We start from the raw sequence: 57,671 nt of genomic DNA on the forward strand, positions 1-57,671 counted from the left end.
ACCAGCACGGGGGTCTGCAGGGATTTCTGCAGGACCTCGGTCTCGAAGGTCTCGGTGGTGGCGTCAAATACGTGCGGCAGATCGCTCATGGTTTCAGATCAACGGGAAACTGGAGAGGAAGTGTATGGTGCCGCCCGCCGCCGGACGCAACCCCACGGGCGGAATCGGCCGCGAACGGCGACAATGCAGGCCTTGTGAACAGGCCGGGTGCAGCATGTCGGGACTTCATCGTTGGGAACGTGCGCTCGGCATTGCCGCCGCCGTGTTGTTCGTGGGCGCAGTGCTGGGCTTCGGCGCGGCGCTGCCGCTGTTCGATCCGATCGGCCACCCGGTCGCGCTGCTCGGCGCGATGGGCGTGCCGCATTCGCTGGCGTTCAACATCGTCGGCTTCGCGCTGCCGGGCCTGCTCGCCAGCCTCGTCGCCCTGCGCTTGCTGCTGCGGGTGCCGCGGACGGCGCCCTGGTCGATGCGGGTGGGCGCGCAGCTGCTGATGCTGGCCGGGGTCGGCTTCACCGCGATGGGGGTGTTGCCGCTGGATACCAGCGATCTGGACAATCCCGCCAGCCAGTACCACGCCAGTGCGTGGATGATCTGGGTGCTGGCCTTCGTGCCCGGGGCGGTGATGTCCGGGATCGGCGCGCTGCGGCTGCCGGCGTGGCGGGCCGTGGGCGCGCTGCACCTGGCCTGCGGGTTGGGCGTGCTGCTGTCGGCCTTCGCGCTGCAGGTGCTGCTGCCGGCACCGCTGGCCCAGCGGGTGGCCTTCGGTGTGTGGCTGGTCTGGCTGGTCGCGGTGCTGCCGCTGGCCCCGGGCGCGCGCCGCGCCTGAGCGCGGTTCGCCTGCTGCTGCGCCCCGGCACCGCGCCGGGGCCAGGGCAGGGCGATGACGTATTCGGCCAATCCCCAGTCAATTCAATGAGATGACGGGTTTGGGCGATGCGGTGGGCACCGTCGATTGGAGCCCTTTGCCGCACTGCGGTACCCTGTGCCGCTTTGCCGCCGCACTAGCGTTTTTATGACCAGCGTCGAACCCAACGTTTACGATCCGCAGCAGGTTGAATCCGCCGCCCAGCAGTATTGGGATGCCACCCGTGCCTTCGAGGTCACCGAGACTTCGGAGAAGCCGAAGTTCTACTGCCTTTCGATGCTGCCGTATCCGTCCGGTGCGCTGCACATGGGCCACGTGCGCAACTACACGATCGGCGACGTGATCAGCCGCTACAAGCGGATGACCGGTCACAACGTGCTGCAGCCGATGGGCTGGGATGCGTTCGGCCTGCCGGCCGAGAACGCGGCGATCAAGAACAAGACCGCGCCCGCCAAGTGGACCTACGCCAACATCGAGCACATGCGGGGCCAGTTCAAGGCCATGGGCTATGCGATCGACTGGTCGCGCGAGTTCGCCACCTGCACGCCCGAGTACTACGTGCACGAGCAGCGCATGTTCACCCGGCTAATGCGCAAGGGCCTGGCCTACCGCCGCAACGCGGTGGTGAACTGGGACCCGATCGACCAGACCGTGCTGGCCAACGAGCAGGTCATCGACGGCCGTGGCTGGCGTTCCGGCGCACTGGTGGAAAAGCGCGAGATCCCGCAGTGGTTCCTGCGCATCACCGATTACGCCCAGGAGCTGCTGGACGGCCTGGACGAACTGCCGGGCTGGCCGGACTCGGTCAAGACCATGCAGCGCAACTGGATCGGCCGCTCGGAAGGGCTGGAGATCCAGTTCGACGTGCGCGATGCCGACGGCAGCACGCTGGACCCGCTGCGCGTGTTCACCACCCGTCCGGACACCGTGATGGGCGTGACCTTCGTGTCGATCGCCGGCGAGCATCCGCTGGCCCAGCACGCGGCGCAGTCCAACCCGGCGCTGGCCGCGCTGCTGGCCGAGATGAAGCAGGGCGGCGTGTCCGAGGCTGAACTGGAAACCCAGGAAAAGCGCGGCATGGACACCGGCCTGCGTGCCATCCATCCGGTCACCGGCGCCCAGGTGCCGGTGTGGGTCGCCAACTTCGTGCTGATGGGCTACGGCACCGGCGCGGTGATGGCCGTCCCCGGCCACGACCAGCGCGACAATGAATTCGCCAACAAGTACGGCCTGCCGATCCGCCAGGTCATCGCGTTGAAGTCGCTGCGCAAGGAAGAAAGCGCGTACGACGCCACCCGCTGGCAGGACTGGTACGGCGACAAGACGCGCGAGACCGAGCTGGTCAACTCCGAAGAGTTCGACGGGCTGGATTTCCAGGGCGCCTTCGAAGCACTGGCCGAGCGTTTCGAGCGCAAGGCCCAGGGCCAGCGCCGCGTCAACTATCGCCTGCGCGACTGGGGCGTGAGCCGCCAGCGCTACTGGGGCTGCCCGATCCCGGTGATCTACTGCCCGAAGTGCGGCGCCCTGCCGGTACCGGAAGAGCAGCTGCCGGTGATCCTGCCGGAGAACGTCAACTTCGTCGGCACCGGTTCGCCGATCAAGGCCGATCCGGAATGGCGCAAGACCACCTGCCCGGACTGCGGCGGCGCGGCCGAGCGCGAGACCGACACCTTCGACACCTTCATGGAGTCGAGCTGGTACTACGCGCGCTACACCTCGCCGGGTGCCCGTGATGCGGTCGACAAGCGCGGCAACTACTGGCTGCCGGTCGATCAGTACATCGGCGGCATCGAGCACGCGATCCTGCACCTGATGTATTTCCGTTTCTTCCACAAGCTGCTGCGTGATGCGCGCATGGTGGACAGCAACGAGCCGGCGCAGAACCTGCTGTGCCAGGGCATGGTGATCGCCGAAACCTACTACCGCCCGAACCCGGACGGCTCCAAGGACTGGATCAACCCGGCCGATGTCGATGTGCAGCGCGACGAGCGCGGCCGCATCGTCGGGGCGACCCTGATCGCCGACGGCCAGCCGGTGGTGATCGGTGGCACCGAGAAGATGTCCAAGTCCAAGAACAACGGCGTGGACCCGCAGGTGATGGTGAGCAAGTACGGCGCCGATACCGTGCGCCTGTTCTCGATGTTCGCCGCGCCGCCGGAACAGTCGCTGGAATGGAACGAAGCCGGCGTGGACGGCATGGCCCGCTTCCTGCGCCGCCTGTGGGCACAGGTGCAGAAGCACGCCGCCGATGGTGCCGCCCCGGCGCTGGACGTGGCCGCACTGAACGCCGAGCAGAAGGCGCTGCGTCGCAAGACGCATGAAACCATCGGCAAGGTCGGCGACGACTACGGCCGCCGCCACAGCTTCAACACCGCGATCGCCGCGGTGATGGAACTGATGAACGCGCTGGCCAAGTTCGATGACGTCAGCGAGCAGGGCCGTGCGGTCCGCCAGGAAGCGCTGCGTGCGACCGTGCTGCTGCTCAATCCGATCACCCCGCATGCCAGCCATGCGTTGTGGCAGGTGCTGGGCCACGCCGAGGAACTGCTGGAAGACCAGGCGTTCCCGCAGGCCGATCCGGCCGCGCTGGTGCGCGATGCGGTGACGCTGGCGGTGCAGGTCAACGGCAAGCTGCGCGGCACCATCGACGTCGCCGCCGATGCCCCGCGCGACCAGATCGAAGCGCTGGGCCTGGCCGAGCCGAACGCGGCCAAGTTCCTGGAAGGTCTGACCGTGCGCAAGATCATCATCGTGCCCGGCAAGATCGTGAACATCGTGGCGGCCCCGCAGGGCTGATCCTGTCGTGCCACCTGGTGCCTGCGCGCCCGGTGGCACGGATCTCCTAGGACCGATACGGGCGGCGCCGCGCGGGCGGCCCGGTATCAAGTCCTGTTCACGCGGCATCCGGCACGATCACTGCTTGTTGCCGCGACCGCCCGGCTCCTACAGACTGTGTCCATGACCCGATTCCTGCTTGCCCTTGTCCTGACCGCAACCCTCGCCGGGTGCGGCTTCCATCTGCGCAACAAGTTGATGCTGCCGGCCGATACCGCGGCGGTGCAGGTGGTCTCCACCGCGCCTTACAGCGAACTGGTCAAGTTGCTGCGCCGTGGCCTGCAGGCCTCCGGGGCGCAGATCGCCGACAGCGACAGCAGCGAGCCGGCGGCCCAGCTGCAGGTGCTGTCCGAGCGTTGGGGCGATCTGCCGATCGCGATCGATGCCCAGGGCCGTGCCCAGGAATACAGCCTGCGCTACGCGGTGATCTTCATCTTCCGCCGCGAAGATGGCAGTGAACTGGTGCCGCAGCAGGTGATCGAACTCTCGCGCGATTACGTGTCGCCGCCGACCGACGCCACCGGTACCACCACCGAGCGCGAAATCCTCGCCGACGAGCTGCGTCGCGAGATGTCCGCCTCGATCATGCGCCGCATCGACAGCGTGGTCCGCGCCGAGCTGGAGCACGGCCGTGCCCCGGCCAAGCCGGGTACCCCGCCGGTGGAGACGCCGGTCGAGCTGCCGGCGGCCACCCCGGCCACCCCGACGTCGACGACCCCGACGCCGGCGGTACCCGCCGACGTTCCGCAGGGGCACTGAGTCCGGTCCGCCTGCGGATCGGCCTGCCCGCATGGAACTTCGCCCCGAACAGCTCGCCAGCCAACCGGCCAGCCAGCCGTTGGCACCGGTCTACCTGATCGCGGGGCCCGAGACGCTGCGCGTGCTTGAAGCGGCCGATGCCGTGCGGGCACGTGCCCGCGCCGATGGCGTCAACGAGCGCGAAGTGTTCGATGCCGATGGCCGTGACTTCGACTGGAACCAGCTCGACGCCAGCTTCAACGCGCCCAGCCTGTTCAGTGCGCGTCGCCTGATGGAACTGCGCCTGCCCAGCGGCAAGCCGGGCAAGGAAGGCGCGGAGGTGATCAGCCAGTTCTGCGCCAATCCGGCCCCGGACGTGATCCTGCTGATCACCTGCAACGAATGGAGCAAGGCGCACCAGACCAAGTGGGCCGATGCCGTCGGCCGCGCCGGGGTGATCTCGGTGGCCTGGGCGATCAAGCCGCATGAACTGACCGAGTGGATCGAACGTCGCCTGCGCGGCAAGGGCCTGCGTGCCGATCCCCAGGCCGTGCAGCGCCTGGCCGAGCGGGTGGAGGGCAATCTGCTGGCCGCTGCCCAGGAAATCGACAAGCTGGCCCTGCTGGCCGATGGCCAGACCCTGGACGTGGAGACCATGGAGTCGCTGGTGGCCGATGCCGCCCGTTACGACGTGTTCCGCCTGGTCGAAGCGACCTTCTCCGGCCAGCCCGCCGCGGTGCTGCGCATGATCGCCGGCCTGCGTGCCGAAGGCGAAGCCGTGGCCGCGCTGACCCCGATCGTGATCCGCGAACTGCTCTCCACCGCCGGCCTGGCGCGGGTGCAGGCGCGCGGTGGCAACCTGGCCGCGGAAATGAAGAGCCGTGGCATCTGGGAATCGCGGCAGGCGCCCTTCAAGCGCGCGCTGCAGCGTCACCCCGAGGTCAAGCGCTGGGAGCGCTTCGTGGCCGAGGCCGGGCTGGTCGACCGCATCGCCAAGGGGCGCGCCGACGGCGATGCCTGGCTGGCGCTGGAGCGGTTGCTGATCGCGGTCTCCGAAGCCCGTGCCGTGCGCCTGCTCGCCCGGGCCTGAGCCCATGGGGCTGCGCATCTATTACGGCGGGACCTTCGATCCCGTCCATCTGGGCCACCTGGCCATCGCCCGTGCCGCACGCGACCAGCTGCAGGTTGCCGTGCGCCTGCTGCCGGCCGCCGATCCGCCGCACCGCGCCACCCCCGGCGCCGACGCCGCGCAGCGCCTGGCGATGCTGGGCCTGGCCATCGGCGACGAGCCCGGCCTGCTGCTCGACCGGCGCGAGCTGGACCGGGCCGCGCGCAGCCCCGGCGTGCCGTCCTATACCGTCGATACGTTGCGCGAGCTGCGCGCCGAGCTGGGCCCGCGCCAACCGATCGCCTGGCTGGTCGGCGCCGACAGCCTGCTGGCCCTGCCCAGCTGGCACGCGTGGACCGCGCTGTTCGATCTGGCGCATTTCATCGTCGCCGACCGCCCGGGCAGCCCCTTGGCCGACACGCCCGACCCGGTCCTGGCACAGGCCCTGGACGGGCGCTGGGCCAGTCACGAGCGCGCGCTGTTCACCGCCCCGGCCGGGCGCCTGCTGCGCCTGCAGGCCCCGCTGCGCGAGGAATCGGCCACCGCCGTGCGGACCCGGATCCGGGCCGGTGGCCCCTGGCAGCAGCTGCTGCCCGAGCCGGTGGCCGGCTATATCCTCGACCACCGCCTGTACGGCGCAACACCGTCGTGAATACGCGCGGGCGCGCTGCCCCGTATAATCGACCCCACATTTATCGAGTTGACCCGCTTTGAGCAACCAAGCCCAGCCCCAGACCATCAAGGTCCAACTGCCCAATCCGGCGCCCTCCGTTCTGCAGCTGCTCGAGTGCGTGCGCGGGGCCACCGAAGAACTGAAGGCGAAGGATCTCGTTGAGATCGACGTCATCGGCCGCTCCAGCGTCGCCGATTACATGGTGATCGCGTCGGGTACCTCCAGCCGTCACGTCAAGTCGATCGCCGACGAAGTGGTGAGGTTCGCCAAGAAGCTGGGTGTGATGCCGCTGGGCGTGGAAGGCGAGCGCGAAGCCGAGTGGGTGCTGGTCGACCTGGGTGACGTGATCGTCCACGTGATGCTGCCGCGCGTGCGCGAGTTCTACGCGCTCGAGCGCCTGTGGACCGTGGGCGACCAGCCGCCGATCGAACTGCTCGACGATGCGGACGACGACTACGACGCGCGCTGATCGCAGCGTGCAGGGTCACGACGACGGCGCCGATGGCGCCGTTGTCTTTTGCGGCGCCGCGTGCGGTGCCTGCCGAGGACAGAGATGAAAGCCAAGTTGATCGCCACCGGCGAACGTGCCCCGTCCTGGGTCGCGCAGGGCTTTGCCGAGTACCAGAAGCGGCTCTCGCACTGGTTGCCGTTCGAGCTGGTCGAGATCGAGCCCGGCCTGCGTGGCAAAGGGCGCGACGCGCGCCGCGCCACCGATGACGAAGGCAAGCGCGTGATCGCGGCGCTGCCGAAGAATGCCTACGTGGTCGCGCTCGATGTGCCGGGACGCCCGCTCAGTTCCGAACAGCTGGCCCAGCGCCTGGAGCATTGGCGCGGGCAGGGCAGGGACCTGGCCTTCCTGATCGGCGGGCCGGAAGGCCATTCCGCCGAGGTGTCGGCGATGGCCGATGAGAAATGGTCGATCGGGCCGCTGACCCTGCCGCACATGCTGGTGCGCCTGGTGGTCGCCGAGCAGCTGTACCGCGCCGCGGCGATGCTGGCCAACCATCCGTATCACCGCGCGTGAAATAGTTGTCGTCAGACGGGTTACATCTCGCGAAAAACGGGCTACAATGCGCACCCCGCCCGAATAGCTCAGCCGGTTAGAGCACTTGACTGTTAATCAGGGGGTCGTTGGTTCGAGTCCAACTTCGGGCGCCAAGATTTGAAAAAAAGCCTCGCAGCGATGCGGGGCTTTTTTTTGTCCGCGATCCGCGCAGCTCGCATGACCGGCCAACAAAAAGCCCGGGCACTGCCCGGGCTCCTTGTTCCCCAAATGCGGCTACCTCATTCGAAGGTGTACTTGGCACCGACGGTGAAGTAACGGCCGATCGCGCCGCTGAAGTGCAGCGGGTTGTAGTTCACGCCACCGTAGGTGGTCGGATCCAGCGGAGCGATGCGGTCGAACAGGTTCTGCACCGACGCGTTCAACTCGAAGGCCTCGGTGATGTTCCAGCGACCGGACAGGTCGAAGGTGGTGAACGAGGAGATCTTGGTGACGTCGGTACCGTCGGCGTAGGAGAACTGGTATTCGCCGTCCGGACCGCGGAAGTCGGTGTTCTCCATCTTGGAGATGTAGTTGGCCACGCCGCTGACGCTCCACGGGCCCTGCTTCCAGGTGGTGCCGAAGTTGATGCGGTCCTTCGGCGTGCCGATGCAGTTGGTGACGTCGCAGTTGCCGTGGGTACCGGCGTAGTCGACGGTCACGTCCGAATCGGTGCGCTCGAACTTGAGCACGTGGCTCCACTGCAGATCCATTTCGAGCTGGCCCGGACCGATGTCGAAGGTCTGGCGGATGTCGGTATCGATACCGCGCACGCGGGTCGACGCGGCATTGATGTACGCGGTGTTGACCGCCAGGATGGTGCCGGTACCGGGAATGCCGTTGATCAGGTCGCTGTCACGCAGCACGTCGCCGGCCGCGATCGCATCGGCCGTGGCACCCTGGGCGATTTCGTTGGTGCGCTTGATCTGCCAGGCGTCGACGGTCATCGAGGTGCTGGAGGTGGGCTGCAGCACCACGCCGAAGGAGTAGCTCTTGGATTCCTCGGGCTTCAGGTCGGGATTGGGGCGGGTGATGATTGCCACCGGCCGCGAGCTGCAGTTGGTGCCGTTCGGCTGCAGGTCGCAGCGAAGTGCATCGCGGGCATTGGAGAAGGCGGCCAGGCCACCGTCACCGTTCTCGGCCGGGTTCGGTGCACGGAAGCCTTCGGCATAGCTGCCGCGGACCGCGATCCAATCGGCCGGCGTCCACTTCACACCGAGCTTCGGCGTTGCCTTGCCTTCACCGCTTTCATATTTGTCGTAGCGGACCGCGCCGGACAGCTCCAACTGCTCCAGTACCGGGGCGGACAGTTCGACATACCCGGCATACACATTCTGCGTGCCGTCGTAGGCCGAGTAGCCCAGGCCGATGATCTGGCCCTGATCGGTGAACGTCTGCGGAGTCAGGCTGTTGCTGGTCTTGCGCCATTCGGTACCCAGCGCCAGGCCCAACGGGCCGCCCTTGAGGTCGGCCAGGCTGCGCGACACGGTGAAGTCGAACATGTCCAGGCTGGATTTGGCGCGTGCGCTGATGTCCGGCGAGATGTAGTCATACAGTGCCTGCGAGTTCAGGCCTGCGTTGTCGCCGATGCGCCACACACCTGCCGGGCAGGCCGGGTTGCCGAGCACGCAACGAACCGCGTCGTAATTCAGGAACCCGGTGCGCTTGTTGACCAGATCGGTGCCCGAATGCAGGTAGGCGGTGTCGTAGCTCCACTCGCCCCAATTGCCCTTGACCCCGACCAGGAAGCGGTTGAACTCGTTGGTGTTCTCGGTCACGCGCGGACCCACGTCCCAGGCCGAATAGCGCAGGCGCGAGGCCTGGCCCGGGATCGGGTTGTCCGGATGGGTCGGGCTGAGGACGGTGGCGCCGGGGCCGCTGTTGGCGTTGACCGGGCCGCCGGGATAGCCCCAGCCACCGGACACGCCGGAGGGCGTGTTGCTGAAGGTGGTTTCCTTCTTGGAGTAGCCGATCTCGGTGTAGATCTCACCGCCCTCGCCGAAGGCGAAGCTGGCGCGGCCGAACACGTTGACGTACTTCTCTTCCGGGGTCAGGTCACGATACAGCTGGGCGGGATCCCAGAGGCAGCCCTGCTGCTGCGCGGTGACATCGTTCTGGCCGGGGATGGTGGTCAGGCCAGCACACCCCGGCAGCGCAACGAGGAAGGCGGGATTGTCATCGGTCACGGCGCGGTCGTCGAACACCGAGCCGTTCGGCCCTACGCCACCGCTGGTGCCGCCATTGAGGAAGGCACCGCCCAGGAACTGCGCATTGTTGCCATAGCCGTAGCGACGGATGTCACCGGTGCCGATCCACTTGCGGTCCTTGCGGTCGCTGATCTTGATCGCGTCGGTCTTGCCCACGTCCAGGCTGAAGAACGCGTTCCAGCCGTCGGTGGCCAGATCGCCGGTACCGGCGGTCAGGGTGGCCTTCTTGGCATCGCCGTCGCTGTCGCCGGACAGGCCGTAGGAGGCGCGCAGGATGGCGCCGTTGAAGTCGCTGCGCAGGATGATGTTGACCACGCCGGCGATGGCGTCCGAACCGTAGATCGCAGAAGCGCCGTCCTTGAGGACTTCAATGCGCTCGACCGCATCCAGCGGAATGGTGCTCAGGTCGGTGAAGACCTTCTGGCCGTCATCGGCCAGGCCGTAGGTCGCCATGCGGCGGCCGTTCAACAGGACCAGCGTGGAGCCGGCGCCCAGGCCGCGCAGCGAGATGCCCGCGCCGCCGCCGGCAAAGCCGTTGCCGAAGGTCTTGGGAATGGAGCCCGAGCCGTCCGCGGTCAGGGTCTGCAGGTACTCGGCGACCGTGGTCTTGCCGGTGCGGTCGATTTCCTGGCGGGTGACCACCTGGACGGGGGAAGGGGTTTCGGTATTGGTGCGGGGGATGTTCGACCCGGTGACGGTGATCCGGTCAAGGTTGGTCGCCTGCTCCTGCGCGAACGCGGAGGACGACGCCATGGCGCCCACCAGCAGCAGCGCGCCGCCGGCAAGGATCGTGGAAATGGAATTGGCCAGGCTGGTGCGGCGGCTGTCGTCGCGGCGTTGGATCGGGTGTTTCACAGCTTCTCTCCTGACTGGGAAAACCTAGATGTCAATAAGTCGACACCAGAACGGTGGCAACGGCGCCAATCTAGGTTTCCGGCAGGTGACGCAAGTGTGAAAAATTGCTTAATTCGCGAAAGAGCGTGTGATGGCCCTGTATGAATGGGGAGAGCCTGTTGCAGGCTCTCCCCGGCACATTCAACGCGGCAACGTGAATTCCACCGGGACCAGGCCATCGGCCTCGACGACCTGGCCATTGACGGTGGCGGGCACGAAGCGCCAGCGGCGCAGGACCTGCTGGCGCGCGGCCTGGTCGAGCACGCGCGAGCCGCTGCTCTTCTCGATGTCGACCGCCAGCGGACTGCCATCGGTACCGACCCGGATGCGCAGCACCACCGTGCCCTGTTGGCCGAGGCGGATCGCGGTGATCGGATACGGCGGTGGGGGTGCGCTGCGGTACTGGAGCTGGGCCCCCTGCGCCGGTGCGGCCGGGCCAGGCGCTGGCGCCAGCAACGGCGGTGACGCCTCGCTGGCCGGTAGCGGGGGGGACACCGCCAGCGCGTCATCGACGGCGGCAGTGGGCGTCGGCAGGGGCGCCGGCGGTCGCTGCGTGTTCACCGGTGCCGTCGGAACCTTCGGCGGTGCCGGATCGGCATGGATCGGTCTCGGCGGCTGCGGAGGCGGCGGCAGCACCCAGCTCACCCGCATGCGCTCGCGCGGGGCCGTGATCAGCGGCTGTGCGGCAGGAATCAACAACAGCATCAGGGCCAGCGCATGGACCGCGATGGCAGTGCTCCACCCGAGCACGCGGGACGCTTCGATGTGCAGCGGGACAACCGGGGACGGGGTACGGACCATGCTCCACTCTCCTTGCCAGATGTGCGGAAACACCAACGTGCCTGCGCGGCGGATGGGGTCAGGCGGGGCCGCGCAATGACAGCAATACCCGAGCCCGGCACGGGCCGGAAGTCAGGGGCGGGGTGGGGAGTTGGCTGGCAGTCAGAATCGGACCGCGCACAGCATGACGGCGCCCTTCGGCGCCGTCACAGGGACATCGACCGTAGCGCCGATCAGCGGCCCAGATCGAACACCACGTCCAGGTTGACCGACACGGTGGATTCGCCCGGCGAAACCGGCGTCGACACATCGGCCGCCATCGGCGCCGCCTGGGCACGCATCATCACCGGACGGAAGTTGCCGCCACCACTCTCGGAGATGCTCACGATCCGGCGCACGCGCAGGCCCAGCGATTTGGCGTACGTCTCTGCGCGGGCCTGGGCCTTCTTCAGCGCGGCGAGGCGGGCCTCGTCATAGACCGGTTCGGGCTGGTCGATCTCGAACTGCGGGCCGTTGATCTGGTTGGCGCCCTGGGCGGCCAGCGCGTCGAGCACTTTGCCCAGCTTGGCGATGTCGCGCACCTTCAGGCTGACCGTGTTGCTGGCCTGGTAACCGGTGATCTTCGGCGCTTCGTTGTCGGCGTAGCGGTACTGCGGGCTCAGGTTGACGCCACTGGTCTGCACATCACGCTCGGCGATGCCGGCCGCCTTGATCGCGGCCAGTACCTTGGTCATCTGCTCGGCGTTCTGGCGCATGGCGGTGTTGCCGTCCACGGCCTGGGTGACCACACCGGCCGAGAGCGTGGCCACGTCCGGCACGCGCCTGGCCTCGGCGTTGGCCGAGATGTTGAGCAGGGTGCCGTCGGCCGGCACGGCGATGGTGGGCTGGGACTGGGCGTGGGCGGTCATCGAAGCTCCCAGGGCAAGGGACAGGGCGAGCAGCAACGGGGACAGGGACGGGCGGCGCATGTACATCTCCTTGTGAAGACGTTGAGGTTGGTGTCGGGGCGATGAACGCGTCGTGAGGTTTGATGGGGTCGATCACGATTCGAGCGTGTTGCTCGCGATTCAGACAGTAGGCTCAGGTTATGCTTCCTCGATGCTTTATCTCGCCTCTCGATCCCCCCGACGAAACGAACTGCTTGCGCGCCTGGACCGACCGTTCCAGGCGCTCGACCTTCACGTGCCCGAAGTCCGTGCAGCCGACGAGTCGGCCGCGGACTACGTGCAGCGCGTCGCCGCCGACAAGGCGCGCGCCGGGCTGGCGCTGGTCGCGCACGATCCGGACGCGGTGGTGCTGGGCTCGGACACCGAGGTGGTGCTGGACGGGCGCGTGTTCGGCAAGCCGGCCGATGCCGCCGACGCCTGCGCGATGCTGCGCACCCTGGCCGGGCGCACCCACCAGGTGATGACCGCCGTGGCGCTGGTCGCCGCGGGCCGGGAGCAGGGCGTGCTGGTGGTCTCGGAGGTGACGTTCGCGGCGATCGAAGAGGATCGGATCGCGGCCTATGTGGCCAGCGGCGAGCCGATGGACAAGGCCGGCGCGTATGCGATCCAGGGCGGCGCCGAACGATACATCCGCCATCTGGCGGGAAGCTATTCGGGTGTGATGGGTTTGCCCCTGCAACAGACCGAGCAGTTGCTGCAGACGTTTGAACTGAAGGGAGTCGCCCATGTCTGAAGAAATCCTGGTCAATGTCACCCCGCGGGAAACCCGCGTCGCCGTCATCGAGAACGGCATGCTGCAGGAACTGCATATCGAACGCGGCTGGCGCCGTGGCGTGGTCGGCAACATCTACAAGGGCAAGGTGCAGCGGGTGATGCCGGGGATGCAGGCGGCCTTCGTCGAAGTCGGGCTGGAGCGCGCGGCGTTCCTGCACGCCAACGATGTGATCCGGCCGGCCCCGGTGGCCAGCCCCGATACCGAAGGCACGACCCTGCCGCCGCCGTCCTCGGTGCCGATCGTGGAGCTGCTGCGCGACGGCCAGGACATCGTGGTGCAGGTGGTCAAGGACCCGATCGGGACCAAGGGCGCCCGCCTGACCACCCAGATCAGCATTCCCTCGCGCTACATGGTGCTGCTGCCGCAGTCCAAGGTGGTCGGCGTGTCGGCCCGGATCGAGGACGAAACCGAGCGCGCGCGCCTGAAGACGCTGGTGACCGAGCTGTCGGCCCAGCACGGCGGCTATGGCTACATCGTGCGCACCAATGCCGAAGGCCAGCCGGCCGAGGCGATCGCCGAGGACGTGGCCTATCTGTCGCGCGTCTGGAACGTGGTGGAGCGCCGTGGCCGCGATGCCGCCCCGCTCAGCGTGATCTATGAAGACCTCAGCCTGCCGCTGCGCTCGGTGCGCGACCTGATCCGCAAGGACGTGGACAAGGTCAAGGTCGACTCCAAGGAGACCTTCAACCAGCTGCAGGCGTTCGTGGCCAAGTACATGCCGGTGCTGGCCGAGAAGATCGAGCTGTACAGCGGCGATCGCCCGATCTTCGACATGTTCGGGGTCGAGGACGAGATCGGCCGCGCGCTGGACAAGCAGGTGCCGCTGAAGTCCGGTGGCTACCTGGTCATCGACCAGACCGAGGCGATGACCACGATCGATGTGAACACGGGTTCCTTCCTGGGCCAGCGCAACCTCGAAGAGACGGTGTTCCGCACCAATCTGGAGGCCGCGCAGGCGGTCGCGCGCCAGCTGCGGCTGCGCAACCTGGGCGGCATCATCATCATCGACTTCATCGACATGGACGATGCTGAACACCGCCGCCAGGTGCTGCGCACCCTGGAGAAGGCGCTGGCCCGCGACCATGCCAAGACCACCGTGTATGACTTCTCGCCGCTCGGCCTGGTCGAGATGACCCGCAAGCGCACCGTGGAAAGCCTGGAACGGCAGCTGTCCGAGCCGTGCCCGGAGTGCAGCGGGCGTGGCTCGATCAAGACCGCCGAAACGGTGACTTACGAAATCTTCCGCGAGATCACCCGGGCGGTGCGCCAGTTCGATGCCGCGCGCCTGCTGGTGATCGCCTCCTCCAAGGTCGTGGCGCGCATCACCGACGAGGAATCCTCGGCGGTGGCCGAACTGGAGGAGTTCCTGGGCAAGAGCATCCGCTTCCAGGCGGACGAGCAGTACCTGCAGGAGCAGTTCGATGTCGTGCTGCTCTGATCGCGGCCGGTCCGGCATTCCCACGTTCCGATGAGCACACCGCTCCGCCTGCGCCTGCGCCGGATCCGCCGCCATGCCGTGTATGCGGTGGCGATCCTGCTCGTGGGCGTGGCCCTGCTGGTCGGCACTGCCAGCCAGCTGCTGCCCCTGGCCGAGCGTCACCCGGACAAGGTGGCGGCGTGGTTGAGTGCGCGCGCCGGGCAGCCGGTGCGTTTCGACGCGCTGGATACCGCCTGGACCCGGCGCGGTCCGCTGCTGCAGCTCAAGGGGCTGCGCATCGGTGAAGGCCAGGGCCTGCGCATCGGCGAGGCGGAAGTACTGGTGTCCATGTATGCCGGCCTGCTGCCGGGGCACTCGCTGACCGAGCTGCGCCTGCGCGGCCTTGCACTGGTACTGCAGCGTGCCGACGACGGCCGCTGGTCGGTGCAGGGCCTCCCGCAGTCCACCGCGGGCGACCCGCTGGAAACCCTGCGCCGGCTGGGCGAGCTGCAGGTGATCGGGGGCCGGCTGAGGGTGGATGCGCCCTCGCTGGGCGTCAACGCGACGCTGCCGCGGATCGACCTGCGCCTGCGCGTCAACGGCCAGCGCCTGCGCGTCGGCGCGCGTGCCTGGGCCGACCCGGCCGCGCAGCCGCTGACGGCGGTGCTGGACTTCGACCGCAAGCGCGGAGACGGGCAGGCGTGGCTCTCGGCCGACCCGGCCGATTTCCGTGCGTGGTCCTCGCTGCTGCAGTTCGGTGGCATCGGACTGCAGCAGGGCACCGGCCAGTTCAATGCGTGGGTGGACCTGCGCGATCATCGAGTGGTGATGGTCACCACAGACGCGGACCTGCAGAACGTACAGGTGCGTGGCGTGAAGCTGGCGGACGGCACGCATCCGCAGCTCGCGCTGCAGACGCTGGAGCTGCGCGCGCGCTGGCGTTGGGTGCAGGGCGGCTGGCGCGCGGATGCACCGCGCCTGCGGATCGGCCTGGAGGGCAGCACCCAGCAGTTGGATGGCCTGCTGCTGGCCGGCGGCCAGCACTTCGCGCTGTCCGGCGACAACATCGATGCCACCGCGTTGCTGCGCGGGCTGGCACTGACCGACCGGATCGACCCGGGCCTGCGCGAGTGGCTGCATGAGGCCGCACCGCAGGTGCGCATGACCCGCGTGCGGATGGCGGGCGAGCAGGGCGGCGCGCTGTCGATCGAGGGCGACCTGGAGGACATCCGCTTCGCCGCGGTCGGCCATTCGCCCGGACTCAGCGGCGTGGGCGGACGCTTCAACGGCGATGCCGACGGCTTCACGCTGGATCTGCAGCCGCAGCGGGTGATGCATTTCGATTGGCCGAGCGGGTTCGGCGAGCGCCACGACGTGCGCCTGGGCGGCCAGCTGGTCGGCTGGCGTGACGAGGCCGGCGGCTGGCGGATCGGCACGGCGGCGCTGCGCGTGCAGGGCACCGACTACGCCGCCGACGTGCGCGGCGGCATCTGGTTCCAGAACAACGGCACCCGCCCATGGCTGGAACTGGCGGCCAAGATCGACGATGTGCCGATGACCGCCGCCAAGCGTTTCTGGATCCATTCCAAGATGAGCAGGGCCGCCACCGACTGGCTGGATGCCGCGCTGGTCTCCGGGCAGGTCCGCGGCGGCGTGGGGCTGGTCACCGGCGATCTGGAAGACTGGCCGTTCGACAAGAACAATGGCCGCTTCGAAGCGACCGGGCACATCGACGCCGGCAGCATCCGTTTCCAGCACGACTGGCCGACGATGGACAAGGTGGACGCGGACATCGCCTTCATCGGCCCGGGCTTCGAGCTGCATGGCAAAGGCGATCTCGCCGGCGTGGCGGTGGACCATTTCGATGCCGGCATTCCGGATTTCGGCGTGACGGCGCTGTACGTCAAGGCGACCAGCCGCAGCGATGCGGGTGCACTGCTGGCCATGCTCAAGCAGAGCCCGCTGCAGGCCACCTACGGCGAGACGCTGGACAACCTCACCGCGAAGGGGCCGGCAGCGGTCACGTTCGATCTGCTGCAGCCGCTGCACCATGTTGAAGGCAGCGGTCACCTGCAGGGCACGGTCGAGCTGGATGGCGCGACCCTCGCCGAGAAACGCTTCGATCTTCTGTTCGAGAACATGCGCGGCACCGCCCGCTACGGCCATGGTGGCTTCGATGCGGAGAACCTGGCGGTGCGCCACCAGGGCCAGGACGGGCTGCTCAGCCTGCGCGCCGGCGAATTCGTGCGCGATCCGCAGCAGGCCTTCGAATCCGAACTGACCGCTTCGCTGGAGGCCGGTGCGCTGCTCGACCGCGCGCCGGAACTGAACTGGCTCAAGCCCTACATCCAGGGCACCTCGCGCTGGACCATCGGGGTGACCCTGCCCAAGGTCGCGGCCGGCAGCAAGGTCGAGCCGCCGACCGTGCTCAAGCTGCACTCGGATCTGGTCGGCACCACGCTGGACCTGCCCGCACCGCTGGACAAACCCGCTGCTACACCGCTGGCGACGGACGTCACCGCGCAGCTGCCGATGGGCAGCGGCCGGGTCGATGTCGCGTTCGGGCAGAGGCTGGCCCTGGCTGCGCGCACACGTGACAACCAGACCGGCGTGCAGGTCACCCTGGGCAGCGACCACGTGGATCGCGATCCGCCGGCCAGCGGGCTGGTGGTGAACGGTCGCAGCGGCTCACTGGATGCGCTGGAGTGGATCGGCCTGGCGCGCTCGCCCGAGGGCGGCGATGACAAGGACCCGATGCCGCTGCGGCATGTGGATGTGCAGGTGGGCCAGCTGCTGCTCGCCGGCGGTGTCTTCCCGCAGACCCGGCTGCAGCTGCGCCCGACCGGCAACAGCGTGGACGTGCGCATGGATGGCCCGTCGCTGGCCGGCACCCTGAGCGTCCCCAATGCCGAGGGCGGCACCATCGTCGGCAAGCTCAGCCGCGTGCACTGGCAGTCGCTGCCCACGCCGGTGAAGGCGCCGAGCGACGGCGCGCCGATCCTGCTGCCGCCGGACGTGACCCTGCCGGCGCGGGTCCAGGCCAGTGCCAACGACACCAACCCGGCCAAGGTGCCGCCGCTGTCGCTGGACATCGACGACCTGCAGTTCGGCAAGGCCAGGCTGGGCCAGGCGGTGCTGCGCACCCGCCCCATGGCCAACGGCCTGAGCGTGGACCAGCTGCAGTTCCGCGCGCCCAAGCAGGAGATCGACGTCAGCGGCCGCTGGATGGGCATGGGCGAGACCGCGCGCAGCCAGTTCAACGTGCAGGTCAACAGCGAGGACCTGGGCGGGCTGATGCAGAATCTGGATTACGGCGGCCAGCTGCGTGGCGGCCAGGGCCAGCTGACCATGACGGCGGGCTGGCAGGGCGGCCCGTCGGACTTCCAGCTCGGCGCGCTGCAGGGCCAGCTCGACGTGCAGGCCCGCAACGGCCAGCTGCTGGAACTGGAGCCCGGTGCCGGGCGCGTGCTCGGCCTGCTCAGCGTGACCCAGCTGCCGCGCCGGTTGATGTTCGATTTCCGCGATTTCTTCTCCAAGGGCTTCGCCTTCAACCAGGTCGAGGGCCGCGTGGCGTTCAGCGACGGCATGGCCACCACCGACAAGGTGCTGATCGAAGGCCCGGCGGCGAACATCACCATCCGTGGCCAGACCGACCTGCGCCAGCAACGCTTCGACCAGACCATCGACGTCAACCCGCGCGCGGGCAACCTGCTCACCGTGGTCGGTGCGGTCGCCGGCGGCCCGGTCGGCGCGGCGGTCGGCGCGGCGGCCAATGCGGTACTGTCCAAGCCGCTGGGCGAGATCGGCGCCAAAACCTACCGCGTGACCGGCCCCTGGGCCGAACCCAAGGTCGACGTGATCGACCGCGACGCAGCGCCCAAGCCGGCCCCGGCCGCACCGCCGGCGCGCTGACCCCTTCCCCGCGCCCGGGTTGCGATCGCGCCCGGCGCCCATAGATCAAAGAGCATGAACAACAACGCACTTTCGCTGGCCACCGACCGTCTGCTGCTGCCCGCCGGGCTGGATGCGAACGGTCTGGAACGCACGTTCGGCACCCTGCTGGGGCCGGGCATCGACTTCGGGGATATCTACTTCCAGCACGCCCGCCGCGAGAGCTGGAGCGTGGAGGACGGCATCGTCAAGGACGGTGCGCATTCGATCGAGCAGGGCGTGGGCGTACGCGCCATCGCCGGTGAGAAGACCGGCTTCGCCTACTCCGACGACATCCACAGCGACGCGCTGCTGGCCGCGGCGAACTCGGCCCGCGCCATCTCCCGCGAGGGTGGGGCGCAGTCGGCCCGCTCGCTGGTGCGTGGCAATGGCCGCGCGCTGTACCCGGCGCTGGACCCCATCGACGGCATGGGCAACGAGGCCAAGGTCGAGATGCTCAAGCGCCTGGACCGCTACCTGCGCGCCGCCGACCCGCGCGTGCAGCAGGTGATGGTCAGCCTCTCCGGTGGCGTGGACACGGTGCTGATCGCGCGCAGCGATGGCGTGCTCGCGGCCGATGTCCGCCCGCTGGTGCGGTTGAACGTGCAGGTGATCGTCGAGCAGCACGGCCGTCGCGAGTCCGGCTACTCCGGTGGCGGTGGTCGTTACAGCTATGAAGAACTGTTCGCCGACGGGCGCCCGGAGGGCTTCGCGCGCGAGGCGCTGCGCCAGGCGCTGGTGAACCTGGAGGCGATCCCGGCCCCGGCCGGGGTGATGACCGTGGTACTCGGCCCGGGCTGGCCCGGCGTGCTGCTGCACGAAGCGGTCGGCCACGGCCTGGAAGGCGACTTCAACCGCAAGGGCACCAGCGTCTATGCCGGCCGGATCGGCGAGCGCGTGGCCGCACCGGGCGTGACCATCGTCGACGACGGCACCCTGGACGGTCGTCGCGGCTCGTTGAACATCGATGACGAGGGCCACCCGACCCAGTGCACCACGCTGATCGAGGACGGCATCCTGGTCGGCTACATGCAGGATTCGCTCAATGCGCGCCTGATGGGCGTGGCGCCGACCGGCAACGGCCGTCGCGAGTCGTTCGCGCACATGACCATGCCGCGCATGACCAACACCTACATGCGCGCCGGCCAGCACGATCCCGAAGAAATGATCCGCTCGGTCAAGCGTGGCCTGTACGCGGTCAACTTCGGGGGTGGCCAGGTCGACATCACCAGCGGCAAGTACGTGTTCTCGGCCACCGAGGCCTACCTGATCGAGGATGGCAGAATCACCGCGCCGGTGAAGGGCGCCACCCTGATCGGCAACGGCCCGGAAACCATGCAGAAGGTGCGCATGATCGGCAACGACCTGGCCCTGGACGAGGGCGTGGGCATCTGCGGCAAGGATGGCCAGAGCGTACCGGTCGGTGTGGGCCAGCCGTCGCTGCTGATCGATGGCATCACCGTGGGCGGCACCCAGGCCTGAGCCGGATGCGTACGCCCGTGCTGACCGATCACGCGGCCGCCAGCAGGGTGCTGGCGCCGCCGCGTGAGCGCCGGGACTCAGTCCTCGGCGTTCTCGTCGCTGTCGCTGTCCGTGTCGGCCACGTCGTCCAGATCGTCCTCGGAAGCGGCGTTCACGCCTTCCAGACCGAGCGCGGCGGGCAGCAGCAGCGTACGCAGCACCTGGAAGATCTCACGGTAGGCGCGCGGCGGCTTGTTCTTGGCCTTTTCGGCCTGGGCATTGCGCACCAGCGTGCGCAGCTCCTGGCGGTCGGCATGCGGGTACTCGTCCAGCAGGGCGCCCAGCGCCTTGTCGCCGTCCTTGAGCAGGCGCTCGCGCCAGTCTTCGACGCGGTGCATGGTCGCCACTTCCCGGCGCGAGGTCTCGCTGTTGGCGTCCAGCGCGTCGCGGATCGCATCCAGCACGGCGTCGTCTTCGCGGCGCATGTGCTTGGCCAGGAACGCCAGCTGGCGCTTGTGGGCGATATGCGCGGTGATGCGCTTGGCCTCGGCGATGTGCGGCAGCAGATCTTCGGGCACCGGCAGGCGCGCCAGCTGGGCCGGGGTCAGCGAGACCAGCTTCTCGCCCAGGGCCAGCACGTCCAGCGCAGCCCGGCGGTTCTGGCTGCGGCTGATATCAAGGAATTCACCGGTTTCTTCGTCGCGTCCGCGCATCGTCTTATTTCCACATCCGTAAACTGTGCCGGCGTCGCGCCGGGCACTCACCTGTACAGGATAAAGCATTGAACGTGATCTCCCCTGAAGTCTCCCCGGCCGACGACAGCCTGCAGCGCCTGGAGCAGCTGGCCGACATCTCCCAGCGCCTGCTGGAGCGGGCCAAGGCCCTGGGCGCCACCCAGGCCGAGGTCAGCTGCAGCGATGAGCGCGGGCTGGATGTGAACGTGCGCCTGGGCGAGGTCGAAACGGTCGAATCCACCCGCGACCGCGGCATCGCCGTGACCGTCTACTTCGGCCAGCGCAAGGGCAGTGCCAGCACCGCCGACCTGCGCGAGAGCAGCCTGGAGTCGACCGTGGCCCAGGCCTGCGCCATTGCCCGCCACACCGAGGACGACGAGGCGGCCGGCCTGGCCGAGGCGGCGCTGATGGCCCGCGAGTTCCCGGACCTGGACGGCTGGCATCCGTGGGAGCTCAGCGCCGATGCGGCGCTGGACCTGGCGCTGGCCTGCGAAGCCGCGGGCCGTGAGGCCGACGCCCGGATCAGCAACTCCGACGGCGCCTCGGCCGCGACCGCGCAGAGCCTTTCGGTGTATGCGAACTCGCACGGTTTCATCGGCCGCGAGCGCAGCAGCCATCACTCGATCGGCTGCGCGCTGATCGCCGGGCAGGGCGATGGCATGCAGCGCGATGGCTGGTACAGCAGCGCGCTGGCCCGCGAGGATCTGGACGATGCGGCCTCGATCGGCCGCCGGGCCGCCGAGCGCACGGTCGCCCGGCTGGACCCGCGCTCGATGACCACCGCGCAGATGCCGGTGCTGTATTCGCCGGAGGTGGCCCGCTCGCTGATCGGCCATCTGCTCGGCGCGGTCTCCGGTGGTGCGCTGTACCGCCGCGCCAGCTTCCTGCTCGACAGCGTCGGCACCCGCCTGTTCCCGGACTGGTTCGGCATCGAGGAGCTGCCGCTGCTGCGCCGTGGGCTGCGCTCGGCCGCCTTCGATGGTGATGGCGTGGCCACGCGCAACTCTTCCCTGATCCGGGACGGCATCCTGGAGCGCTACATCCTGGGCAGCTATTCGGCACGCAAGCTCGGCCTGCCGACCACGGCCAACGCCGGCGGCGTGCACAACCTCAAGGTCCGCGCCAATGCGGGCGACCTGGTCTCGATCGCCCGCCAGATGGGCAACGGCCTGCTGGTCACCGAACTGATGGGGCAGGGCGTCAACAGCGTGACCGGTGACTACTCGCGAGGGGCCGGCGGCTTCCGCGTGGAAAACGGCGAGATCACCTACCCGGTGGACGGCATCACCATCGCCGGCAACCTCAAGGACATGTTCGCCAGCATCGAGGCGGTGGGTACGGACATCGACACGCGCTCGCACGTGCATACCGGCTCCATACTTGTAGGACGAATGACCGTTGCCGGTAACGATTGACGTATTCTATGGAGGCTGCCCTGGCAGGCGGGGAGCCTGCCGCGTGCACTACCCATTACCTCGAACAAGGAGTTTCACGTGAGCGATTTCGATACCGTCACCCCGCCGCCTGTCGGTGCCCCGGCCCCGGCCGACCAGCGCACCATGGCCCTGGTGGCGCACCTGCTGGGCATCTTCACCTGGTTCATCGGCCCGCTGATCATCTGGATGATCAACAAGGACGACAGCAGCAAGGGCTTCGTCATCGACCAGGCCAAGGAAGCGCTGAACTTCCAGATCACCATCACCATCGCGATGCTGATCTGCATCGTGCTGATGATCGTCATCATCGGCGGCCTGCTGGCCCCGCTGGTCGGCCTGCTGAACCTCGTGTTCTGCATCATCGCCGCAGTGAAGGCCAACAACGGTGAGTACTACCGCTATCCGTTCACCCTGCGCCTGATCAAGTAATCGATCCGCAGCGCTGGAACGAAAAACGCCCGGGATTCCCGGGCGTTTTTTTATGTCCTGGCGTTGTAGAGCCACGCCACGCGTGGCTGCCTTCACGATCGCTCAATGATCCCGCTCAACCGCCAGTTTCGCCAGCGCACGCAGTGCATCGGCCGCCTCACCATATCCGGCCAGACCATCGAACATCTGTTCGCTCAGGGTGCGCAGGTGCGCCTTCGCGCCCTCCATGCCCAGCAGCGCCGGGAAGGTCGACTTGGCCTGCGCCTCGTCCTTGCCGGCGGTCTTGCCGAGCTGTTCGGAACTGGCTTCGACATCGAGGATGTCATCACGCACCTGGAAGGCCAGGCCCAGCGACGCGGCAACGGTATCCAGCGTCGCCAGATCGGCGTCAGCTGCCTCGCCACACAGCGCGCCCATGCGAACCGCCGCGCGGATCAGCGCGCCGGTCTTGAGCGCATGCATGCGTTCCAGATCCTGCAACGGCTGCTGATGGCCGGTGGCATCGATATCCAGCGCCTGGCCGCCGCACATGCCGGCCGCGCCGGAGGCGTGCGCCAGGGTCTGCAGGCAGGCCACGCGCAGCGCGGCCGGCTGGGCCGCATCGGCAATCAGGCCGAACGCACGGGTCTGCAATGCATCACCGGCGAGGATGGCGGTGGCTTCATCGAAGGCGATGTGCGTGGTCGGTCGGCCGCGACGCAACGCGTCGTCGTCCATCGCCGGCAGATCGTCGTGCACGAGCGAATAGGCGTGGATCAGTTCCACCGCCATCGCGGGGGCATCCAGCGTGCTTTCATCCGCACCGAAGATCCGGCCGCTCGCATACACCAGCAGCGGCCGCATGCGCTTGCCGCCACCGAGCACCGCATAGCGCATCGCCTGGTGCAGGCCACGCGGGGCATCGGTCGGGGAGGGCAGGCTGGCGTCTAGATGATGTTCGATCCGGTCGCGCCAACGCGCGAACGTGGCCTCAACCGTCATGGCCGGGCGGGTCGAACGGGACGGCGGTGTCGGGCTGGGCCGGATCGCTGAGCAGGCGCACGCGCAGTTCGGCCTGTTCCAGCGCCTGCTGGCACTGGCGGTACAGACCGACACCACGTTCGTAGGCGCTGAGCGATTGTTCCAGGCTCATTTCGCCGGTTTCCATCTTCTCCACCAGCTGCTCCAGCTCTTCCAGCGACTGCTCGAAGTGGGCGACCGGGGAGGTTTCATTGGGGGACTTCTTTGCCATGCGCCAAGTGTGGGCCGCCGGCCCGGCGGGGTCAATTCACGCCGCGCCCGGCGTCCACTGCAACTGCGCATGATGGGCGTGCAGCCACGGCTGCAGGGCGGCACCGATCACGCGGTCGCCGGCCGCCAGCAGGGTTTCCTCATCGAACAGCAACGGCAGCTGGCGGCGTTGCCACGGCGGTAGGCCCTGCTGCTGCAGGAGGTCTTTGAGGGCGTGCGAATGCGCGCGCCCGGGCAGCTGGATGCGCTCGCCGCCGCGCCGCGCACGGATCTGCACAGGCGTATCGAAGCCATCGACTGCACCGATCAGGCGCAGCTCACCGCCATCGGGCAGGGCCAGCGGCACGCGCCCATCCCAGTGCACGCTCCAGTCGGCCGGCAGCGCCAGGCTGGCCGAGAGCAGGTGCAGTTGCCCGCGCCAACGACGGATGCGGGCACCCTGCCAGGCGAACTGCGCATCGGCATGGTGCGCGGCCGGCAGCAGCTCGCGTTCGACCGCCTCGACGCCCGCGGCCGGCAGTGGTGGCAGGCCGCTGCCACGCACCCAGTGCCGCAGCAGGCGCGCACGCCGTTCGACCGGCTGCCGCATCAAGCGCGCGCAGTCGATCACGCCGGGGGCCACGCTGCAGCGTTCCAGCGCGTCGCGGTCGGCACTGTCGAGCAGATGCTGGGATTGCGCGCACAACGCCGCGCTGCGCGCGAAGGCCGCGTCCGCCTGCGGCCAGCGCTGGCGCAGTTGGGGCAGCACGTGCAGGCGCAGGAAGTTGCGGTCGGCGTCGTCGCTGGCATTGCTGGGGTCTTCGATCCAGTCCAGCCCTTCGGCCTGCGCATGCGCGCGCAGGCTGCCGCGCGGAACCTCCAGCAACGGCCGCCATACGGTGCCGGCGCCGAACGCGCTGGTCACCTGCATGGAGGCCAATCCATCCACGCCGGAGCCGCGCAGCGCCCGCAGCAGGAAGGTCTCGGCTTGGTCATCGCGATGATGGGCCAGCGCCAGCTGTTCGCCGGGCAGCAGCTGCGAGGCGAAGGCCTCGCGCCGCGCATGCCGCGCGGCGGCTTCCAGCCCCTGTCCCCGGTTGCGCGGTACCTGCACGCGGATCACCCGCAGCGGGATGTTCCAGCGGGTGCAGACCTGCGTGCAGTGCACGGTCCAGGCATCCGCCTGCTCCTGCAGGCCGTGATGGACATGTACGGCGCGCAGGCCAGCCGTGCGCTGCGCCGGCGAGGTGGCCAGCCAATGCAGCAGGACGGTGGAATCCAGCCCGCCGCTGAAGCCCACCAGGACCGGATGGACGACAGAGGGCGGTGGCGGAAGCAGGGGAGTCATGGGGAGAGCAGCCTCAGGCAGACCGGCAGTATCGGCGCTGCGTGGTGGCGATGCCACGCGGAGCCTTCATGGCGTCTCTGCGTCCATTGCCGAGCGGCCCTGGCGGTCGATGCGATACCAGGTGCCGCCGACCATGGCGGTATGGCCGTGGTCGTCTGGCGTCCCCTTCCGGCAGCCCTCGCAGACGCGGGCCACGCCGTCTTCGAAGGCCCAGCCGAAATCGAACGTGGCCGGGAAGGCCTGACGCAGCTCGGTATCGAAGTAGCCGATGCGCGCGCCGACGCGGCCGCGCACCAACCCTTCCACCACATAGTCCGGGCCGTTGTCGAAAGTGATCACCGGCAGCTGCCGGCCATCGGCGCGGACATAATGGAATCCGCCGCCCGCATGGACCGCCGCCAACCCGTCCTGATCGTAGGACAGCGAGGCCAACGCCTTGGGCGCGAGCGCAAGACGGCCGTCGGCCCACTGGCACCCGGCCAAGGGTTGCAGGCCGTCTTCCTCGGTGAACGCGGTGCACCCGGTGTCGGCGCCCCAGGCGATGCCGGAGGCGACCAGGCCGGCCACCAGCAGCAGGGGCCGCACCTGGCGGCCCCTGTGCGTTGCGTTGCGGAGAGGCAGACGCATTACTTCGTATCGCCTGCCTGGCGCTCGAAGGCGGTCGGCTTGGGCAGCTCGACCGGCACGCCCTTGGCGTCGCAGGTCCCGGCCTCGCACAGGCGCTGGCGCAGGCGCGGGGTGGCCTGCACGATCATGTGGTAGATCGCGTTCTGCTCCATCGTGCCGCGCACCGCTTTGCTGCCCGGACCACGTGCCCAGATGCCAACGTCTTCGCCGCCATGGGATTCGCTCTTGGCCGGCACCAGCGCTTCCTGCATGTAATCGGGATGCTCGGTATCCACTGCGGTGAGGTCAGGCCGGCCAGTGGTCGGATCGAAGCTGCTCGGGTTGTGCGGATATCGCTTCGGCCCGACCGGCTGCTGGTTGGTGGCACCGGTGTAGCCCGGGCCGTTGGCGTAGGTCAGCGTCGTGTAGGGCAGGCCCAGGCCATCGCGGGCCAGCTCCAGCTTGCCGGCGCCGTCTTCGCCCCCCTTGTCCTTCACCTTGCCGAGGATCGGATTGCCACGCGCCGGATAGCCGACGAAGTTCAGCGTGTGCGAGTGGTCGGCGGTGACGATAATCAGGGTGTCCTGGTCCGAGGTCGCCTCGACCGCGGCACGCACCGCATCGGACAGCGCCACCGTGTCGGTCAGGGCGCGGTAGGCATTGCCGCTGTGATTGGCGTGGTCGATGCGCGCGCCTTCCACCATCAGTACATAGCCTTCCTGGTGGCGCGACAGGTTGGCGATCGCCGCCTTGGTCAGCTCGGCCAGGCTCGGCTCACCGGCCGGATCCTCCTTGCGCTCGGCCTCGTAACGCATGTGGTCCGGCTCGAACAGGCCGAGGATCGCCGGTGCGTTCGCGGCGGCCTGCAGCTGCGTGGCGTTCCAGACATACGCACCCTGCGGGTGGGCCTGCTGCCACTCGGTCACCAGGCTGCGCCCATCCAGGCGCTGGCCGACCTTGTCGTCGTATTCCGGATCGCGTTCTTCCACGGTGGTGAACTCGCCGCGGCCGCCGCCGAGGGCGACCAGCGGGCCGCGTCCGAAGCGCGCGGTCGACAACAGCTGTTGGGCGATGTCGCGGCAGCCGGCAGCCTTGGCCTCTTCGGGCACGTCGGTATCGTTTTCCCAGTTGCGCTCCGGGGAGTGCGCATAGGTCGCGGCCGGGGTGGCATGGGTCAGGCGCGCGGTGGAGACCACGCCGGTCGCCATGCCGGCGCTGTCGGCCAGCTGCAGCCAGGTCAGCAGGCCCTTGCCCAGGCTGTCGGCGCAGTCATTGCGGGTGCCTGCGCTCACGCCGATGGCGCCCATGTGGGTCTTCACGCCGGTGGTGATCGCCGTCATCGTGCCCGCCGAATCCGGCGTCTGCGAATCGGTGTTGTAGGTCTTGCTGAACGCCGTGGCCGGGAAGCGCTCCCACGACAGGAGGTTTTCCTCGCCCGGGTGCCCGTTGCGCTGGCCTTCGAAGATGCGCGCCGCCGCCACCGTGGTCAGGCTCATGCCATCCCCCAGGAACAGGATGACGTTCCTGGCCTTGCCGTCCATCGCCCCGGTACTGGCCGCACGTGCCGCGCCGCTGCGGTACCACCACTGCGGGGTCTCCCCGGCGGGGTGGGCAATGGCCGGCACATCGACCTGGACCGCGCCGGCAGAGGCGCTGGAGGAGGGAGCGGTACTGGCGCAGGCGCCGAGCAGCAGGGTGGTGACGGCGGCCACCAGAGGCGTGAAACGGGACATGGACAGGAAAATCTCACATGTGAAACGGGCGTTCATTATGCAGAACGCCGCAAGGCACGCCGATGACACGCTGATTTTCCGTGCGCGCCTCGTTCCAGGGCTCCGCTTGGGCTAAGGTGCCTAGCTGTCAAATTACCTCTGGAACACGCATGAAGCTGGTCTCTGCCTGGTTGCGGATCCCCTTCTGGCAACGGGTCCTCGGCGGCTTCGTCCTCGGCGCACTGGCCGGCTGGCTGCTCGGGCCGGCGGCTGAAACCTGGTTCGGGCCCCTGGGCGACCTCTACGTCACCCTGATCAAGATGATCGCGGTGCCGCTGGTGTTCTTCGCCGTGATCAACGCCATCTCCTCGCTGCACGGGCAGAAGTCCGTCGCGGCCCTGGGCGGGCGCACCTTCCTGTGGTTCATCATCACCGCCGCGCTGGCGGTCTGCGTGGGCCTGGCCGTCGGCACCGTCATGCAGCCCGGCAGCGGCGCGCTCAGCCTGAGCATGGACCACAGCTACACCCCGCGCGAAGTGCCCAGCGTGATCAAGGTGCTGATGGATGTCGTGCCCTCCAACGTGTTCTACGCGTTGACCGGCATCGGCACCCGTATCAATGCCGCCGGTGAAACCGTCCTCGCCGCGGGCCGTGGCTCGATCCTGCCGGTGATCTTCTTCGCCGGCCTGCTCGGCTTTGCCATGGTCAAGCTGGGCGACAAGGTCAGCGAAGCACGCAAGCTGACCGGGCAGATGAGCGAGATCATGATCCAGGTGACCCGCTTCGTGCTGGAGATCACTCCACTGGGCACCTTCGGCCTGATCGCCGGCCTGGTCGGCAGCTACGGCTTCGAGAAACTGCTGCCGCTCGGCAACTTCGTCCTCGCCCTGTACATCGCCTGCGCCGTGCACATCGTGGTGGTCTACGGCAGCCTGCTGCTCATGCATGGCCTGAACCCGCTGAAATTCTTCCGCGGCGCCGCACCCGGCATGCAGGTCGCCTTCGTCAGCTCCTCCAGCTTCGCCGCGATGCCTGCCGCGATGCGCTCGATCACCCACAACCTCGGCGTCAACAAGGACTATGCCTCCTTCGCCGTTCCCTTGGGCGCCAGCATCAAGATGGACGGCTGCGGCGCGATCTATCCCGCCCTGTGCGCGGTCTTCATCGCCCAGTACACCGGCGTCCCGCTCACCCCCGAGCAGTACATCGTCGTACTGATCGCCTCGGTGCTGGGCAGCTTCGGCACCGCCGGCGTCCCCGGCACCGCCGTGGTCATGGCGACCGTCGTCCTCAGCGCCGCCAATCTCCCGCTGGAAACCATCGGCTACCTCTACGCCATCGACCGCATCCTCGACATGATGCGCACGATGACGAACGTCACCGGCCAGATGCTGGTCCCGGTCATCGTCGCCAAGGAAACCGGCCTGCTCGACCGCGCGGTCTACGACAACCCATCGACCAACCTCGGCGTGGATGAAGGCGAAGAACGAACGTCCTGATGCAGGCACCAACGCAGCACCCAAAGACCGGCGAGAGCCGGTCTTTTTTTTCCGCTTGGGGTCGCCGCGAGCGTTACGCCCCGAAGCGACCGGCAGGCCCCTCGGCAAATGTCCCCCGGCCGCCGCCTGGCGGCGACGGCCTCCTCCTTGATTTTGCCCAGGAGCCTACCGGCCGCTTCGGGGCTCGTGCGCGGTGCTAGGCGTACTGCAAACCTGTGCTTGCTGAGGGGGGGCGCCAGTGGCTGGACACGATGGGCCTCGCTGCGCTTGTGGGCGAAATCAAGGAGGAGGGGACGGCCGCAGGCCGGTACCGGGGGACATTCGCCGACAAGCGTAGCGAGGCCCAGCGCTCGACACACCGGCCGCCCCGCCAATGAACAGTTGAAGCGTTGCGCGCGCCAGGCAACCACCCTGAATCCGCACCGTAAACCCCTGTATCACCCGGTGTAACACCCGTGATACACCCGCACCGCGCCTACCTGTCAGCGCCACGTGATCACCGCACCAACCCATTCATCCGCTCCAACGCCAACGCCCCTGTAACAGCAATGTTGCGTGCGGATAACACGAACGCACAGAAACCCCGCAAACACAGGCGTTCCGAACTTGGCACGAATGCTGCTCCATCCCTCCGCATGTCATCGGAGGTCGCCATGGACAGCGTTGCCGCATACCGCATACGACACACCACACTCTGGCTGCTCGCCGCCGCACTCATCCTGCCGGCCGCCGCCCACGCCTCCGGCGCGCGTCAGGGCGTCAAAGCCCAGCCCGGCGAAATCGTCCTCCTGCGTGACGTCTCCGCACGTCCCGCCTACCGCCCCGCACCGCCGGGCATGGCCCTCATCGCCGATCCCTCACCGCGGCGCGAAGTCGGCCAGGCCCTGGGGACCTCCACCGGCATGGACGAACTCAGCGACGACGACTACGCCTCGCTCGGCTCCAATACCGGGGCCGGCATTCCCCGCAGTGCCACCACGATCGAACGCGTCACCGGCCACACCGTCAACAGCACCCTGGGCAAAGCCACCGACAGCGGCATGCTCTCCAGCGGCCAGTTCAGCAACACCATCGGCGGGCCCATGGGCGCGGTCGGCAACGCCACGCGCGGCATCGGCGACCAGGTCCGCGGCGCACTCGCGCAGTTCCCGCTGGGCCAGCCTGCCGGTGGGCCGGGCAAATGAACACCGTCCTGCGCGCCAGCCTGCTCAGCTGCCTGCTGCTCGCTCCGCTGGCCGTGCATGCCCAGCAGAGCAACGACTACGCCGCGATGCTCTCCTACCTCAACCAGAGCCGCATCGACGGGCGCACGCTGGCCGGCGCCGATGGCGCCATCACCGTCAACATGGCCGCCGGTGATCTCAACCAGCAGGCCAACCTGATGGGCATCGCCAACGGCCGCAATGCCCACATCACCGTGGACGCGCGCCAGCAGCAGTCCAACAACGTCAGCCTCAGCGACACCGCCATGGACGCCAGCGCCACGCTCGGTGGCCAGGCACTCAATGGCGCCCGAGGCGTGGCATCGATCAACCAGGCCAGCGGCAACGGCAACGCGACGCTCAACGTCGTCACCGCCACGCTGGCGCAACAGGGCATACGCGAAACGAACGACGAGGCCTTGGCCGCGTCGGGCGCGCTCGCGTCAGCAGGGGGGCAGGGGGCCGTCAACAGCGGTCGGTCGGCCGGAACTCGCAGGGTGGCGGTCGAAGCCTCCGCGCTGCAGGGATTCGACGGCGTCCTGCAACTCAATCAGATCGCGGGATCCGGCAACGCCACCGCAAACCAACTGAGCATCTCGGTGCAGTCCACCCCGTGAGTAGTCACATCCACCCGATTGTCTGTGATGAGAGAGAGGGCACCATGAACACCAACATGAAACGGACCGTACTGGCCATCGCCGTTGCCGCCGCATCCGCCTCCGCCGGCGCCAATGGCTGGGGCAATGACCGCGACAACCAGAACCAGAGCGCCAACATCAACCACCTGCACAACGTGGCTGAAACGCGCACCAACACCAACACCGATACCAACACCGAAACCAATACGAACACCAACACCGATTCGCGTACCTGGAACCGGACCTGGAACAACACCCGCAACAACAACAGCACCACCAACACCACCATCAACGACAACGTGACGAGCAACACCAACGTCACCAGCAACCGCGACGTGACCAGCAATCGCATCGTCACCGAGAACGTCAACAAGACCAGCAACATCCAGGCCGACGAACGCCAGGAAAAGAACAACCACGGTGTTGACGTCAACATCGAAAAAGACCTGCGCCTGAGCTCGGACATCCGCTTCTCGGGTGATCCGGAAATCACCGGCTCGATCGATATCGACTCGGCCGCCATCGCCGTCATCGACAACCGCCAGTCCGTCACCAACAACCTGGCTGGCAACAGCCTGGTGACCAACAGCGCCTCGATCGCCGACGACGTCGGTGCCGATGCCTCCGGCAATCTGGGCTTCAACGTCGCCGCCGGTGACAACAACGCGCAGGACAACGCTGCTTCGCTGTCCGCGGCGGACGCGTCCTTCAGCTTCGGCATGGCCGATGCGGAAGTCTTCGTCAACCAGTTCGGCGGTGGCAACACCACCCTCAACTCCGGCGTAACCAACGCCGCGGGCCTGGGTGGCAATGCCTTCAGCGGCGCGTCCGGCAACATCGGCGCCAACGTCGCCTCCGGCAACAACAACGAGCAGAAGAATGCGCTCGCTGCGTCGGTGGCCACCAGCGCCTATGCGACCTCGAGCATCAGCTCCAACCAGGTGTCCTCCGGCAACACCGTCAGCAACGCCGGCTACCTGCAGTCGATGACCGACACCGTGGACGTGAACCTCAGTGGTCGCGTTGCCGGTGCGACGTTGGCCGTGGGTGCAGGCCGTTACAGCGGCTCGGGTAGTGCCTACCAGAAAGACAACTACTACCTGGATACCTGGAGCGGCGCGCTGGACCATCCGAGCGGCAGCGAAACCGGTCATATCGACATGGATAGCGATATCCAGAATGCCACCGCCAACCCGAATCGTCCGGGCGTGGGCGGCATTGCGTTCGACACCGATGAGCGCGGCACCAGCCAGTTCGTTGAACTGGGCGTGGCCGACCTCTACGCGAGCCTGAGCGGCACCGTGTCCACCACCCGCTGGGTGAACGTGGATGCGACCAACACCGCGGCGTTGTCCGGCAGTGCGTTCTCCGGCGCCTCCGGCAACATCGGGGTGAACGTGGCCTCCGGTACCGGCAACCTGCAGGCCAACAGTCTGGCCCTGGCGGTTGCGCAGCCCTCCACCGGCGGCGGTGGTGGCGGCGGTCCGGAACAGTAAGTCTGTCCGTTTTCGCAAGCAGTACGCGTTGAGCGCAACAAACCCGGTCATCCGCCAATGACCGGGCTCCCCGGGAGCCCCTGTCCCTTCTCCCCCTTGGGGCAGGGGCTCCTTCCTGAGCCGGAGTACACGATGTCCACCCGAATGCGCACCTGGATACTGGCCTGGGCACTGTCGATGTGGATGATGCCGATGGGTCTCGTGCGTGCCGGCGATGTCGGCTTCAGTGGCGTGCTGCCCAACGGGGCGGTGCTCACCCAGCGCGTGGAAAGCATGCAGGAACGGCGCTTCCGCAACGTGGTGAGGCAACACACCGATTACAGCTGCGGCGCGGCTGCCCTGGCCACGATCCTGCGCTACGCCTACCACCTGGAGGCGGATGAGGGCACGGTGATCGAAGGGATGATGGGGGTTTCGGATCCACAACTGGTCCACCAGCGCGGTTTCTCGCTGCTGGACATCAAGCGTTACGTCGAATCGATGGGCATGCGCGGCCGCGGCTACCGCGTCAACGAAGAGCGCCTGCGCTCACTGCGCGTGCCCGGGCTGGTGCTGATGGATGTGCGGGGCTTCCGCCATTTCGTGGTCCTCAAACAGGTCCGTGGCGATCTGGTGGATGTAGCCGACCCGATCCTGGGCAACCGCAGCATTCCCGTCAGCGAATTTCTCCAGGCGTGGCCGTCGCGCGCCGTGTTTGTCGTGATCGGTAGTGACTTCGATCGCAACACGGTACTGCTGCAGCCCGGTGAACGGCCGAGTGCCCGTTCGCTGTACGCCAGGCAGGGACCGATCACCGATGCCGAACTGGTCGACTTCGGATTCACCCATGCCGATCTGTTTTAAGGAGGCACCATGAACATCGCAACCTGGACGCCCGGCATCGTGTTGCTCGCGCTGCTGGGCATCGCGCCGGCTCACGCCGACGACAGCCGGCCCGGCAAGGGATTGAGCGAGATCCCCGATCCGGAATTGAACCTCATGCGTGGCCGCTACACCGTCGGTGGCAACACCGTGGCGTGGTTCGGCGTCACCATGGTCTCGCAGTGGCAGACCGCCGGCGGGCAGTCGGCGCAGAGCGCGCTGAAGCTGGGCATGGACTTCAGCCACGGCGGCAGCACACCGAAGATCAGCTTCGCACCAAGCGTGAGCGTGACCGCGGCCGATGCGCCGCTGCCGGTGACACCCGGGCGCAGCGTGGAGTCCAGCGGGCTGCAGAACGTGGCCGGCCTGAGCCAGAGCATCCAGGTCGCCGGTGACGGCAACCTGGCCAGCAACGCCACCCAGTTGACCGTACGCGAAGGCACCGCACCCACGCCCACCGGCGAAGGCGCGCACCTGGCCAGCGTGCAGCAGGGCGGTGTCAGTGCGTTGGCACAGCTGGAGGGCAACACGGCCAGGGTGCAGCTGCAGATCGAGGGTGTCGGTGCGGTCCAGCAGTGGATCCGCAACGGCAGCGTCGGCCAGAGCATCGCGCTGGGCAGTGATGGACAGTCGGTCACCAACCGGCTGCAGGTCGACCTCGTGCAGCAGTCGCTGGCCAACAACGTTCCGCTCAACCAGAACGTGGCGCAGGCGATGACGCTGGTACGCGGGGTAGGCATGGGGCCGGGCCAGTGATCCAGCGGCACGGCAGGGGGAGCGTCAACACAACGGTGGGCCAAGGCAATGCACACGATGATCCGCGCAACACCGCTGGCGCTGGCGGCGCTGGCACTCATGGCGGCTGCGTCCGCCCATGCACAGGCGCAGCAACCTGCGCCGAATGACGCGGCCGACGTCAAGGCGCTGATGGCGCAGCTGGAAAGTCTCAAGGCCAACTACGCGCAGGAAGTACGACGCCTGCGCGAACTGGACATGCAGGTGCAGGCCATGCAGGCACGACTGACCGGCAAGACCGCACCGGTCGCCGGTGCCGAACCTTCACCCCAACAGGCACTGCCGGCCGGCACGCCCGCGGCACCGGCCAGCGCCGACGGCTATGCCAGCTCGGCGGCCGAAGCGCAGCAGGCGAAGCAGGAATCGCGGCGCAGCGTGGACGACGTCAAGCAGCAGCAGGCCGCGCTCTTCAGCCGCCGCTTCACGCTGGAAAACAGCCTCTCCTACGCCCGCTATGACCGCAAGCAGCTCAGCCTCAACGGCTTCCTGGCGCTGGATGCGATCTTCCTGGGCAACATCGCCATCGAGAATGTCGAGTCGGACACGTTGACCTACAACCTGGCCGCGCGCTGGGGCGTCAGCCCACGCCTGACCTTGAACCTGGACGTCCCCTATCTGGCGCGCAAGACCGTGTTCCAGAAGGGCGGCGCCGGCGGTTCGGCCGCGGCGATCGCGCAGGAAGAAACCACCGGCAACGGCATCGGCGATGTGGGCGTGAGCGCCAACTACCGGCTGTTCGCCGAACGTGGGCGGTTGCCGGAAACCGTGCTGACCGTGGGCGCGACCGCACCGACCGGGCGTGCACCGTACGGGCTGGACTGGAAGGTGCTCGAGCGCGACGACGATGACTTCATCCGCTTCGCCGTGCCCGAGCAGCAACCCACCGGCAACGGGGTGTGGCAGGCCAACGTCGGCCTGTCGGCGGTGAAGACCGCCGATCCGGCGATCCTGTTCGCCAACATCGGCTACATCCATTCCTTCCCGCGCAGCTTCGACGACATCGACGCCAACCCGGACACCACCAACCCGGGCGACGTGAAGCTCGGCGGCTCGTACTACTTCGGTGCCGGCGTGGCCTTCGCGTTCAACGAGCGCACCAGCCTGAGCATCTCCTTCAGCGACAAGCTGAGCGCGCGCGCCTCCACCCGCTACAAGAATGGCCAGTGGCTCAAGGTGATCGGCAGCGATGCCAACGCGGGCACGCTCAACCTGGGCATCACCTATGCCCTCAACCAGAAGACCACCCTGGTGAGCCTGCTCGGCATCGGCCTGACCCCGGACGCACCGGACTTCACGCTGGCCTTCAAGGTGCCGTACAGCTTGTGAGCGCGACTGCTCACACGCTGTACGGTCCCGTCAGCGCAGTTCGGGCAGCGCGAGTTGGTGCTTGCGGCATAGCCGGTAGACCGTCACCCGCGAGACCTGCATGTGGCGGGCGCAGGCGGTGATGTTGAAATCGTTCTGGCGCAGCGCATGCAGCAGGGTCTCGCGTTCGGCCACCTGCTTTGCACCCTGCAGGCCACGCTCGGCGGTGGGCAGCAGCGGTTGGCTCAGCTCCAGGTCCGCCGCGCTGATCAGCTCGGCATCGCTGACGATCGCCGCACGCTGCACGCGGTTGAGCAGCTCGCGCACATTGCCCGGCCAGGCGAAGCACTCCAGCGCCTGGATCGCCTCGGCGGTGAAACCGCGCGCACGGGTGACGTGCCGGTGCCGGAAGCTGGCGAGGAAGTGGTGGGCCAGCAGCGCGATGTCGCTGCCGCGCTCGCGCAGGGTCGGCAGGGGCAGGCGCAGCACATTGAGCCGGTAGAACAGGTCGCGACGGAAGTGGCCCTGTTCGACCGCCTTCTCAAGGTCCACGTGGGTGGCGGCGAGCACGCGCACGTCCACCTCCAGCGGCCGATTGCTGCCGACGCGCTCGACCGTCCCCTCCTGCAGCACGCGCAGCAGGTTGGTCTGCGCATCCAGCGGCAGGTCGCCGATCTCGTCGAGGAACACGGTGCCGCCACTGGCCGATTCGAACAGGCCCAGGCGCCGCGTGGCCGCACCGGTGAAGGCGCCGCGCTCGTGGCCGAACAGCTCGGACTGCACCAGCGCGGCCGGGATGGCGCCGCAGTTCACCGCCAGGAACGGGCGCGCGTGGCGTGCCGACAGCGCATGCAGCGCCTGGGCGGCCAGCTCCTTGCCGGTGCCGGTTTCGCCGGTGATCAGCACCGGCAGGTCCACCGGCGCGTACTTGCGGATCGCCGCGCGGGTCACCTGCAGCACGGCGCTGTCGCCGATCAGGGACTGCGGGCCATGTTTGGCGGGCAGCGGGTCCGCGCCGGCCAGTTGCTGCAGCCGCTGCACGACCCGCGGCAGGTCGATCGGCGCGGTGTAGGTATCCACGCAGGCAGCGAGCAGCGCATCCAGCACCGGCGAGGCGCGCAGGGGTGCGGCCGGCAACAGGGCCAGCAGGCTCATGTGGCGGTGGTCGACCAGCAACTGCTGGAGATGGGCCAGGTTGGCCGGGACCGCGGTGCGCAGGTCCAGCAGGCCCACGATCTGGTCGCTGCCGCGCATGCCGATGCCGGCGCACTGTTCGGGGGCCACGCCGCGGACCTGCCAACCGGCCGCAGCGAGGGTCGCCCGTTCAAGCGTGAGGGGGTGCCCAAACCAGATCACACACCGGGCAGGAAAATCGGGGACAGCCGCCATGCGTCACCTTGTCGACGAGGATCGCGGGCGGTGTCTGCTGCCTGATCGGTTGCCACGGACGTGCCGCCCCACGTCCGGGTCCGTCCCCCGCCACGGTGCACAAGCGCCGGGCGCGTCGCCGGCCGGGAAAACGGCGGTGACAGAGAAGGGAACGCGGGTTGGGCCGGTCAGCGGCCAGTGCCGGTCGCCCAACGAAAAAGGCCGCTGCAGGGCAGCGGCCTTCGATCGGGCGGTTCAGCAGGGCGCGTCAGAGGTCGACGCGGCGGGCCTGCATGAACTTGCCGCCCCAGTAGCCGCTGACCAGGCTGTCGACGCGGACGTCCTTGCCGGTGCTCGGGGCATGCAGGAAGCGGCCTTCGCCGACATAGATGCCGACATGGTCGACCCGGCCCTTGCGGCCGAAGAACACCAGGTCGCCGGCCGCCAGCGCGTTGCGGTCATTGATCAGTTCGGCAGCGCCGTCATGGGCCATCTCGCGGGAAACGCGCGGCAGTTCGACGCCCAGCGCGGTCCGGAACACATAGCCGACCAGGCCACTGCAGTCGAAACCGCTGTCCGGCGAGGTGCCGCCCCAGCGGTACGGCGTGCCGAGCAGGGTCATCGCACGGCGCAGCAGGGACTGGACCTTGCCGTTGTCGGCGGCGTCGCCGACCACGGCAGTGGCGCCGGTGCTGGCGTCGTAATTGGCGAGCAGGCGGCTCAGATCGCCGGCGAACATCGCCGAGCGGTCCATGAGCGGGATGGTGTCGTTGGCCGCCAGGTGCGGAAGCAGGGCGGCGAGGGTGGCGCTGGCAGCGGCATCGGCCTTGCTGCGGGCCGGCGCATCAGCCTTGGGCTTGGCCGGCGCGGAAGAATCAGGGGTGACAGTGACGGGGGATGCAGCAACCTCGGGAGCGGTCGTCGGTGCGGACTGCGCCCAGGCCGGAAGGCTGGCCAGGCAGAGTGCTGCAGCGAGGAAAGCAGGTCGGGCGCGTCGCCGGGTTGCGGCGGTCTGGCCTTTGCACGTCAGGTCGTCTGTCGTCACGCGGCGGTCACTGAATAAAAACGATGGGTGATGATGCCGTGTAAGCGCAGTGATTAGGTACAAATTCCGTTAATTTTTCGTTTACAACTACGTGACTTCGGTCACAAATTTGGACCTTACCCCTGTTCAGCTTAGTAAAGGACGCGTTTCGCTCCCGTGTAGTGGTCTTTCCAATAGGGTCCGCCGAGCGAGTCCAGCCGCACCGTGCCGCCGGTGCTGGGGGCGTGCACGAAGCGGCCTTCCCCGACATAGATGCCGACATGGAAGACGTTGCCCTTGTTGCCGAAAAACACCAGATCGCCGGGCGCCAGGCGTTTGGGATCGATCTTCGGCCCCTGCACGGCGGCCAGATCGCGCGAGGTGCGCGGCAGGCGCAGGTCGAGCATCTCGCGGTACACGTACGCGACCAGGCCGCTGCAGTCGAAACCGGATTCGGGGGTGTTGCCGCCGTAGCGGTAGGGCGTGCCGACCAGGCCGATCGCGCGCATCAGCACTGAGTTGGCGGCCTGCGGATCGTTCGGGGCCACGCTGGGCCAGGCCTGGGTCGAGGCGGGCGGCGGGGCCGGGCGGGTGGTCTTGCCGCCGCCGCAGGCGCTCAGCAGGGCGATGATCGCCAGCAGGGCCAGCTGGCCGGGCAGGCGGGTCAGGCGCGAAACTGGCGTCATGTGCATGTTGTCCGGATAATGCGCGACCTTAGAAGGCCGTCATGATGGCGGCGTATCCGGCAGGCCACAACCCGCCTCACCCGTCTGCCCTCGGCAGTCTCCAGACCAGAGTTGCGCATGAAGATCGAAAAAGACCGCGTCGTCCGTTTCCATTACACCGTCGCCGAGCAGGGCCAGGAGCCGATCGAGAGCTCCAAGGACCGTGATCCGCTGGCGATCCTGATCGGCCACGGCAACATCATCCCGGGCCTGGAAAACGCCATGATGGACAAGGAAGCCGGCGCCACCTTCGAAGTGGACGTCAAGGCGACCGACGCCTACGGCGAGCGCCGCGAAGGCCTGACCCAGCGCGTGCCCAAGAAGCACTTCGGCACCAGCAAGCTGGTCCCGGGCCAGCAGGTCGTGCTGCAGACCAACTTCGGCCCGCGTGCGGTCACCGTCGAGAAGGTCGGCATGAGCGTGGTCGACGTCGACCTGAACCATCCGATGGCCGGCAAGGACCTGCACTTCAACGTCGAGATCGTTGACGTCCGCGAAGCCAGCAAGGAAGAAATCGAGCACGGCCACGTGCACGGCGACGGCGGCCACCAGCACTGAGTGCGGTGACCTTTCGTTGATCCAACGGCCCGCTTCGGCGGGCCGTTTTCGTTTGTGCGGCAGGCCCGCGCGCGCACGGCATAATGGCGGACCTGGTCAGCGGATTGCCTGTGAACGCAGCTTCTTCTTCTTTGCAGCCGGTGGGCGCCCACGAGCGCATCGCCGTCATCGACATCCTGCGCGGGTTCGCGCTGCTGGGCATCCTGCTGATGAACATGGAGGCGTTCAGCAGTCCGCTGGATCTGTCGTTCACCGGCATCGATCCGCATTGGCAGGGCGCCGACTACTGGGCCGACGCGGCCATCTACGTGCTGGTCCAGGGCAAGTTCTTCACCCTGTTCTCGCTGCTGTTCGGCGCGGGGTTCTCGGTGATGGCGCAGCGCGCCGATCTCGCCGGCCGCGCGTTCGCGCCGTTCTATCTGCGCCGCAGCGCGGCGCTGCTGCTGATCGGCCTGTGCCACGCGCTGCTGGTGTGGTCGGGCGACATCCTGGTCATCTATGCGCTGATCTCACTGCTGTTGCTGGCCTGCCGCGAGGCGCCGCGCAGCTGGCTGCCGGCGATGGGCGCGATCAGCTACCTGGGCGCGGCCGCCCTGGTGATGGTGCTGGGTGCCTTGATGAGCTGGATGGCCAGCATGGAGCATACCCAGGCGCCGCTGCGCGAAGCCATCGCACAGGCCGAACAGACGATCGAACTGCAGCGTCAGGCATACGCGCACGGCAGCTGGGCGCAGGCCGTGGGTCAGCGCCTGCGTGATCTGGGCGCGATGCTGTCCGGGATCTTCGTCATCGGCCCGGAAGTACTGGGCATGTTCCTGATCGGCAGCTGGTTCGCCCGCAGCGGCGCGCTGGCCGAGCCGGAGCGTTTCGCGCGGCTGTATGCACGGCTGCGCTGGGTTGCGCTGCCGAGCGGCCTGGCACTGATGCTGGGCAGTGCGATCTGGCACCCCTACCAGGCGCCCGGCACCCTGGATCTGCCCGGTGGCGCAGCGTATGCGATCAGTGCGCTGGCCGGATTGCTGATGTGCCTGGGGTATCTGGCCTGGATCGTGCGCTGGCGCGCGCGCCTGCAGCTGCTGGCACCGATGGGGCGGATGGCGCTGACCCATTACATCGGCCAGTCGCTGGTCTGCACCTGGGTGTTCTACGGCTACGGACTGGGGGCGTTCGAGACGATGCCGCGGCTGTGGCAGATCCCGTTCGCTCTGGCACTGTTCGCGGTGCAGGTCGCGATCAGCCATGCGTGGCTGCGGTATTTCCGCTTCGGGCCGCTGGAGTGGATCTGGCGCGCGATGACCTATCTGCAGTGGCCGCCGCTGCGTCGGGCCTGACCCGGCGGCGGCACCTCCCCTCACGTCTGGATCGCGGCCGGTCGTGGCATGCTGGAGATGCGCATGAGCGTCGGCACCGGCCCGTTGATGGCAGACCTGATCAACGACCGCACGCCGGCGTTCGATCCTGCCCCTTACCGAGTTGAGCGATGCCAATGACGACGCAATACGACTATGACCTGATCGTGCTGGGCGGTGGTTCCGGCGGCCTGGCCGCGGCCTTCCGCGCGGCGCAGCACGGCCAGCGGGTGGCGATGCTGGAGCCGGGTGAACTCGGCGGCACCTGCGTCAACGTCGGCTGCGTGCCGAAGAAGGCGATGTGGCTGGCCGCCGATCTGTCCGGGCGGATCGGCCTGGCCGCGGCGATGGGCTTCGATGTCCCGGTGCGCCCGTCGCTGGACTGGAAGGAACTGGTGGTGCATCGCCAGGCCTACATCGCCAACATCCATGCCAGCTATCTCAAGCGCCTGGACGAAAACAAGGTAGTGCGCGTGCCGCGCCGCGGTCGGCTGGTCGATGCGCATACGGTGGAATGCAGTGATGGCGTGCGCATCAGTGCCGCGCACCTCCTGATCGCGACCGGCGCACATCCGCAGCGCCCCGATATTCCCGGTGCCGGACTGGGGCTGGTCTCCGATGATTTCTTCAACCTGTGCAGCGCGCCGGAGCGGGTCGCGATCGTCGGCGGCGGCTACATCGCGGTGGAACTGGCCGGGCTGCTGCAGGCGCTGGGCAGCCGCGTGACCCTGCTGGTGCGGGGTGAGCGCCTGCTGGAGCGTTTCGATGCCGAACTGACCGCGCAGCTTGCCGAAAACCTGCGGCATCAGGGCGTGCAGGTCCACTTCGGCTATCGCCTGCGCGAGCTGCAGCGTGACGGCGACGCGGTGGTCGCGCTCGGCCATGATGGGCCCGCCGATGGTCACTTCGATGCGCTGTTCTTCGCCACCGGCCGACGCGGCAACAGTGCCGATCTGGGGCTGGAAGCGGTGGGCGTGGTGGTGGGTGACAAGGGCGAGGTGGAGGTCGACGAGTGGCAGACCACCGCGGTGCCGAGCATTCATGCCGTGGGCGATATCGCCGGGAAGGTGGGCCTGACCCCGGTCGCGATCGCCGCGGCGCGCAAGCTGATGGACCGCCTGTTCGGCGGCCAGCCGCAGGCGAAGATGGACTATGAGAACGTCGCCAGCGTGGTGTTCTCGCACCCGGCGCTGGGCGCGGTGGGGCTGAGCGAAGAAGAGGCCTGCGCGAGGTACGGCGACGTTCGCGTGTACCGCAGCAACTTCCGCCCGATGCTGCAGGCGCTGGCCGATGGCACCCAGCGCAGCCTGTTCAAACTGGTCTGCGTGGGCGAAGAGGAGCGGGTGGTCGGTGTGCACCTGCTCGGTGAGGCGGCGGACGAAATCCTGCAGGGGTTCGCGCTGGCGGTGAAGATGGGCGTGACCAAGGCCCAGTTCGACGACACGGTAGCGATCCATCCGACCTCGGCGGAAGAAGTCGTACTGATGCGCTGAAAGCGCATCAGGGGCGTGCAGCCGCCGAAGCCGCGCCCGGGATCCGGTAGTGCCACGCCATGCGTGGCAACCGCGCACCGCGCGGCACAACCTCCCGCAGGCGCAGCCTTGGCGGCCGGCCAGGTTCTTTCCGCAGTTGAAACAGGATCGGAACGCCGTTCCTTCCCGGTCTGCCCGCGCAAAGCACCCACCGCCCCCCATGCGACAATAGCCGTTCCGTACCTGTCCCAGCCGCCTCCGTGCGGCTGTCCGCCGTCCCGATGCCGTCACCCGTTTCCCCGCTGCCCACGTCCTCCAGCCGCATCGCCGCCGGCGGCATCGCCTTGGCCGCGATCGGCGCCATTGCCGCCTCGGGCAAGGCGGTCATCGTCAAGCTGGCGTATCGGCATGGCGTGGATGCCACCACGCTGCTGGCGCTGCGGATGTTGATGGCCTTCCCGCTGTTCGCCCTGCTGGCCGTCTGGTCCGCGCGGCGCGCGCCGGCGTTGTCATGGGGCGATCGCGGGCGGGTGGTGTGGCTGGGTTTCACCGGCTATTACCTGTCCAGCCTGCTGGACTTCCAGGGCCTGCAGCACATCAGCGTCACGCTGGAACGGCTGATCCTGTACTTGAACCCGACGCTGGTCCTGCTGATCAGCCTGGTGCTGCTGAAAAAGCGCCCCGGTCGCTGGCAGGTGGCCGCACTGGTGCTGAGCTATCTCGGCGTACTGCTCGCCTTCGGCCATGACCTGCAGCTGGAAGGCGGGCGCATCGTGCTGGGCAGCGCGCTGGTGTTCGCCAGTGCGCTGAGCTATGCGCTGTACCTGTTCGGCAGTGGCCAGGTGGTGGCGCGGATCGGTGCGATCCGGCTGACCGCCTATGCCAGCTGCGTGGCCTGCGTGCTGTGCGTGCTGCACTTCGCGGTGCTGCATCCGATGTCGGCGCTGGGCCAGGCACCGGTGCCGGTGTACTGGCTCTCCCTGATCAATGCGACGGTGTGCACGGTCCTGCCGGTGATGGCGATCATGCTCGCGGTGAAGCGGATCGGCTCGTCGCTGGCCGCGCAGGTGGGTATGCTCGGTCCAGTCTCCACCATCGTGATGAGTCTATGGCTGCTCGACGAACCCATGGGGCCGTGGCAGATCCTCGGCACGGCGCTGGTCCTGCTCGGCGTGCTGCTGGTCAGCCGGGTCCGCGCGTGAACGCGGCCGCGATCGGCGATGACCCGGCGGCACAGGCGCGTGCGCGCATCCTGGCGGTGATCCGCGCGATCCCGCGCGGGCAGGTGATGGGGTACGGCCAGGTCGCGGCCAAGGCGGGGCTGCCGGGCAGGGCGCGGCTGACCGCGCGCGTGCTTGGCATGAATGACGACCCGGAGCTGCCGTGGCACCGCGTGCTGCGCTCGGATGGGCGCATCGCGATGCCGGAAGGCTCGGCCGGCTGGAAGGAACAGAGCCAGCGGCTGCGCGCCGAGGGCGTGGCGATCGAGCGGGGGCGGGTCAAGGGCATGCCGGTGGCCGGCGCGGACGATCTGGATGCCGCCCTGTGGGGCCCGGGCTGACGCTGCCTGGGCGTTGAACAGGGCGCGCTGGTGCGCAGCGTGCGGCCGGGTGCTGCGGCTATGATGGGCGCAGTTCCAAAGGATGCCCCCATGTTTCCGCGACTGCCTACCGTCACCAAAGCGTTGTTGATCGCCAACGTCCTGCTGTTCCTGCTGCAGCAGCCGTTCCTGCTCGGCAATGCCACGTTCGAGCCCTTCATGCTGCAACCCCTGGGCGGTGGTTTCGATCCGTTCTCGCCCGGCGGCAACTTCCAGCCCTGGCAGCTGCTCACCTACGGCTTCCTGCATGGCAGCTTCGGCCATCTGTTCTTCAACATGCTCGCGCTCTTCATGTTCGGTGCGCCGCTGGAACAGACCTGGGGCGAAAAGCGCTTCCTGACTTATTACCTGGTGTGCGTGGCCGGTGCCGGCCTGTGCCAGCTGCTGGTCGGCATGATGCTGGCCGACCCGGCCACGGTGCTGGGCGCTTCCGGTGGCGTGTTCGGCCTGTTGCTGGCCTACGGCATGCTGTTCCCCAACCAGCGGGTGATGCTGCTGTTCCCGCCGATCCCGATGAAGGCACGTACCTTCGTGATCGTCTTCGGCGCGATGGAACTGATGCTGGGCGCCACCGGCTGGCAGCCGGGCGTGGCCCACTTCGCCCACCTGGGCGGCATGCTGTTCGGCTGGCTCTTGATCCGCTACTGGCGCGGCCAACCGCCGTTCAACAACCGGCGTCCACCGGGACCTCCGAAGCGCCCCAACCACCTGCGCAGCATCAAATAACAAGCATCAAATAACAGGGACGGAGGTGGTTAATAACCACCTCCGTCCCCATTAAAAAAAGGGCGCCCCGTGGGCGCCCTTTTTCGTTGACCAGTGCCAGGGGCAGGACTCAGCGCCAGACCTTGATCTGGTCGTTGTCCACGCGCTGCATCGGCTGGCCCGGCTTGCAGGTGAAGGTCGCACCGAAGGCCGGCAGGTTGGACAGCGGGCCGTTGGTGCGCCAGCGGCCCGGGGCCAGGATGTCGGAGGTCACGCGCTGCGCGGCGACGTTCGGCGACAGCTGCTGCGGCCACAGGCTCGCCCAGGCGCGGAAGAAGCCCTGCTGGGCGGCCGGCTTGGCAGCCGGTTCGACGGCCTTGTAAGCCTCCCACGCCAGTTCGAGGCCGGCCAGATCGGCCAGGTTCTCTTCGCGGGTGAGTTCGCCGTTGACCTTGGCCCCCTTGACGCCCGGGTAGTCGTACCCGCTGTACTGCGCGGCGACGCGGTTGCCGAACAGGGTCCAGGCGGTCTTGTCGGCCGGGGTCCACCAGCTGCGCAGTTCGCCCTTGGCATCGACCAGCGCGCCCTTGGCGTCGATCGCACGGGTCAGCTCGTGGGCGACCAGTGCGCCGTAGCTGCCGAACAGCTCGGCGGTATCGCCCTTGGCGTTGAACACCGGGCCCTGCAGCACGGCGGCGGTGACGATCAGGCGGTTCTGCGCGATGTCATAGGCCAGCGCCGGCTGCTGCGGCAGCACGTCCCAGCGGCGGTCGGCGTTGCCCTTGCCGATGCGCTTCATTTCTTCGCGGTGGCGCCAGGTGGAGGCGATCAGCATGTTGCCGCCGAAGCTGCCACGGCCCATCGGCTGCACGGTGTAATCCAGATCGCGCAGCGGGGTGCCGATCTCGATCTTCAACGCGGCCAGCTTGGCCTGCGCTTCGGTCTTGGCTTCATCGCTCATCCAGGTGCTGCGCTTGACCGCGTCGATCTGCACTTCGCGGATCTTGTCCACGACCAGGGCGGCCTTGCGACGGTCGTCGGCGGACAGATGCCTGGCCGCGTACTCACGGCCGACCATCGGACCGGCAGCGACGTTGATCGCGTCCAGCACCTGCTCCCAGCGCGCCGGCGGCAGGGTCTGGCCACGGATCACGCGGCCGCGGAATTCGAACTCGGCGTCGCGGTAGGCCTTGGACAGGTACGGTGCCATGGCGTCACCCACGCGCCAGCGCAGGTAGACCTTCCACTGCTCCGGCTTGATCCGCGTGACCATGCCGTCGAGCTGCTTGAACAGCGCCGGATCGGCCAGCGAGACCAGGTCGTCGTTGACGCCCTGTGCCTTCAGGAAGGCCTCCAGCTGCAGGTTGCGATAGCGGCTGTTGAGCTCCTTGGTGGAGATCGGCGCGTAGTTGTTGAACGGGTTGTTGATGCCGGCCAGCGACTGCGCGTTGCGCGCCAGTTCGGTTTCCAGCGCGATCACCGACTGCGACTCGGCATCGAGCTTGTCGGCCGGGGTGCCGGTCAGGGCCAGCACCTGCTTGACGTAATTGCGGTAGCGCCCCATCAGCGCGACGGTGTCGGCATCGGTGCGGGTGTAGAACGCCGGGTCCGGCAGGCCCATGCCACCCTGCATGAAGTAGCCGATGTGGCGGTCCAGCGCCTTCAGGTCCACGTCCGGCGCGAAGTTGAAGGCCACCGGGATACCGACCTGGTGCAGCGCGGCGATCGAGGCCGGCACGTCCTTGGCCTTCTTGATCGCGTTGATGCGGGTCAGCAGCGGGGCGATCGGGTTGGAGCCGTCGGCTTCCACCGCCGCTTCGTCCAGGCCGCTGGCCCAGAAATCGCCGAGCAGCTTCTGCACGTTGCCCTGCGGTGAGGTCATCGCCGCATCCAGCAGTTCACGCTGCTGCTGGCGGGTACGGTCGGCGAGCTGGCCCAGCGCGGTGGTGGCGCCGGTCTGCGGTACCGGGTTGGCCTTCAACCAGGTCGCATTGGTGGCCTCGTAGAAGTCGCTGCACTGCGCGCTGACGGCCGGCGCGCGGGCGGCGGCCTTCTTCTTCGGCGCGGCATGCGCATCGTGTGCGATGACCAGGGAGGCCAGGCTCAGGCCCAGGGCAATGGCGAGCGGACGGAGGTTGGACATGTAAAGCGAATCCAGCGGGGATGAGGTCGCGCGAGTGTACCAAGCAAAGCGAAACGAGCGTGATGGCAAGCGCGCGCCCAAAAAAACAAAGGCCCGGGAAAATCCCGGGCCTCTGCATGGATCACATCACGCCGGGGCGCGATGGCTTACCAGATCACGACCTGCTGGTCGCCTGCGCGCACCATCGGCGAGCCGGCCTTGCACTGGAACGCAGCGGCGAAGGTCGGCAGGTTCGACGGGGCACCCATCGCACGGAACTGCGCCGGGGCATGCGGGTCGGTCGCCAGACGGACCTTCATGTTCTCCGGGGTGTACTTGGTGCGCCACACGGTGGCCCAGTTGAAGAAGAAGCGCTGGTCGCGGGTGAAGCCGTCGACCTTCGGGTCTTCCTTGCCGGCCGAGGCCTTCTGCAGGGCGTCGTAGGCGGTCGCCAGGCCGCCCAGATCGGCGATGTTCTCGCCCAGGGTCAGCTTGCCGTTGACCGCCTGGCCGTCCACCTTGTAACCGTTGAACTGGTTGATCAGCTTGCCGGTCAGGCCGCTGAAGTTCTTGGTGTCGGCGTCGGTCCACCAGTTCTCGAAGTTGCCGGTCGGTCCGAAGCGGCTGCCCTGGTCGTCGTAACCGTGGGTCATTTCGTGGCCGATCACCGCACCGATGCCGCCGTAGTTCAGCGCGTCATCGGCCTTCGGATCGAAGAACGGCGGCTGCAGGATGGCGGCCGGGAACACGATCTCGTTCTGCAGCGGGTTGTAGTAGGCATTGACCGTCTGCGGGGTCATGCCCCACTCGGTCTTGTCCACCGGCTGGCCGATCTTGGACAGCGCGAACTTGTAGTTGAACGCATTGGCCGCACGGACGTTGCCCAGGTAGCTGTCGCGCCCGGTGCTCAGGCCGCTCCAGTCACGCCACTTGTCCGGGTAGCCGATCTTCGGGGTGAAGGTTTCCCACTTGGCGATCGCCTTGGCCTTGGTCTCGTCGCTCATCCAGGTCAGGCCCTGGATGCGCTCCTTGAGCGCGGCGGCGAGGTTCTTGACCAGTTCTTCCATCTTCGCCTTGGCTTCCGGCGAGAAGGCGACCTTGACGTACAGCTGGCCGAAGGCATCGCCGGCATCGTTCTCGATGGTGCCCAGCACGCGCTTCCAGCGCGGCTTCTGCTCCTTCTGGCCGTTGAGGGTCTTGCCGTAGAAGTTGTAGCTCTCGTTGACGAACGCATCGGCCAGGTACGGCGAGGCGCTGTCCACGGTGTGGAAGCGCAGGTAGGCGCGCCACACCGACGGATCGGTATCACCCAGCGCCTTGCTCACTTCCTGGTGGAAGCTCGGCATGGCCAGCGAGAATTTCTCCGGCGTGGCGATGCCCTGGGCCTTGAAGAACTCGCTCCAGCTGAAGTTCGGGGTCAGCTTGTCCGCATCGGCCACGGTGACCGGGTTGTAGAACAACGAGACATCGCGCGACAGCTCGACGCTGGACTTGGAGGCCTTCGCCAGGCGGGTTTCGAACTTGACCACGTCGGTGGCCTGCTTTTCAGCATCGGCGGTCGCCACGCCGGCCAGTTCCAGCACCTTGGCCACGTGGGCCTGGTAGGCCTTGAGCTTGTCGGCGTTCTTGGCGTCGGTGTAGTAGGTGGTGTCCGGCAGGCCCAGGCCGCCCTGGCTGGCGTACGCCAGGTTCATGCTGGAATTCTTGAAGTCCGCTTCCGGACCGAAGCCGAACAGCACGTTCTCGCCCTTGGCTGCGCTGGTGCGCAGGTAGTTGGCGATCGCGTCCTTGTCCTGCAGGCCGTCGATGGCGGCCAGGTCGGCCTTGATCGGCTCGATGCCCTGGGCATTGATCTTGGCTTCGTCCATGCCGGTGGCCCAGAAGTCGCCGACGATCTTCTCGATGCCGGCCGGGTTCTTGACCGCCGCGACCTGCTCGGCGAGCTGGTGCTGCACGGCGACCGAGCGCTCGTCCAGGATGGTGAAGGCGCCCCAGCTGGTGCGGTCGGCCGGGATTTCATTGGCGGCCAGCCACTTGCTGTTGACGTAGTCGCCGAACGCGCCGCAGGCGTCCATGCTGGTGTCCAGGTCGGACGGGTGGAAGGCGTTGTAGGCCGGCAGCTTGCTCTCGTCGAGCTTGTACTCGGTGGCGGCCGTGGCGGCCGGCGCGGCGGTGGAGGCTGCGCTGTCCGTTGCCGGGGTTTCGTTCTTGCCGCAGCCGACCAGCGCGGCCGAAACGGCCAGGGTCAGCAGTACCAGTTTGGGTGTACGAGCGATCACGTGATTGGCCTCCAGGCCGGAAAGTCATGCAGGAATGGCCCGCAAGGGCCTGTGGGCCAGACGATACGCCGCTGGCCCGGCCTGCAAGGGTGTCGAAGGTCATGGCCGATGGCAAGCGGCCTGATCCGGTCAATCGCGGACCAGCGCCCGGCCCGGTGACGGCCAAGGAAAAGCCCCGCCTTGCGGCGGGGCCCGAGGGTGTCATCCCTGGTGCTGCTTAGTTGGTCTTGGTGCCGAAATCGTACTTGGCCTGCACGTACACCGCGCGACCGTACGGGTTGTAGATGCTGCTGTTGTACGGCGAGGCGACGTTGCCGGCGTAGCTGTGGGCCTGGCCGTCGGGCATCTTGTTGAACACGTTGTTGACCATCAGCGAGAGGGTCAGGTTGTCCAGCGCCCGGTAGTTCACGCTCAGGTTGTACGTGGTGTAAGAGCCCCACTTGCCCGCCTTGTAGCCGGACGAATGCACGTAGTCGTAGCTCTCGCCCAGGTAGGACATGTAGTTCGGCGTCTTGCCGATGTAGTTGAAGTACAGCGTGGTGGTCCAGCGGTCCTTGGCCCAGCCCACCGAACCATCGGTACGGACCTTGGCGTAGGCGTCGTAGTACCACATCGCATATGGGTCGCGCAGCAGATCCAGGTAGCCGTCGCCCGGCTGCGGCTGCAGCTCGCGCTTGAGGATGTTGGTGTAGTTGCTGGCGAACTGCAGCGAGCCGAACCGGCCGATGTCCTGCACGTACTTGAAGCTGGCCGTCAGGGCCTGCAGGTTCTGGCGCGCCACGTTGAGCTTCGGCGTGAAGATCTGCTCGATGTTGCCGGCCGCATCGCGGGTGATCCAGTCGGCGACATTGTCGCAGCTGGCCGAGGTCGGGTTGTCCTGCCCGTTGCGGCAGTAGTACTCCGCGCGCAGCAGCTGGTCCGAGCTCAGGGTGTCGACTTCGTTGTCGATCTTCCAGTTGTAGTAGTCCACCGAGACCGACAGGTTGTTGATCGGTGCCCAGACCACGCCGGCATTCCAGACATCGGCGGTGATCGGTTCCAGTTCGGTGTTGCCGGCCTGCACGCCGAACACCGACTCGTTGCCGTACGGGCAGGCAAGGGTATCGGCCGGCGCATAGCCGAGCTGGCCGCAACGGTAGTAATCGACCGCGCCGTTGGCGTAGTAACCGCTCTCGCCCTGGAAAGCGTCGGGCAGGGTGGGGGCACGGAACGCGGTGCCGTACTTGCCGCGGAACAGCAGGCTTTCGATCGGGCGGAACTCGACACCCACGCTGTAGGTGGCCTTGTCGACGGTGTTGTCGGCGATCTTGTAGGCGTCATAACGGCCGGAACCGGTGACGGTCAGCGAATCGATCAGCGGCAGGCGCAGTTCGGAGGTCAGCGCGTAGTTGCTGCGATGGCCATTGCCGGCCACCGAGGTGGTGCCCCACACGCTGCCGTCCATCAGCCGCTCGTCCGGGCGGTAATCCCAGCCTTCGCTGCCGGCTTCGGCGACGAGGGCAAAACCGGCATCGCCACCGGGCAGGGTGAACAGCGAGCCGTTGGTGATCTGGAAGCGGCCCAGGTTCTGCCAGGTCTTGCTTTCGTTGTAGGTGTAGCCGGTGAAGCTCTGGAAATCGCCGGCCGGCAGCTGCGAATAGAACGCGCCCCAGTTCGGGCTGTAGATGTTGTAGCCGTCATCGGTGGTGCCCAGCACCGGACCGAGCACGCGGTTCTCGAAGTAGCTGTCGATGTCATCGGCCCAGCGCACGAAGCCGCGCTCGGTCAGCTTGTATTCGCCACGGCTGAAGCTGGCGCTGTAGTCCCAGTTGCCGAACGTGCCACGCCCGCCCAGAGTGACCTGGTAGGCCTTGTTGCGGTCGGTGTTGAGGATGTCCTTGTAGCCGTTCGGCCCGATGTCCTCCGGCGCGAACGCGCGCTGCAGGTTCATGTACTGATCGGTGTCCTGATCATAGAACGCGCCGAAACTCAGGTCGCTGCCCCAGAACGTATAGCCCGAACCCGGGGTGTACTTGACCTCTTCCAGGCTGTACAGCGCATCGGCGAACAGGGTGAAGTTGTCGTTCACATCGAACGTCATCGAGCTGTAGAACTGGCTGCTTTCCTTGTCGTTCTTCAGCGTGCGGTAGCCGGCGCCGTAGGCCGAACCGCACGACTCGCCCGCCGCGCGGGTGCCGAGCACGGTGGTGCCGCCGAACTGGCCGGCGACGCTGGCGCAGCGGGTCGGATCCATCATCACGAACGCGTTGTTGTCCGCCGGCAGGTAGACCAGGAAGTCATTGGCCGGCACCTGCGCGCTGTAACCGACGCGGTTGTTGGTGCGGGTCAGGTCGCGCTGGTAGCCCCAGATCGGGTTGCTCTTTTCGTACTGGACGTTGACCAGCGCATTGAAGCGGTCATCGGCACTGTTGAAGCCCTTGGCGCCGCTGACGCGGATGTTGTTGCCACCGCCCTCGGTGGTGGCGCCGCCACGGACGTTGAGCACACCGCCTTCCATGCGCTCTTTCAGGATGATGTTGACCACGCCGGCGATCGCATCCGAACCGTACAGCGAGGACTGGCCGCCCGGCAGGATTTCAATGCGCTCGACGATGTCGATCGGGATGCCGCTGAGGTTGTTGAACGCATCGCTGCCGTTGTAGAGCGCCGGGTACTGCAGCATCGGGCGGCCATTGATCAGGTACTTGGTGTACCCCGGATCCAGGCCGAACATGCCGGCCGCTTCGGCGCCCTGGGTGAAGGAGGCCGCGGTCTGGCCGCCCTGCAGGCCGCCGGTGGTCAGCGAGGACTGCTGCAGGACTTCGGAAATGCTGGTGAAGCCGCGGGTCTGGATGTCCTCGGCGGTGACGGTCAGCACCGGCGTGTGGTTCTCGATCTCGGTCTGCGGGATCAGCGAACCGGTGACGGTGACGCGGTCGAGATTGGTGGCGCCGTTGTCCTGTGCGAAGACGGTAGCGCTGGTGAGCAGCAGGCCGGTGAGGACGGCGGCGGCAAGCGGGTGACGCGAGATCGAAGTACCTTGGCGAGACATGTGTAACCCCGTGTAGTGGTGATGTCGTGGCTTTCCCTTCCGTGGGACGTCTTGATGGTGTTCAACGGTGACCGGTCCCAGGCCTGTGACCATCCTTGGCTGTTTCATTCTGCGTTCAGTTGAAACCGGTGTGCGGCGAACGTAACACACGCTTAACGTGAAATTCGCTGAATGGTCATCCTCGGACGGGGAGGAATATCGACCCGCTCTGAAATCGTTTGAAAAACAATCGCCTGGGCATGCATGAAATTTTATTCATGTTGCGCGGATGACCGAGTGCTGAATATGGCGATGTTTAACAAGTGAGATTAAAAGCCGATTCGCATTCCGAAACCCGGGGTCCGGACATGAAAAAAGCCCCGCCTTGCGGCGGGGCTCCAGGGTCCATCCCGGGACGTGGAACTTACTTCGCGCCGAATTCGTACTTGGCCTGCACATACACGGCACGGCCGTAGATGTTGTAGAAGTAATTGTTGTACGGCGTACCCGAAGTGCCCGGGTAGTTGCTCGCCTGGTTGTCGGGCATCTTGTTGAACACGTTGTTGACCATGACCGAGAAGGTCATGTTCTCCGCCGCGCGGTAGTTCACGCTCAGGTTGTAGGTGGTGTAGGAACCCCACTTGCCGGCCTTGGCGCCCGAGGAGTGCACGTAGTCATAGCCGTTGCCGGCGTAGGCCAGGTAGTTCGGGGTCTTGCCGACGTAGTTGAAGTACAGCGTGGTGGTCCACTTGTCCAGGGCCCAGGCGAGCGAGCCATCGGCGCGCACCTTGGCGTAGGAATCGTAGATCCACATGTTGTACGGATCGCGCAGCAGATCGAGGTACTCATCGCCCGGCTGCGGCTGCAGCTCGCGCTTGATCATGTTGGTGTAGTTGGTGGAGAACTGCAGCGCACCGAAACGACCCAGTTCCTGCACGTACTTGGCACTGGCGGTGATGGCCTGCAGGTTCTGGCTGGCCACGTTCATCTTCGGGGTGTAGATCTCGTCCAGCACGCCGGAGGCATCGCGGGTGATCCAGTCGTTGACGTTGTCGCAGCTGGCCGAGGTGTTGTTGACCTGGCCGTTGCGGCAGTAGTACTCGGCCAGCAGCAGCTGGTCCGAGCTCAGCGTGTCCACTTCGTTCTTGATCTTCCAGTTGTAGTAGTCGACCGAGAAGGACAGGTTGCTGAGCGGTGCCCAGACCACGCCGGCATTCCACACATCGGCGGTGATGGGCTCCAGGTCCGGGTTGCCGGCGCGCTGGCCGAACACCGAGACGCTGTCGTAGGCGCAGCCGGTGGTATCGGTCGGGGCGTAGCCCAGCTGGCCGCAGCGGTAGTAGTCGGTCGCACCGTTGGCGTAGTAGCCGCTCAGGCCCTGGAAGGCATCGGACAGGCTCGGCGCGCGGAACGCGGTGCCGTACTTGCCGCGGAACAGCAGGCTCTCGATCGGGCGGAACTCGACGCCGATGCTGTAGGTGGCCTTGTCGACCGTGCTGTCCCCGATCTTGAACGCGTCATAGCGGCCCGAGCCGGTGACGGTGAGCGAGTCGAGCAGCGGCAGGCGCAGCTCGGAGGTCAGTGCGTAGTTGCTGCGGTGACCCGCGCCGGCGACCGCGGTCGTGCCCCACACGCTGCCATCCATCAGGCGCTCGTCCGGGGTGTAGTCCCAGCCTTCGCTGCCGGCTTCGGCGACGACGGCGAAACCGGCATCACCGCCCGGCAGCGAGAACAGCGTGCCGTTGGTGATCTGGAAACGACCCAGGTTCTGCCAGGTGCGGCTCTGGCTCTCGGTGTAACCGGTGAAGGTGGCGAAGTCGCCGGCCGGGATCGGCGCGTAGAAGGCCTCCCAGTTCGGCGCGAACACGGCGTAACCGCTGCGGGTGCCGAGCTGCGGGCCCAGCACGTGTTCTTCGAAGTAGTTGTTGATGGGGTCGGCCCAGCGCACGAAGTTGCGCTCGGTCAGCTTGTACTCGCCTCGGGTGAAGCTGGCGCTGTAATCCCAGTTGCCGAGCGTGCCGCGGCCGCCCAGGGTGACCTGGTAGGCCTTGTTGCGGTCGGTGTTGAGGATGTCCTTGTAGCCGTTGGCGCTGATGTCTTCCGGCGCGAACGCGCGCTGCAGGTTCATCCACTGGCCACTGGTCTGATCCCAGAAGCGGCCGTAGCCCGACGCGGTGCCCCACCAGGTGTAGTTGGAACCGGTGGCGTACTTCACGTCCTCATAGCTGTAGAGCACATCGCCGAACAGCTGCAGGCTGTCGTTCGCGTCGAAGGTGAACGAGCTGTAGATCTGCGCGCTGTCCTTGCCGTTCTTGACCGTCTTGTAGCCCGGGCTGTAGATCGAGCCGCAGGACTGGCCGGCCGCACGCGTGCCGAGCACGGTGGTGCCACCGAACTGCCCGGCCACGTTGGCGCACAGGTTCGGGTCCATCATCAGGTAGGCGTTGCCGGCGGCCGGATTGACGACCAGGAAGTCGTTGGTCGGCACCTGCGCGGTGTAGCCGTTGCCGTTGGTGGTCCTGGTGACGTCGCGCTGGTAGCCCCAGATCGGATTGCTCGATTCGAACTGGGCATTGACCAGTACGTTGAGGCGATCATCGGCGCTGTTGAAGCCGGTGGCCCCGCTGACGCGGAAGGTGCTGCCACCGCCTTCGGTATAGGTGCCGCCGCGCACGTTCAGCACGCTGCCGTCCATCCGCTCCTTCAGGATGATGTTGACCACGCCGGCGATCGCATCCGAGCCGTACAGGGAGGACTGGCCGCCCGGCAGGATCTCGATGCGTTCGACGATGTCGATCGGGATGCCGCTGATGTTGTTGAACGTGTCGCCGCCGTTGTACAGGGCGGGGTAGGACAGCATCGGCCGGCCGTTGATGAGGTACTTGGTGTAGCTCGGGCTCAGGCCGAACATGCCGGCCGCTTCGGCACCCTGGGTGAACGAGGCGGAGGTCTGGCCGCCCTGGAGGCCGCCGGTGGTCAGCGAGGACTGCTGGAGCACATCGGCCACGCTGGTGAAGCCGCGTGTCTGGATGTCTTCGGCGGTGATGGTCACGACCGGGGTATGGGTTTCGATCTCGGTCTGCGGGATCAGCGAACCGGTGACGGTGACCTTGTCCAGGTTGGTGGTGCTGCTGTCCTGGGCGAAGGCGGTGACGGCGCTGGTCAGCAGCATGCCGGTCAGTACGGCGGCGGTCAGCGGGTGGCGCGAGAGAGTGGAGCGGTGGCGAGACATGGGCATCCCCGAGTGCAGTTTCGACGTGGGTGAGGCCATCCGTGGGGGCGGTGACATGCGATGTGAAGACTTCCTTGCTTCGTCATCGAACGTAACACAGCCTTAACGATGCTTACACGAAGCAGTCACATGACGATCAGGAATAAGAGCGGATTGTCAGCAAAAAACCCTTTCTAAACAATCGTGTACAGGAATGTATCAATTTGTAACGCCCGGCTTGCTGACTATGAAGTGAATTGTTACGGCTGAAAACGATTCCTGTTTGCGGTGTTTCCGGTGTTTCGTGTGACGTCGTACAGGCATGGGCGTTTCTCTTCCTGAACCGCCGGAGCCGGAAACGAACAAGCCCGGCATCAGCCGGGCTTGTTGGTGTTGCCGTTCTGGATGGATCAGAACTTGTAGGACGCGCCCATGTAGAAGTAGCGGCCGACGTTGTCGTACATCGAGTGCCCGACATCGGCACCGAAGTAGTTGCGCGGCGGATCCTTGTCGAAGGCGTTGTCGATGCCCAGGTACACGTCGATCTTGTCACCCGGGAACTGATAGCCCAGCTGGAAGTTGTGGTACGTGTACGAGCCATTGCGGATCGGGCTGGCCGAGCCGGGGTTGCTGGCATAGCTGCTCGGGGTCACGCGCAGGTTGCCGTCGACGTAGTTCAGGTCCCACGAAGCGCGCCACTGGCCCAGCGAGTACTTGCTCTGCAAGGTGGCGCGCCAGCGCGGATCGGTCACGTAGGTGACGTACTCGTTGTACTCGTCCGGGAATTCCTGGAAGGCCCATTCACGCGACTGGATCAGACGGCTGCCGACGAACCGGACCACGGCATCGCCGCCGGCCATGTTCCAGCGATAGTCCATCTCCACGTCCACGCCGATCCGGCGCGAGCGTGCCAGGTTCTCGTTCAGTGCGCTCCAGCGGACGATCGAGTACTCGGGGAAGAACCGGCCCTGTGCATCGGTGAAGCCGCCGACCGGTGCACGCACGACCTGGCCGCAGAACGAGTTGCCCACGCCGCCGGGGGAATCCACGCAGCGGCTGGCGTTGGTCTGCGCCGTGACCGCGCCGATGGCGTCTTCCAGGTTGATGTTCCAATAGTCCACCGACATGCCAAAGCCCGGCAGGAAATCAGGCTGCCACACGAAGCCGTAGGTGAAGCTGCGCGCACGTTCCGGCTTCAGATCCGGATTGCCGCCGCTGACGCCCGGGCGAGTAGCACTGTAGGTATCGATCCAGCCCACCGGCACGCCCAGCGCGGAGCAGTTGGCCTGGCGCAGTGCCGGGTCCTTCGCGGTCGACGGACGGTTGGTGTTGGTCACCAGGTAGTTGCAGGGATCGTTGATGGTGGCGAAGTTCTCGCTCTGCGGGTTGTACAGCTCGCCGATGCTCGGCGCGCGTACGGCCTGCGACAGCGTGCCGCGCACGCGCAGCGAGGGGATCACGGTCCAGTCCAGGCCCACCTTCCAGGTGGTGGTTTCGCCGATGCTGCTGTAGTCCGAGTAACGGCCTGCGGCATCCACGGTCAGCGAGTAGATGCCCGGGATGTCGGCCAGCAGCGGAACGCTGGTTTCGACGAAGACTTCCTTGACGTTGTACTGGCCCATCCGGTTCGGGATGGCGTTGAGGAAGGTCAGGCCCTGGGCGGCCAGCGGATCGGTGATCTCGCGGCTCTTCTCCTTGCGATACTCCACGCCGCCGGCGATGCCGACGTCACCCGCCGGCAGGCTGAACAGCGATGCATTCGCCACGGAGGCGCTGAACACCGATTGCTGGATGCGCGAGAAGTTGAACGAATCCACGTTCATCCAGTCCTGCGCGGCCTGCGTCACACCGCCATTGCCGAGCACGCTGAACGGTACGCAGCCTTCGCGCGCGAAGCCGGAGTACACGCGGCCGGTGTGCGGATTGACCGCGTTCGGGTTGAGCGTGGTACGGCAGGCGACATTGCCGGTGGCCGGGTCGATGACCGCGTCCAGGCCGGCCTGCCAGCGCTCATTGATACGGTTGTTGAGGTTCCAGCGCTTGACTTCGGTCTGGCCCCAGTTGCCGTAGGCGTCGTAGGTCCAGTTCTCGCTGAGGTTGCCCTCGATGCCGAACACGAAGCGCTGGGTGGTGCGCTCGACATGCTCGCCACGCTGGCCGGCGTCGACGTTGAAGCGGTTCAGCGTCAGCTGGGACACGCCGTTGGCCGCCATCAGAGCGCGCAGCTCCGGGGTGACGAAGGCATTGTCGCGCTGGACGCGGATGGTGGTATCGAACGACGGCTGGCCCAGGAAGTCGGACACCGTTTCGGTGTACTTGCCTTCGAAGTACAGGCGGTGATTGTCATTGAGGTCGAAGTTGACGACCGTATTGACGCTCTTGCGGTCAAAGCCCGGCTGCAGATCGGCGACCGAGTTCAGGTCGGCAAAGTCGCAGTTGACGCACGAGTTGTTGCTCACCATGACGCCGTCATAGCGCTGCTTGCGGAACGAGCCATCGGGATTGAACTGGTAGCGGTTGCCCCAGGTCGACTTGTCGCGGGAGTCGAACGCGCCCAGGGTGAAGGTGCCGCCGAAGGAGATCGAGTGGTTGCCGCCCGGGCCGCTCAGAACGGTCTGCGGATTGCTTTCGCTCGGTGCCTGGCTGGGGTCGTACGACGGATTCGGGACCGGGACGAGGAATTCATTGCCGATCGCGCGGTCGCTGCGACGGAAACGGTCCTGCTTGCTGTATTCCAGCGCGATGGCGGCGTTGCCGCGACCATCGGCGAAATCGGTGCCGGTGGAGAAGCTGACGAACGAACGGTTGAAGCCGCCTTCGTCGGCCATGCCGGTCTGGGCGCGCAGCTCTGCGCCGTCGAACGACTTCTTCATGATGAAGTTGACCACGCCGGCGACTGCGTCGGCGCCGTACACGGCGGATGCGCCGCCGGTGATGACTTCAACGCGTTCGATCCACTCGACCGGAATGGTGTTCACGTCAACCGAAGTGGAGCCGGAGGTGGCGCCGACGTGGCGGCGGCCATTGACCAGCACCAGGGTGCGCGAGGTGCCCATGCCACGCAGGTCCATCAGGCCAACGCCTGCGGTACCGATGAAGCGCGTGGAGTTGCCCAGCGTGTAGGTCGGGGACAGGGCGGGCAGGCGCGACATCAGGTCGCCGATATTGGTCGCGCCGGTGGCGCGGATCTCTTCGGCGGTGATGGCGGTGGTCGGCGAGGGGGTGACGAAGCCGGTACGCGCGATGCGCGAGCCGGTTACGGTGACTTTGTCGAGCTCGGTCGTGGCGCTGCCGGCTTCCTGTGCC

At 67.2% G+C, this 57,671-nt stretch carries 44 protein-coding genes, 1 tRNA gene and 1 pseudogene (2 of these 46 running past the window's edge); 28 read left to right on the top strand and 18 right to left on the bottom strand.

What is annotated here, in order from left to right; genetic code table 11:
* Nucleotides 1-89, bottom strand: the start of a protein-coding gene (gene trxA, locus ABE434_RS10065) for a thioredoxin (protein ID WP_176989235.1). It extends 781 nt beyond the left edge of the window; only the first 89 of its 870 coding nucleotides appear in the window; the start codon lies at nt 87-89; its stop codon lies off the left edge, out of view.
* A 125-nt stretch (nt 90-214) separates the two neighbouring features.
* On the opposite strand from trxA, the gene ABE434_RS10070 reads away from it, so the two are divergent.
* From ABE434_RS10070 to ABE434_RS10105, 8 genes are all read left to right on the top strand, one after another.
* A complete protein-coding gene (locus ABE434_RS10070) occupies nt 215-826 on the top strand; it encodes a DUF998 domain-containing protein (RefSeq protein WP_346478719.1) in 612 nt (203 codons plus the stop codon).
* A 186-nt stretch (nt 827-1,012) separates the two neighbouring features.
* On the top strand, nt 1,013-3,661 hold the full coding sequence (gene leuS / locus ABE434_RS10075) for a leucine--tRNA ligase (protein ID WP_346478720.1): 2,649 nt from the start codon (nt 1,013-1,015) through the stop codon (nt 3,659-3,661).
* A gap of 162 nt (nt 3,662-3,823) precedes the next feature.
* Nucleotides 3,824-4,459, top strand: coding sequence for an LPS assembly lipoprotein LptE (gene lptE, locus ABE434_RS10080; protein WP_346478721.1), 636 nt, complete (start codon nt 3,824-3,826; stop codon nt 4,457-4,459).
* 31 nt (nt 4,460-4,490) lie between these two features.
* Nucleotides 4,491-5,528, top strand: a complete 1,038-nt coding sequence (holA, locus tag ABE434_RS10085) for a DNA polymerase III subunit delta (protein ID WP_179458294.1) — start codon at nt 4,491-4,493, stop codon at nt 5,526-5,528.
* A gap of 4 nt (nt 5,529-5,532) precedes the next feature.
* Complete coding sequence (gene nadD / locus ABE434_RS10090; protein WP_346478722.1) at nt 5,533-6,198, top strand: nicotinate-nucleotide adenylyltransferase; 666 nt, start codon at nt 5,533-5,535, stop codon at nt 6,196-6,198.
* Nucleotides 6,199-6,256: 58 nt separating this feature from the next.
* Complete coding sequence (gene rsfS / locus ABE434_RS10095; protein ID WP_179458296.1) at nt 6,257-6,688, top strand: ribosome silencing factor; 432 nt, start codon at nt 6,257-6,259, stop codon at nt 6,686-6,688.
* Between the two features lie 84 nt (nt 6,689-6,772).
* Nucleotides 6,773-7,243, top strand: a complete 471-nt coding sequence (rlmH, locus tag ABE434_RS10100; protein WP_088434465.1) for a 23S rRNA (pseudouridine(1915)-N(3))-methyltransferase RlmH — start codon at nt 6,773-6,775, stop codon at nt 7,241-7,243.
* Nucleotides 7,244-7,300: 57 nt separating this feature from the next.
* Nucleotides 7,301-7,377, top strand: a tRNA-Asn gene (locus ABE434_RS10105).
* A 126-nt stretch (nt 7,378-7,503) separates the two neighbouring features.
* On the opposite strand, the gene ABE434_RS10110 is transcribed toward ABE434_RS10105, so the two are convergent.
* The 3 genes from ABE434_RS10110 to ABE434_RS10120 form a co-directional block, all read right to left on the bottom strand.
* Nucleotides 7,504-10,323: a TonB-dependent receptor gene (locus ABE434_RS10110; RefSeq protein WP_346478723.1), complete on the bottom strand. Its 2,820-nt coding sequence runs from the start codon at nt 10,321-10,323 to the stop codon at nt 7,504-7,506.
* A 180-nt stretch (nt 10,324-10,503) separates the two neighbouring features.
* On the bottom strand, nt 10,504-11,163 hold the full coding sequence (locus tag ABE434_RS10115) for an energy transducer TonB (protein ID WP_346478724.1): 660 nt from the start codon (nt 11,161-11,163) through the stop codon (nt 10,504-10,506).
* Between the two features lie 212 nt (nt 11,164-11,375).
* Nucleotides 11,376-12,110 (bottom strand): SIMPL domain-containing protein, encoded by a 735-nt coding sequence (locus tag ABE434_RS10120; RefSeq protein WP_319210914.1) that lies wholly within the window; start codon nt 12,108-12,110, stop codon nt 11,376-11,378.
* A 130-nt stretch (nt 12,111-12,240) separates the two neighbouring features.
* Here ABE434_RS10120 and ABE434_RS10125 point away from each other — a divergent pair, with 130 nt between their 5' ends.
* From ABE434_RS10125 to tldD, 4 genes are read left to right on the top strand one after another with little or no spacing between them, the layout of a single operon-like run.
* Nucleotides 12,241-12,822, top strand: coding sequence for a Maf-like protein (locus ABE434_RS10125; RefSeq protein WP_346478756.1), 582 nt, complete (start codon nt 12,241-12,243; stop codon nt 12,820-12,822).
* A complete protein-coding gene (rng, locus tag ABE434_RS10130) occupies nt 12,815-14,302 on the top strand; it encodes a ribonuclease G (RefSeq protein WP_176989244.1) in 1,488 nt (495 codons plus the stop codon). Before ABE434_RS10125 ends, rng begins: the two co-directional genes overlap by 8 nt.
* A 30-nt stretch (nt 14,303-14,332) precedes the next feature.
* Nucleotides 14,333-18,193, top strand: coding sequence for a YhdP family protein (locus tag ABE434_RS10135; protein WP_346478725.1), 3,861 nt, complete (start codon nt 14,333-14,335; stop codon nt 18,191-18,193).
* A 54-nt stretch (nt 18,194-18,247) separates the two neighbouring features.
* Nucleotides 18,248-19,693: a metalloprotease TldD gene (gene tldD / locus ABE434_RS10140; RefSeq protein WP_346478726.1), complete on the top strand. Its 1,446-nt coding sequence runs from the start codon at nt 18,248-18,250 to the stop codon at nt 19,691-19,693.
* Nucleotides 19,694-19,770: 77 nt separating this feature from the next.
* On the opposite strand, the gene yjgA is transcribed toward tldD, so the two are convergent.
* Nucleotides 19,771-20,385: a ribosome biogenesis factor YjgA gene (gene yjgA / locus ABE434_RS10145; protein ID WP_346478727.1), complete on the bottom strand. Its 615-nt coding sequence runs from the start codon at nt 20,383-20,385 to the stop codon at nt 19,771-19,773.
* A 68-nt stretch (nt 20,386-20,453) separates the two neighbouring features.
* Between yjgA and pmbA the strand changes: the two genes are divergently transcribed.
* The gene (gene pmbA / locus ABE434_RS10150; protein WP_346478728.1) at nt 20,454-21,821 is read left to right on the top strand and encodes a metalloprotease PmbA; all 1,368 of its coding nucleotides are present in this window, start codon (nt 20,454-20,456) and stop codon (nt 21,819-21,821) included.
* Nucleotides 21,822-21,899: 78 nt separating this feature from the next.
* Entirely contained in the window at nt 21,900-22,271 is a 372-nt protein-coding gene (locus tag ABE434_RS10155) for a DUF4870 domain-containing protein (protein WP_346478729.1), read from the top strand.
* Nucleotides 22,272-22,373: 102 nt separating this feature from the next.
* Here ABE434_RS10155 and ABE434_RS10160 read toward each other — a convergent pair whose 3' ends face one another.
* The 5 genes from ABE434_RS10160 to ABE434_RS10180 all read right to left on the bottom strand — a co-directional run bounded on the left by ABE434_RS10160 (nt 22,374) and on the right by ABE434_RS10180 (nt 27,167).
* A complete protein-coding gene (locus ABE434_RS10160; protein ID WP_346478730.1) occupies nt 22,374-23,252 on the bottom strand; it encodes a farnesyl diphosphate synthase in 879 nt (292 codons plus the stop codon).
* Entirely contained in the window at nt 23,242-23,502 is a 261-nt protein-coding gene (locus tag ABE434_RS10165; protein ID WP_176989251.1) for an exodeoxyribonuclease VII small subunit, read from the bottom strand. The genes ABE434_RS10160 and ABE434_RS10165 overlap by 11 nt, the downstream gene beginning before the upstream one ends.
* A gap of 36 nt (nt 23,503-23,538) precedes the next feature.
* Nucleotides 23,539-24,828, bottom strand: a complete 1,290-nt coding sequence (gene tilS, locus ABE434_RS10170; protein WP_346478731.1) for a tRNA lysidine(34) synthetase TilS — start codon at nt 24,826-24,828, stop codon at nt 23,539-23,541.
* Between the two features lie 66 nt (nt 24,829-24,894).
* A complete protein-coding gene (locus ABE434_RS10175) occupies nt 24,895-25,455 on the bottom strand; it encodes a WG repeat-containing protein (protein ID WP_346478732.1) in 561 nt (186 codons plus the stop codon).
* Nucleotides 25,455-27,167: an alkaline phosphatase gene (locus ABE434_RS10180; RefSeq protein ID WP_346478733.1), complete on the bottom strand. Its 1,713-nt coding sequence runs from the start codon at nt 27,165-27,167 to the stop codon at nt 25,455-25,457. Before ABE434_RS10180 ends, ABE434_RS10175 begins: the two co-directional genes overlap by 1 nt.
* A 149-nt stretch (nt 27,168-27,316) precedes the next feature.
* Here ABE434_RS10180 and ABE434_RS10185 point away from each other — a divergent pair, with 149 nt between their 5' ends.
* The 7 genes from ABE434_RS10185 to ABE434_RS10215 all read left to right on the top strand — a co-directional run bounded on the left by ABE434_RS10185 (nt 27,317) and on the right by ABE434_RS10215 (nt 34,963).
* Nucleotides 27,317-28,645, top strand: coding sequence for a dicarboxylate/amino acid:cation symporter (locus ABE434_RS10185; RefSeq protein WP_176989255.1), 1,329 nt, complete (start codon nt 27,317-27,319; stop codon nt 28,643-28,645).
* A 653-nt stretch (nt 28,646-29,298) separates the two neighbouring features.
* Nucleotides 29,299-29,829, top strand: coding sequence for a hypothetical protein (locus ABE434_RS10190; RefSeq protein WP_346478734.1), 531 nt, complete (start codon nt 29,299-29,301; stop codon nt 29,827-29,829).
* Nucleotides 29,826-30,464, top strand: a complete 639-nt coding sequence (locus tag ABE434_RS10195; RefSeq protein WP_346478735.1) for a hypothetical protein — start codon at nt 29,826-29,828, stop codon at nt 30,462-30,464. Before ABE434_RS10190 ends, ABE434_RS10195 begins: the two co-directional genes overlap by 4 nt.
* A 56-nt stretch (nt 30,465-30,520) precedes the next feature.
* Nucleotides 30,521-31,981: an adhesin gene (locus ABE434_RS10200; RefSeq protein ID WP_346478736.1), complete on the top strand. Its 1,461-nt coding sequence runs from the start codon at nt 30,521-30,523 to the stop codon at nt 31,979-31,981.
* A 177-nt stretch (nt 31,982-32,158) separates the two neighbouring features.
* A complete protein-coding gene (locus ABE434_RS10205) occupies nt 32,159-32,824 on the top strand; it encodes a C39 family peptidase (protein ID WP_346478757.1) in 666 nt (221 codons plus the stop codon).
* 9 nt (nt 32,825-32,833) lie between these two features.
* Nucleotides 32,834-33,598: a hypothetical protein gene (locus ABE434_RS10210; RefSeq protein WP_346478737.1), complete on the top strand. Its 765-nt coding sequence runs from the start codon at nt 32,834-32,836 to the stop codon at nt 33,596-33,598.
* A gap of 48 nt (nt 33,599-33,646) precedes the next feature.
* Nucleotides 33,647-34,963 carry a hypothetical protein gene (locus ABE434_RS10215; protein ID WP_346478738.1) on the top strand — a complete coding sequence of 439 codons (1,317 nt, stop codon included), beginning with the start codon at nt 33,647-33,649 and terminating at the stop codon, nt 34,961-34,963.
* 30 nt (nt 34,964-34,993) lie between these two features.
* Here the strand turns inward: ABE434_RS10215 and ABE434_RS10220 are convergent, their stop codons facing one another.
* The 3 genes from ABE434_RS10220 to ABE434_RS10230 all read right to left on the bottom strand — a co-directional run bounded on the left by ABE434_RS10220 (nt 34,994) and on the right by ABE434_RS10230 (nt 38,026).
* Nucleotides 34,994-36,331, bottom strand: a complete 1,338-nt coding sequence (locus ABE434_RS10220) for a sigma-54 dependent transcriptional regulator (RefSeq protein WP_346478739.1) — start codon at nt 36,329-36,331, stop codon at nt 34,994-34,996.
* Between the two features lie 247 nt (nt 36,332-36,578).
* Nucleotides 36,579-37,340, bottom strand: a complete 762-nt coding sequence (locus ABE434_RS10225; RefSeq protein ID WP_346478758.1) for a C40 family peptidase — start codon at nt 37,338-37,340, stop codon at nt 36,579-36,581.
* Nucleotides 37,341-37,486: 146 nt separating this feature from the next.
* A complete protein-coding gene (locus ABE434_RS10230; protein WP_346478740.1) occupies nt 37,487-38,026 on the bottom strand; it encodes a C40 family peptidase in 540 nt (179 codons plus the stop codon).
* 111 nt (nt 38,027-38,137) lie between these two features.
* Between ABE434_RS10230 and ABE434_RS10235 the strand changes: the two genes are divergently transcribed.
* The 7 genes and pseudogenes from ABE434_RS10235 to ABE434_RS10265 all read left to right on the top strand — a co-directional run bounded on the left by ABE434_RS10235 (nt 38,138) and on the right by ABE434_RS10265 (nt 43,764).
* Entirely contained in the window at nt 38,138-38,617 is a 480-nt protein-coding gene (locus ABE434_RS10235) for a peptidylprolyl isomerase (protein WP_088433264.1), read from the top strand.
* An 83-nt stretch (nt 38,618-38,700) separates the two neighbouring features.
* The gene (locus tag ABE434_RS10240) at nt 38,701-39,948 is read left to right on the top strand and encodes a DUF418 domain-containing protein (protein WP_346478741.1); all 1,248 of its coding nucleotides are present in this window, start codon (nt 38,701-38,703) and stop codon (nt 39,946-39,948) included.
* An 18-nt stretch (nt 39,949-39,966) separates the two neighbouring features.
* Nucleotides 39,967-40,107: pseudogene (locus ABE434_RS10245) on the top strand (amino acid dehydrogenase); the annotation flags it as partial.
* Nucleotides 40,104-41,459 (top strand): glutathione-disulfide reductase, encoded by a 1,356-nt coding sequence (gene gorA, locus ABE434_RS10250; protein WP_346478742.1) that lies wholly within the window; start codon nt 40,104-40,106, stop codon nt 41,457-41,459. The pseudogene ABE434_RS10245 and the gene gorA, both read left to right, overlap by 4 nt.
* 260 nt (nt 41,460-41,719) lie before the next feature.
* Nucleotides 41,720-42,640 (top strand): DMT family transporter, encoded by a 921-nt coding sequence (locus ABE434_RS10255; protein WP_346478743.1) that lies wholly within the window; start codon nt 41,720-41,722, stop codon nt 42,638-42,640.
* A complete protein-coding gene (locus ABE434_RS10260; protein WP_346478744.1) occupies nt 42,637-42,999 on the top strand; it encodes an MGMT family protein in 363 nt (120 codons plus the stop codon). The genes ABE434_RS10255 and ABE434_RS10260 overlap by 4 nt, the downstream gene beginning before the upstream one ends.
* A gap of 90 nt (nt 43,000-43,089) precedes the next feature.
* Nucleotides 43,090-43,764, top strand: coding sequence for a rhomboid family intramembrane serine protease (locus ABE434_RS10265; protein ID WP_346478745.1), 675 nt, complete (start codon nt 43,090-43,092; stop codon nt 43,762-43,764).
* A gap of 109 nt (nt 43,765-43,873) precedes the next feature.
* Here the strand turns inward: ABE434_RS10265 and ABE434_RS10270 are convergent, their stop codons facing one another.
* From ABE434_RS10270 to ABE434_RS10290, 5 genes are all read right to left on the bottom strand, one after another.
* Nucleotides 43,874-45,886: a M13 family metallopeptidase gene (locus ABE434_RS10270; protein WP_346478746.1), complete on the bottom strand. Its 2,013-nt coding sequence runs from the start codon at nt 45,884-45,886 to the stop codon at nt 43,874-43,876.
* Nucleotides 45,887-46,032: 146 nt separating this feature from the next.
* Entirely contained in the window at nt 46,033-48,141 is a 2,109-nt protein-coding gene (locus tag ABE434_RS10275; protein ID WP_346478759.1) for a M13-type metalloendopeptidase, read from the bottom strand.
* Between the two features lie 220 nt (nt 48,142-48,361).
* Nucleotides 48,362-51,175, bottom strand: coding sequence for a TonB-dependent receptor (locus tag ABE434_RS10280; protein WP_346478747.1), 2,814 nt, complete (start codon nt 51,173-51,175; stop codon nt 48,362-48,364).
* A gap of 403 nt (nt 51,176-51,578) precedes the next feature.
* Nucleotides 51,579-54,386 carry a TonB-dependent receptor gene (locus ABE434_RS10285; RefSeq protein WP_346478748.1) on the bottom strand — a complete coding sequence of 936 codons (2,808 nt, stop codon included), beginning with the start codon at nt 54,384-54,386 and terminating at the stop codon, nt 51,579-51,581.
* A 389-nt stretch (nt 54,387-54,775) separates the two neighbouring features.
* On the bottom strand, nt 54,776-57,671 hold the 3' portion of the coding sequence (locus ABE434_RS10290) for a TonB-dependent receptor (protein ID WP_346478749.1). It continues 86 nt past the right edge of the window; the window shows 2,896 of its 2,982 coding nt (coding positions 87-2,982); its start codon lies beyond the right edge, outside the window — the gene reads right to left on this strand; it ends in the stop codon at nt 54,776-54,778.

The sequence above is a fragment of the Stenotrophomonas sp. TWI1183 genome (assembly GCF_039673115.1).
Lineage (GTDB): Bacteria > Pseudomonadota > Gammaproteobacteria > Xanthomonadales > Xanthomonadaceae > Stenotrophomonas > Stenotrophomonas maltophilia_AA.

What these genes read in the sequence shown, in the direction of transcription:
- ABE434_RS10070 (WP_346478719.1), top strand. Translation starts at nt 215, where the DNA reads ATGTCGGGACTTCATCGTTGGGAACGTGCGCTCGGCATTGCCGCCGCC.
- leuS (WP_346478720.1), top strand. Translation starts at nt 1,013, where the DNA reads ATGACCAGCGTCGAACCCAACGTTTACGATCCGCAGCAGGTTGAATCC.
- lptE (WP_346478721.1), top strand. Translation starts at nt 3,824, where the DNA reads ATGACCCGATTCCTGCTTGCCCTTGTCCTGACCGCAACCCTCGCCGGG.
- holA (WP_179458294.1), top strand. Translation starts at nt 4,491, where the DNA reads ATGGAACTTCGCCCCGAACAGCTCGCCAGCCAACCGGCCAGCCAGCCG.
- nadD (WP_346478722.1), top strand. Translation starts at nt 5,533, where the DNA reads ATGGGGCTGCGCATCTATTACGGCGGGACCTTCGATCCCGTCCATCTG.
- rlmH (WP_088434465.1), top strand. Translation starts at nt 6,773, where the DNA reads ATGAAAGCCAAGTTGATCGCCACCGGCGAACGTGCCCCGTCCTGGGTC.
- ABE434_RS10115 (WP_346478724.1), bottom strand. Translation starts at nt 11,163, where the DNA reads ATGGTCCGTACCCCGTCCCCGGTTGTCCCGCTGCACATCGAAGCGTCC.
- ABE434_RS10120 (WP_319210914.1), bottom strand. Translation starts at nt 12,110, where the DNA reads ATGCGCCGCCCGTCCCTGTCCCCGTTGCTGCTCGCCCTGTCCCTTGCC.
- ABE434_RS10125 (WP_346478756.1), top strand. Translation starts at nt 12,241, where the DNA reads ATGCTTTATCTCGCCTCTCGATCCCCCCGACGAAACGAACTGCTTGCG.
- rng (WP_176989244.1), top strand. Translation starts at nt 12,815, where the DNA reads ATGTCTGAAGAAATCCTGGTCAATGTCACCCCGCGGGAAACCCGCGTC.
- ABE434_RS10135 (WP_346478725.1), top strand. Translation starts at nt 14,333, where the DNA reads ATGAGCACACCGCTCCGCCTGCGCCTGCGCCGGATCCGCCGCCATGCC.
- tldD (WP_346478726.1), top strand. Translation starts at nt 18,248, where the DNA reads ATGAACAACAACGCACTTTCGCTGGCCACCGACCGTCTGCTGCTGCCC.
- yjgA (WP_346478727.1), bottom strand. Translation starts at nt 20,385, where the DNA reads ATGCGCGGACGCGACGAAGAAACCGGTGAATTCCTTGATATCAGCCGC.
- ABE434_RS10160 (WP_346478730.1), bottom strand. Translation starts at nt 23,252, where the DNA reads ATGACGGTTGAGGCCACGTTCGCGCGTTGGCGCGACCGGATCGAACAT.
- ABE434_RS10165 (WP_176989251.1), bottom strand. Translation starts at nt 23,502, where the DNA reads ATGGCAAAGAAGTCCCCCAATGAAACCTCCCCGGTCGCCCACTTCGAG.
- tilS (WP_346478731.1), bottom strand. Translation starts at nt 24,828, where the DNA reads ATGACTCCCCTGCTTCCGCCACCGCCCTCTGTCGTCCATCCGGTCCTG.
- ABE434_RS10175 (WP_346478732.1), bottom strand. Translation starts at nt 25,455, where the DNA reads ATGCGTCTGCCTCTCCGCAACGCAACGCACAGGGGCCGCCAGGTGCGG.
- ABE434_RS10180 (WP_346478733.1), bottom strand. Translation starts at nt 27,167, where the DNA reads ATGTCCCGTTTCACGCCTCTGGTGGCCGCCGTCACCACCCTGCTGCTC.
- ABE434_RS10185 (WP_176989255.1), top strand. Translation starts at nt 27,317, where the DNA reads ATGAAGCTGGTCTCTGCCTGGTTGCGGATCCCCTTCTGGCAACGGGTC.
- ABE434_RS10190 (WP_346478734.1), top strand. Translation starts at nt 29,299, where the DNA reads ATGGACAGCGTTGCCGCATACCGCATACGACACACCACACTCTGGCTG.
- ABE434_RS10195 (WP_346478735.1), top strand. Translation starts at nt 29,826, where the DNA reads ATGAACACCGTCCTGCGCGCCAGCCTGCTCAGCTGCCTGCTGCTCGCT.
- ABE434_RS10200 (WP_346478736.1), top strand. Translation starts at nt 30,521, where the DNA reads ATGAAACGGACCGTACTGGCCATCGCCGTTGCCGCCGCATCCGCCTCC.
- ABE434_RS10205 (WP_346478757.1), top strand. Translation starts at nt 32,159, where the DNA reads ATGTGGATGATGCCGATGGGTCTCGTGCGTGCCGGCGATGTCGGCTTC.
- ABE434_RS10210 (WP_346478737.1), top strand. Translation starts at nt 32,834, where the DNA reads ATGAACATCGCAACCTGGACGCCCGGCATCGTGTTGCTCGCGCTGCTG.
- ABE434_RS10215 (WP_346478738.1), top strand. Translation starts at nt 33,647, where the DNA reads ATGCACACGATGATCCGCGCAACACCGCTGGCGCTGGCGGCGCTGGCA.
- ABE434_RS10220 (WP_346478739.1), bottom strand. Translation starts at nt 36,331, where the DNA reads ATGGCGGCTGTCCCCGATTTTCCTGCCCGGTGTGTGATCTGGTTTGGG.
- ABE434_RS10230 (WP_346478740.1), bottom strand. Translation starts at nt 38,026, where the DNA reads ATGCACATGACGCCAGTTTCGCGCCTGACCCGCCTGCCCGGCCAGCTG.
- ABE434_RS10235 (WP_088433264.1), top strand. Translation starts at nt 38,138, where the DNA reads ATGAAGATCGAAAAAGACCGCGTCGTCCGTTTCCATTACACCGTCGCC.
- ABE434_RS10240 (WP_346478741.1), top strand. Translation starts at nt 38,701, where the DNA reads ATGGCGGACCTGGTCAGCGGATTGCCTGTGAACGCAGCTTCTTCTTCT.
- gorA (WP_346478742.1), top strand. Translation starts at nt 40,104, where the DNA reads ATGACGACGCAATACGACTATGACCTGATCGTGCTGGGCGGTGGTTCC.
- ABE434_RS10255 (WP_346478743.1), top strand. Translation starts at nt 41,720, where the DNA reads ATGCCGTCACCCGTTTCCCCGCTGCCCACGTCCTCCAGCCGCATCGCC.
- ABE434_RS10265 (WP_346478745.1), top strand. Translation starts at nt 43,090, where the DNA reads ATGTTTCCGCGACTGCCTACCGTCACCAAAGCGTTGTTGATCGCCAAC.
- ABE434_RS10270 (WP_346478746.1), bottom strand. Translation starts at nt 45,886, where the DNA reads ATGTCCAACCTCCGTCCGCTCGCCATTGCCCTGGGCCTGAGCCTGGCC.
- ABE434_RS10280 (WP_346478747.1), bottom strand. Translation starts at nt 51,175, where the DNA reads ATGTCTCGCCAAGGTACTTCGATCTCGCGTCACCCGCTTGCCGCCGCC.
- ABE434_RS10285 (WP_346478748.1), bottom strand. Translation starts at nt 54,386, where the DNA reads ATGTCTCGCCACCGCTCCACTCTCTCGCGCCACCCGCTGACCGCCGCC.